Source organism: Phytohabitans flavus, assembly GCF_011764545.1.
Lineage (GTDB): Bacteria > Actinomycetota > Actinomycetes > Mycobacteriales > Micromonosporaceae > Phytohabitans > Phytohabitans flavus.
In genome coordinates, this window is sequence record NZ_AP022870.1 from 6,004,867 (window position 1) to 6,062,537 (window position 57,671).

Below are 57,671 nucleotides of genomic sequence, written 5' to 3' on the forward strand. Positions count from 1 at the left end.
CCCCGCCTCGTCCAGCACCTCGGCGACCCCGTCCAGAGTGGAGCAGAGCTTGGCGACGGCCGGGATGTCGGCCGGATCCTTCACGTACACGTGGGCGATCTGGTGGTCGGCGACCGCGAAGGCCCGCGACGTCCACGGGTCCAGGTACTCCATACCGTCCTGTGTGTACACCCGCAGAAGACCCTCGGCGCGCAGCATGCGGTTGATGTCGACCGGGCGGCGGGCGTCGGTGATGCCGTACTCGGAGAGCGCCACCACAGTGGCCTCCCGTGCCGCGGCCGCGTCGAGCAGCGGGCCGAGCACCTCGTCGAGGGCCGTCGCGGCGGCGGCCGCCTGGGTCGAGGAAGGGCCGAAGCGCTGGAGGTCGTAGTCGAGGTGTGGCACGTACACGAGGGTCAGGTCCGGATTGTGGTCCGCCATGATCTTCTCGGCCGCCTTGCAGATCCAGGCCGACGAGGGCAGGCCGGCGCCCGGGCCCCAGTACGTGAACAGCGGGAAGCTGCCCAGCGCACCCACCAGGTCGTCGTGCAGCTCCGGCGGATCGGTGTAGCAGTCCGGCTCCTTGCGCCCGTCGGCGTAGTAGATGGGGCGCGGCGTGACCGTCCAGTTGACGTCCGCACCCATCGCGTACCACCAGCAGACGTTCGCCACGGTATACCCGGGCTGCGCCTTACGGGCCGCGTGCCACAGCTTCTCCCCGCCGACGAGCGCGTTGTGCTGGCGCCACAGCAGCACGTCGCCGACGTCACGGAAGTACCAGCCGTTGCCCACGATGCCGTGCCCGGCGGGCGTCTCCCCGGTCAGGAACGTGGACTGCACGGTGCACGTGACCGCTGGCAGCACGGTGCCGAGCGAGGCGTGGAATCCGGCGTCGGCCACGGCTTTGAGCCGTGGCATGTGTGCCAGCAGCCTGGGTGTCAGGCCCACCACGTCGATGACGACCAGCGGCGTCATGCTGATACCTCCTCGCTCATCAGAGCCCGGGCTTGTCCATCAAGGTCCGGGCGAAAGCCAGCTCGGCCGCGATGCCCGCGGCCACGTCGGCGTCCGTACGGGGGCGCTGCTCCCGCGGGAGTACGCCCCAGGTGTAAGTCTCCACGTCGAAGTGGTCGCACAGTGGCTCAGGGCCCCCGAGCAGCTCGCGCATGGCGGCGCGGAGCACCGGCACGGTGGAGGTGAGCGGTGCGGCCGGCTCGGCGTGCAGCGGTACGTGGTAGTGCACCCGCCACGGGCCCTTCAGCTCCCGCTCCAGCGCCTCGTCCAGGTCGTCGGCGGCGTCCCCGTGCGCGGAGCGGGTCTGGTGCAGGAAGCGCGGCTCGACGTACCCCCGCAGTACCTCGCGCGCGGCGACCGGGTCGGTGGCCTCCAGCGCGGCGGAGACCTGCACCTTGACCACCGGCAGGCCGGCCGCCCGGAGGCGGGCCAGCGCCTCGGCCGGCTCCTCCCAGGCGCAGGCGAGGTGGGCCAGGTCGAGGCAGACGCCGAGCCGCTCGGTGTCCACGGCGGACAGCGCGGCGGCGGCCTGCGCGGTGGTCTCCACGATGCAGCCCGGCTCGGGCTCGAACGCGACCCGCACCGGGCGGCCGGACCGGTCGGCGATCTCGGCGAGGCCGGCGGCGAGCTGGTCCAGCATCCGGGCGGCGGCGTCCGCGCGATCGGCGTCCCACGGCTCCCGCCAGGCCAGCGGGAGCGTGGAGATGGAGCCGCGGGCCGCGCTGTCAGGCAGCAGGTCGACGAGCACCCGGGCCAGGTCCAGCGTGTAGTCGAGGCGGCGCTGGTCGGTCCAGTCCGGGTAGTAGACGCCGAGCTTCACCACCGGCGCCTGGAACGCCTCGTACGGGAAGCCGTTGAGCGTCACCACTTCCAGCCCGCGCGTGTCCAGCTCGCGGCGCAGTCGCTGGCGCAGCGCGGCGTCGGCGGCCAGCTCGGCGGCGAGCGGGGCGGCCAGCCACAACCCCAGCCCGAGCACATCCGCGTCGAGGTGGCGGCGGATCGCGACGGCGTACGTGTCGAACTGCCGCACGATCCCGTCGAAGTCCTCGGCCGGATGCACGTTAGTGCAGTAGCTCAGGTGCATCAGCTGCCTCCCCGCAGGATGGAGTTGCCGGCGAAGGTCGCCTCCTTAGCCTCCACATCGGACAGGTCGAGGCGGCCGGACTGGCCGTAGAACTCCACGGGGTTGCGCCACAGCACAAGGTCGACGTCGTCCTCGCTGAAGCCGGCGGCGAGCATCGCGTCCGCCGTGGTCCGGGTCAGCAGCGGGTCCGAGCGGCCCCAGTCGGCGGCCGAGTTGACGAGCATCCGCTCCAGCCCGTACTCCTGGAGGATCTTCACCATCCGGGGCGGCGACATCTTCGTGTCCGGGTAGATGGAGAAGGCGAGCCAGCAGCCCGAGTCGCGGACCAGCCCGACGGTGACCTCGTTGAGGTGGTCGACGACGACGCGCCCCGGATCGATCCCGGACTCCGCGACGACCGCGAGGGTCCGCTCGGTGCCGCGTGCTTTGTCCCGGTGCGGCGTGTGCACCAGCGCGGGCAGCTCGTGCTCGATCGCGAGGGCGAGCTGCGCGGCGAAGACCTCGTCCTCCTCGGGGGTCATCGAGTCGTACCCCACCTCGCCGACCGCGACCACGCCGTCCTTCTCCAGGTAGCGCGGGAGCAGGGCGAGCACCTCGCGGCAGCGCGGGTCGTTGGCCTCTTTGGGGTTCAGCGCGATGGTGGCGTGGTGCCGTACTCCGAACTGGCTGGCCCGAAACGGCTCCCATCCCACGAGCGAGTCGAAGTAGTCGGTGAACGAGCCGACGCTTGAGCGCGGCTGTCCCAGCCAGAAGGCCGGCTCCACGATGGCGGTGATGCCGGCGGCCGCCATCCGCTCGTAGTCGTCGGTGGTCCGCGAAGTCATGTGGATGTGCGGGTCGAAGATGCGCATCAGATTCCCTTCAACCGGTCGAGCAGGGCGAGCGCGTCGGGTGCCATGTCACGGCCGGCCGCCCGGCGCTCCTCGACAAGGCCGCTGAGCATTGTGGCGAGCTCGGCGTCGGCCCGCTCGTCAAGACCGTCCACGTTGGAGAGCGGAAGGCCCATGAAGACGCACTTGAGCACCGCCTGCCGCCAGGCCGCGTCATCGAGGTGCCGCGCGTACGGGCCGACCGCGGCGGCCACCAGCCGGGTGTCGTTGGTGCGGATCGCGTCCAGCAGCAGCGGTACGCCTTCGTCCGCGATGGGCAGCAGCGGCAGTCCTTTGAGGACGGCTCGCTTCTCGGCCGCGTCGCCGTACCGGTAGAGCCCTTCCGCCTCGTCGGCGACGCGCTCCGCCGGCACCGCCGCCAGCAGCTGCACCCGCGCCGCCTCGTCGGCACTCCAGCCCGGTACGTCGGCCAGCGCCTCGCGCCCCACCCGGCGTCCCGCCGCGGGGAAGAGCCGCCCGATCACGCCCGGGTCGGCCGCGACGCGCTCCAGCGCCTCGCCGAGCCACCCCTGTGCGGGTACGGCCACACGTAGCTCGTCCAGTGTCGTCATACCGCCTCCCCATCCCGCTCGGCCTTGCGGAGGAACTCGATGGACTGGGCGGCCACCGTGGGGGCCGCGTGCGAATGGCGGGGCAGCTCGACGGCGACCAGGCCGGTGTAGCCGGCGGCGGAGAGCGCGGCCAGCACGGGCGGGAAGTCGATCTCGCCGGTGCCGAACTCGAGGTGCTCGTGCACGCCCCGGCGCATGTCGTCGATCTGCACGTTGACCAGGTGGCCGGCGACCTCGCGGACACAGTCCGGTATGGGCAGCGGCTCCAGGCACCGGCAGTGTCCGATGTCGAGGGTGATGCCGAAGCCGGGCGGGGCACCGAGGTCGGCGTGCAGCCGGCGCCAGGCGGCGATGTCGTCGCCGAGCATGCCTGGCTCGGGCTCGAAGCCGAGCGTCACGCCCGCCCGCGCCGCCTCGTCCACGATCTCGGCGCACCCCCGCACGAGGCGGTCCCACGGGTCGGCGACGCCGGGCGGGGTGATGCCGGACCAGAACGAGACCGCCTCGGCGCCCAGGTCGGCACCGATCCGGACCGCGTGGCGCAGGAACTCCAGGCGCTTGGCCGGATCGTCGTGCAGCAGTGTCGGCGCGTGCTTGTGCCACGGGTCGAGCAGGTAGCGGGCGCCGGTCTCGATGACCACCGACAGGCCGAGGCGGTCCAGTGTGGACGCCACGTCCGCGGTGCGGCGGGCCAGGTCCGGCGCGAAGGGGTCGAGGTGATCGTGGTCGAGCGTGAGCGCCACGCCTTCGTACCCGAGGTCGGCGATGACCGCCAGCGCGTCGGAGAGGCGATGGTTGGCGAAACCGTTGGTGCCGTACCCGAATCGAAGGCTCATGTCGGTGACACAATCCGGGCGAGGCGGCGGGCGAGCGGCGCGAAGGCCGCGACCACGACGCCGGTGGCCGGTGCGCCGGCGCTGGCCGCGAGCGCGCCTTGCAGGGGCGGGAGGCCGGTGATGCCGGCGCCCACGGCGGCCCGCACCCGCGCGGCGGAGGGGTCGGCGGCGACCCGGGCCTGCGCGGCGCCGTACCCGGCCGCGTACCAGGCGGCGAGCGCCCCGGGCACCGCGGCTGCCGCGCCCCGTCCGTTCCGCGCCGCGGGGAGGCTGGCCGAGAGCGCCACCGCGGCGGTGCCGGCCAGCGTCGCGGCGGGCAGCGCGCGGTCGGCGCCGGAGACCTCACGGCGGGACAGGGCGGTGACCGTGTACGTGTGCGCGGCGACCGTCAGCGCCGCCGGCACCGCCCGCACGACCCGGCCGGGTGAGGCGCCGAGCAGCACGTCGAGGCCTCGGCAAGCGGCCATGACGGCAGGGCCGGCGGGGGTGTTCTTGGCCCGCAGGTCGTACGCCCACACCGCCCCGGCCAGCGGGAGCGCGACGGCCAGCGCGCGGCGCCCACCGGCGAGGGCGGCGAGCGCGATGCCTGCCGCGGTCAGGCCGGCCGCGACGCCCAGCGCCTCCGGCGGCGTGATCCGGCCGGACGGGATGGGACGCTCGGGCCGCTCGACCGCGTCGAGGTCGCGGTCGGCCCAGTCGTTCGCCGCCATGCCGGACCAGTAGAGGCACACCGACGCGGCGGCGAGGCCCGCCGTGCGCGGCCCGAGCACACCACCCGCGGCCCCGCCCGCGACAACATCGCCGGGTACGGAGAGCGCGGCGGGCGCCCGGACCAGCTCGGCCAGCGAGCGCAGACTAGGCATCGGCGAGCCCGCGGACAAACGACGCGAGCAGGGCCCACTGCTCGGCGAGCGAGTGCGGCACCGAGCCCAGCGGATCCTTGAAGAAGAACGCGAGGTCGGTCAGCGGCCCGCTGCGGCCGGACTTGTGCGCGGCGGCGGTCAGCCGGGCCAGGTCCAGCACGAGCGGAGCGGCGAGCGCCGAGTCGCACCCGTGCCAGGTGAACTCCATCCGCATCGAGGTGCCAAGGAAGCCGCTGAACGTGATGAGGTCCCAGGCGGTCTTGAAGTCGCCGATGTCGTCCACGTACTCGATGCGGGTGTTGCCCTGCGGCTCGTACCCGAGTGTCTCCCCCAGCACGCGCTGCTTGCTGGTCGCCTTGGCCGCGTTGGCGCCGGGGTCGGCGAGGTTGGCACCGTCGCCGCCGCCCAGCAGGTTGGTGCCGGACCAGGTGCGCACGCGCAGGTTGCGCATCGCGAACATCGGCGCCAGCACCGACTTGACAAGCGTCTCGCCGGTCTTGCCGTCGTGCCCGGCGTACGGGACGGCGTGGCGGTGTGCGAGCGCGTCGAGCGCGGGCAGCCGGGCTCCGGTCGAGGGGGTGAAATCGATGTACGAGCAGCCCGAAATAAAGGCCGCGTACGCGTACAGGGAGCTTGCCGGGAGCACCGCGCCCGGCTCGCCCAGCGCCTGCCGCAGCGCGTCCGCGTCGGCGTGCGCCGGGTGGGCGGCCGGGGCCGGCTCGGTGGACGAGACGTTGACGACGACCACGCGTTCGAGGCTGTGCCGGTAGCGGAACGCCGAGATGTCCTCCGCGATCAGCGCGGCGGTCTCGAGCTGCGTGGCGGCCGCCGGTACCGGCCGGATCTCGGGCTCGACGGTGGCCAGCTCCTCGGTGAGCGCGGCGACGAGCCGGGCCGGTATCACGCCGGCCACGGCGAGCGCCTCGGCCTTCTTGCACAGCGGAATCGACGCCGGGTCGTGCCCGCCGAAGACCAGCTCGCCGATGGCCGGGAACGCTGGGCTGCGCAGCTGGGGCAGCTCCGTAACGCAACCGGTGGTATCGGCCAGTCCAGCCCTGATCGCGGTCGCACCGACAATGCTGGTCACGGCGACTGAACCGCGCCCGCCAGCGAGCCAAATACCTGTCGCCATGGTGACCTCCCACCTTCGATTAGATACCAGCGATCGATACCTCGCCGGGATTGTTTTGGGCCCCGTCCACCCGCCTGCCGAGATGGCACCACCGTGACGGCGCCGGAGTCGGCGGCACCGACGCTGTCGCGGCCCGGCGGGCAAGGCGGACGGGGCTGTGGTGGGCGAGACCGGTCGGCGTCCGTTCCCGCCCCCACGTCTAGGCTCCGGCGGCGCCGGAGAACTCGACCCAGTTCAGGTTGACCAGTCCGGTGGTCGGGCCGCCCGACACCGAACCGAACACCAGGTAGAGCCGCTGCGTGCCGGCCGGGTAGCTGACCGGCAGGCTCTGGCTCGCCCAGGAGTTGGTACCGCTGGTCGCGTTGAGCGTGGCCGTGGCTACGACCGCGCCGGTGGGCGAACCCACCCGCAGCTCGACCGTCGCGCGCGGCGTGCCGGCCGTGGCGTTGCCACCGCTGGCGTAGCGGAAGGTGACCGAGCCGACGCCACCCAGGTTGACCGGGTCGAACGCGATGTGGTCACCGGGGTCGATGCCGGTCACGTGCTGGCCACCGCCCGTGTCGCCGGTGTTGGCCAGCGTCACGCCCTGCTGCACCTGGGCGAACTCGGCCTGCTGCCGGCGGACCTGGATGACCGCCTGGCCGACCGTGGTCAGTGCCGGCTGGCCGTTGCCGCCCAGGTCGGTGTACGAGGCGCTGATCCCGCCGTACAGGTAGCCGCCCGCGTGGTCGGCGCCGTCGGCCGGGGTGGGCAGCGTACCCGAGCACCCGGTGGTGGTGGTCATTTCGTGGCCGTGCGTGTCGTGACCGAGCACGAAGGACACTCGCACCCGGCTGCAATCGATGGTGCCGTCCTCGGGGTCGGTGACCGTCACCGTGTAGGGAACGGTGTCACCCCAGTTGAAGAACGTGCCGGACGTCGGCACCGTTACCGTCACCGCCGGCGCGGTGTTGCCCACGACGATCTCGCGGGTCAGCACCGCGGTCTTGCCGGTGGAGTCGGTCACGGTCAGCTTCGCGTTGAAGACGCCGTTGGTCGTGTATGTGAACGACGGGTTCGGATCGGCGGAGTCCACCGTGCCGTCGCTGGTGAAGTCCCAGGCGTACGAGATGGACTCGCCCGGGTCCGGGTCGTAGGTGCCCGCGCTGCTGAACGCCACGGTAAGCGGGGCCTGGCCGGACGTGGGGTGGCGGCCAGCTTGGCCACCGGCGCCCGGGTGCCCTTGACGTACCTGATCATGGCGAGCTGCGCGTCCGGGTTGGCCCGGAAGAAGCCGTCGCCGTACTCCAGGAAGTAGATGTTGCCTTCCGGACCGATCTCCATCTCCATCAGGTTGTCGAAGACGAAGCCGGGCAGGAACTGCTCGACGCCGGTCAGGTTGCCCTTGCCGTCGGTCTGCATCACGAACATCTTGTCCCGGGTGAACTCACCGAAGAAGACCGCGTTGTTGTAGTACTCCGGCAGCTTCGTCTGCGAGTCCAGCTCGGCGTCGTACTTGTAGATGGGGCCGCCGTGCGGGCCGACGCCGCCGGTGCCGATCACCGGCCACTTGAAGTCGCACGTGGTCGGCGGGTTGGACAGGTACCCGCCCGGGCACGTGGTCAGGGCGTTGTAGGTGTACCAGAACTGCGGCTGCTGTACCGCCGGGAGCACGGTCCGGCCGGTGTTGCGCGGCGAGTTGTTCACCGGCGCACCGCAGTTGAACGGCTGGCCCGAGGTGCGGGTCACGAAGTCGAAGTCGATGTACGGCAGGCTCGGCGAGTAGCAGTACGGCCAGCCGTAGTTGCCCGCCGTCTTGGTGGCGAACCACCGGCCGGTGCCCTCCGGGCCGCGGGTGGGGCTCGGGACCCGCGAGTCTGGCGAGTAGTCACCGACGTACACCAGGCCGCTCGCGTCCACATCGAAGCGGAACGGGTTGCGCAGGCCCATCAGGAAGATCTCCGGACGGGTCTTGCTGTCGTAGTCCTGGGTCTCCGGGAAGAGGTTGCCGTTCGGGACCGTGTACGTCCCGTTCGGCTTCACCTTGATGCGGAGCACCTTGCCGCGCAGGTCGTTGGTGTTCGCCGAGGAGCGCTGGGCGTCGTAGCCGGGGCCCTGGGTCGGCGACTCGTTGATCGGCACGTAGCCGTCCGAGCCACCGGCGTTGGTGTCGTCACCCGTGATCAGGTACAGGTTGCCCTTGCCGTCGAACTTCACCTTGCCGGCGACGTGGCAACAGATGCCGCGGTCGGTGTCCACGCGGATGATCTGCTGCTCGCTGGCGAGGTCGAGGTGCGGCGTCGGCTCTTCCACGAACTTGAACCGGGACAGCTGGTTGTACCCTTGAACTTGTCCCAGACCGTGGGGTCGTTGCTGGTCGCCGGCGCGTCGCCCTCGTTGACGCCGGGCGTGGCCGGGTCGTCCACCGGCGTGTTGAGCCGCGGCGCGTAGTAGACGTACACCCACTTGTTGTTGGCGAAGTCGGGGTCGATCGTCAGCGTCTGGAGGCCGTCCTCGTCGTGCGTGTACACGGGGACGTTGGTGATGACCGGGCTGGCGCCGGTCTCCGGGTCGTACAGCCGGATCTCGCCGCCGCGGGTGTTGTGCAGTACACGGCCGTCGGGGAGCACCGACAGCGACATCGGCTCACCCGGCTCGTCGTTGAGCGTGACCTTCTCGTAGTTGGCGAGCACTGTCGCGCCACAGTCGCCCTCGACCACGCCGGCCGACCACTGGATGCCGCCCAGCAGATGCTTCTTGAAGCTGCCGTTGCGGTACGACTCGATGGAGTGGCCGAGCCCGGTGTACCACGAGCGGCCGCCCTGGTAGTCCTTGCACCACGCCACCGGGTGGTCGAAGCCCATCGTGCCGCCGGCGTAGCTCTTCTCGTCCACAGTGGCCAGTACGTGCGAGGCGCCCCGGACGTTGGAGGTGTAGTTGTACCACTCCTCGTTCAGCGACAGCTCCCGCGGCACCGTCTCGGTCGACGGGTGCGCCCGGTCGGCGACCTTCACCGTCGCGCCGTCCACTCCGGACACCCCGGAGACACCGGTGCCGAGCACGTTGCGGTAGAACGTCCAGTCCTGCTCGGTCTCGGCCGCGGCGTGCACGCCCACGTAGCCGCCACCGGCCCGGAAGTAGGCCTCGAACGCGGCCTCCTGGGCCGGGTTGAGCACGTTGCCGGTGGTGTTGAGGAAGACCACCGCGCGGTACTCGGCCAGGTTGACCGCGGTGAACGCGCCGCCGTCCTGGGTGACGGTGACGGTGAAGCCATTGTCCTCACCGAGCGCGCGGATCACGCGTACGCCGTCCTGGATGGACGCGCGGCGGGCGCCGTCGGTCTTGGTGAAGACGAGTACCTTGTACGACTCGGGGCGCGGGCGGCAGAGCGGAGGGTCGCGGGGCCATTCTCCTGTGCGGTCAGGCTCTCGCTGGTGCCAGGCTCGGGGGCGGCGGTGGCCGGTCCGGCGGCAACCAGCGGGATGGACAGCGCGGTAGCGGCGGCTATGGATAGCCACCGTCTAGCGGTTGGAGCCATGTAAACCTCCGGGGTGTGGGCGTGGGTTCCCTACCCCTGGCGCGGTGCCATGCCCGCCAAGGTCGTGCGAGCGCGCGGTGTTGCTGGTCGTACGGCGCGGCTGAGTCTGGGTTCAACCGCGCCGTACGGCCGCCCCGGTACCCGACCATCCGGACGCGGGGCGCAACCGCTTCCGGACCCTCGCGGGCGGGCCCGAGGTGTCGAGGTGGGCGCGTGCCTCCACGCCCACAGTGGATGGGGTCAGGCGGCGACTTCGGCGAGCGCCGGCGCCACTTCGGTCCACGCCGAGCCCTGCTCCGCCGAGCGGGTGACGGCGTCCATCACGAGCTGCACCTGGAGCGCGTCGACGAACGACGGCGTGGGGTCCGCTCCGCTGCCGACCGCGTCCAGGAAGTCGCGCATCTCGTGGGTGAACGTGTGCTCGTACCCGATGATGTGGCCGGGTGGCCACCAGGCCGACATGTACGGGTGGTCGGACTCGGTCACCAGGATCCTGGTGAAGCCCTGCTCGGTGCCGGGCGCGCTGGCGTCGTAGAACTCCAGCTCGTTCATCCGCTCGAAGTCGAAGGCGACCGAGCCGAGCGAGCCGTTGATCTCCACGCGCACGGCGTTCTTGCGCCCGGTGGCGAAGCGGGTGGCCTCGTACGTGCCCACCGCCCCGCCGTCCAGCCGGGCCAGGAAGAGCGCGGCGTCGTCCACGGTGACCGGGCCGGTCGCCGAGCCGTCCGCCAAGGCGGCGAGGCCGGCGGCCGCCGACGGCAGCGGGCGCTCCTTGACGAAGGTCTCGGTGAGCCCGCTGACGCCGGTGATCTGCTGACCGGTCACGAACTGGGTCAGATCGATGATGTGCGCGCCGATGTCACCCAGGGCGCCGGAGCCCGCCTTGTCCCGCTGCAACCGCCAGACCAGCGGAAACTGCGGATCCACGATCCAGTCCTGCAGGTACGCCGCGCGGACGTGCCGAACCACGCCCAGCCGTCCACTTTCGATGAGCTGACGCATGAGGGCCACGGCCGGTACCCGGCGGTAGTTGAACCCGCACATGGACCGAACGCCGGCCGTCTGGGCCTGGACCGCCGCGGCGACCATGGCCCGCGCCTCCTCGACCGAGTTGGCGAGTGGTTTCTCGCACAGGACGTGCTTGCCCGCCTCTAGCGCAGCGATCGCGATCTCGGCGTGGCTGTCGCCCGGCGTACACACGTCGATCACGTCGACGTCGTCGCGGGTGATCAGCTCACGCCAGTCGGTCGTGTACGCCTCCCAGCCGAGCCGCGTGGCGGCCTCGGCCACCTTCGACTCGTCACGGCCGCAGATGACGGACATGCGGGCGCGTGCCGGAAGGTCGTACACGCGGTTCACGGTGCGCCACGCTTGCGAGTGCGCGGCGCCCATGAACGCGTAGCCGACCATGCCGACCCGCAGCTCTTTCTCCATGGTGGACAAGGTGGGTCTCCCCCGTTACGTCAGAACCCGAGCTTGAGGTAGTTGCTCGCGTTCTCCTTGGTGATGGTCTCGGAGGCGAGGATGATCTCCTTCGGGACCTGCAACTCGACCAGGTCGGACATGCCCTTGTTCTGGGCGATGAGCCGGGCGAGCGAGATCGCCGACGATGCCATCGAGGGGCTGTACGTGACCGTTGCCTTGAGGACGCTCTTGTCGGCCTGGATGTCCTGGATCGCCTTCAGCGAACCGGCGCCGCCGACCATGATGAACTCGCTGCGGTTGGCCTGGGTGATGGCGGCCAGGACACCGATGCCCTGGTCGTCGTCGTGGTTCCACAGCGCGTCCATCTTGGGCAGCGCCTGGAGCAGGCTGGCCGCCTCCTGCTGACCCGTGTCGGCGGTGAACCGAGCGGCACGCCGGTTGGCCACCTTGAAGCCGGCCTGGGTCAGCGTGTCGGTGAAGCCCTTCGAACGCTCCTGGGTCAGCTCCAGCTCGTCCATGCCGGCGATCTCGCCGATGACCGGGCTGGCGACGTTCTTCGCCTTCATCTGCTCGATGATGTAGTGCGCGGCGGACACGCCCATGCCGTAGTTGTCGCCCTTGATCTGAAGGCGGTAGGCGAGCGGGTCGGGGAAGGCGCGGTCCAGGTTGACCACCGGGATACCGGCCTCCATCGCCTCCAGACCGAAGGCGTTGAGCTCCTTGCCGTCGTGCGGCAGCAGCACGATGATGCTGGGCTTCTGCGCGATGAGCGTCTGGAGCGCGGCGCGCTGGGCGGCCGCGTCGCCACCGGCCTCGACCGTCTTGAACTCGACGTCCGAGTACGTGCCGGCCTGCGCCTTGGCGTTCTTGGTGATCGCGGCGATCCAGCCGTGGTCGGCCGCCGGGGCGGAGAAGCCGATGGTCACCTTCTCGCCAGGTGCGGCGTTCCCGTTGCTGCCGGCGGCGACCGTCTGTGCCCCGCCGCCGCTGGGCTCATCCGGCTCGTTGCTGGTGCATGCGGTGAGCAGGGCTCCCGCGCCAAGCGCGGCCCCGCCCAGCAGCATCCGGCGGCGGGACAGGTCGGGCGCGTGTTTCATGACGACCTCCGGTATAGGGGTGCAAGGGATCCGGCGGCCGTCCCGTTATCGGACGGTCACCAAGGGTTTTATTACGGGTACTAGCTGGTGGTGATCTTGTTGTTCTTAGCGAAGAACTGGCTGAGCGACTTGAACTGAACCTGCTGGACCAGAACCGCGGCGACGATGATGCCGCCCTTGACCATGTTCTGGACCTCGGTGGAAAGGTTGTTGATCGCGAACAGGTTGGTGATGGTGGAGAACACCAGCACGCCCAGGAGCGAGCCGATGATCGTGCCGCGGCCGCCGCTGAGCAGCGTGCCACCGATGATCGCCGCGGCGATCGCGTCGAGTTCGTACAGGTTTGCCATGGCCGCTTGGGCGGAGTTGGCCTGCGAGGTCAACATGATGGCGGCGATGCCGCAGCAGAGGCCGGACAGCGCGTAGAGGAGCAGGGTGTGCCGCTTGACGTTGATGCCGGCCAGCCGGGCCGCCTCGGGGTTGCCGCCGACCGCGACCGTGCGCCGACCGAAGGTGGTGCGATTGAGCAGGACCCAGCCCGCGGCCACGACCGCGGCGAGGATGTAGACCAGCACCGGCACACCGAGGAAGTCGTTGGCGGCGAGGCCGTTGATGAAGTCGCTGTTGGAGACCTGGGTCTGCTTGTCGGAGAGCTGTGCCGCCAGGCCGCGGGCCGCCACGAGCATGGCGAGCGTCGCGATGAAGGCGACAAGCCGCCCGTACGAGATGAGGATCCCGTTGACGACGCCTACCCCTATGCCGACCGCGAGCGCGCAGAAGATCATGCCGCCGGGGCCGAGGTCCTGGGTGGCGAGCGTGGTGCTCCACACGCCGGCGAGCGCGATGATCGCGCCGACCGAGAGGTCGATGCCACCGCCGATGATCACGAAGGTCATACCGACCGTGACCACGCCGATGACGGACGCCAGCTCGAGGATGGTGAAGATGTTGCTACGCACCCAGGCGCCGTCGCTGTAGAGGTCCGGCTTGGTGATGATGCCGACGACGATCAGCGCGATCAGCACGCCGACGAGGCCGAGGTTGCGGCGCATCGACTCGGACGCGTCGTCACGCCACCAGCTCCGCTTTTCCGGAGCCGAGTGCTCTGGCTCCTTCACCGGCGCAGGCGCGGTCTGCGCTGTCATATGGTGACCTCCTCAACTTGCAACGATCCCGCCATCACGAGGTCGAGCACGGTGTCTTCGTCGATCTGCCCGGCCGGTGCCTCGTGCACCATTCGGCCTTCCCGCATAACCAGCACCCGGTCGGCCAGACCCAGCACCTCGGGCACCTCGCTGGAGACCAGCAGCACCCCGACGCCCTGCGCGGCGAGGTCCCGGATCACCTGGTAGAGCTCGGCCCGCGCGCCCACGTCGACGCCCCGTGTGGGCTCGTCGAGCAGCAGCAGCCGGGTGTCGCCGAGCAGCCAGCGGCCTACGACCACCTTCTGCTGGTTACCGCCGGAGAGCGTGCGCACGGCCCGGCGCACGTCGCGCGGGCGCAGGTCGAGCTGGTCGGCGATGCGGTTGGCCTCGTCGATCTCGCGGCCGGCATTGGTGAAACCGGCCCGGGCGTACTCGCTGAAGGTGGAGAGCGTGACGTTGCGGTAGATCGGCTCGCCGAGCAGCAACGCCTGGCTCTTGCGCTCCTCGGGGGCCATGCCCAGCCCCGCACGCACGGCCGCGCTCACGCTGCCCGGCCGGAGCACCTTGCCGGCCATCCGCACCGTGCCCGCCTCGGAGCGGCGGGCGCCGAAGATGGTCTCCAGCAGCTCGGACCGGCCGGAACCGACTAGGCCGGCGATGCCCACGATCTCACCACTGTGGACGGTGAGGGAGACGTCGGCGAACTCGCCGGAGCGGGTAAGCCCCTCCACCCGGAGCAGCTCCTCGGCGCCGCTGACCGCGGGTACGGGCTCCGGGAAGACGTACTCGATCGTGCGGCCGGTCATCCGGCTCACCAAGTCGCGGGTCGGCGTGCTGCGGGCCGGCAGGTTGGCCGCCGTGGTGCGGCCGTCCTTGAGCACCGTCACCCGGTCGCCGATCTCGCGGATCTCCTCGAGCCGGTGCGAGATGTAGATGACCGCGATGCCCTGTGCGGTAAGGCCCCGGATGATCCGGAAGAGGTTGGCCACCTCGTCGTGGGCGAGCACCGCGCTCGGCTCGTCCATGATGATCAGACGGGCGTCGTGGGAGAGCGCCCGGGCCATGCTGACCACCTGCTTGCCGGCCGCGGGCAGCGAGCGCACCAGGCGTGACGGCGGGATTTCGGCGTGCCCGAGCTTGCCCAGGATCTCGCGGGTGTGGCGGGCCATGAAGCCGCGCCGCACGAAGCCGAACGCCCGCGGCTCGTGGCCGAGGAACGCGTTTTCGCTCACCGACAGGTCCTCGACGAGGTCGAGCTCCTGGTAGATGGTGGCGATGCCGGCTTTCATCGCGGCCTGCGGGTTGGCCGGGGCGAAATCCTGGCCGAGCCACTCGATCTGGCCCTCGTCCGGGCGGTGCACGCCGGCGAGCACCTTGATGAGGGTGGACTTGCCGGCGCCATTCTGCCCCAGCAGGCAGTGGACTTCGCCGGCACGCACCTCAAGCTGCACGCCGTCGAGCGCGCGCACGCCGGGGAACGTCTTGACGACATCGGTGAGGCGGAGGACGACCTCGGCGCTCTGGTCTTCAGTGGTCTCAGTCATGATGCCTGCTCGAATGCCACGTCGCTGGCGAGCACACCGGCGCCGGTCACACCGGCTCGGGGCCCCAGCTCGGAAAGGACGACGGGAAGGTTGCCGGTCGCCAGGGGGAGCGATCGGCGGTACACAACACTGCGGATCTCGGCGAGGAGGATGTGGCCCAGGTGGGCGAGGCCGCCGCCGATCACGATCATCGACGGGTTGGCGAAGCTGACCAGGCCGGCCAGCACACCGCCGATCCGCCGGCCCCATCGCGGATGAGGCGGATGCAGGTGACGTCGCCTTCGCTGGCGGCCTCGGCGACGTCGCGGGCGGTCACCGTGCCGTTGGCCGCCAGCCGCTCGGTGAGCGCCGGCGAGGTGCCGTTACGCGCGGCCAGCGTGGCGTCCTTGGCGAGCGCCGCGCCGCTGAAGAGCGCCTCCAGACACCCGACGTTGCCGCAAGTACACATCGGACCGTGCGAGTCGACCTGGATGTGGCCGATGTCGCCGGCACACCCGTCGGTGCCCCGGTAGACGTCGCCGCTGAGGTAGATGCCGCAGCCGATGCCGGTGCCGATCTTTACGAAGAGGAAGTCGTCGACCGAGTGGGCCACGCCGCCGTGCCGCTCGCCGATCGCCATGATGTTTACGTCGTTGTCCACCACGGCGGGGCAACCGTGCTCGCGGGTGAGCAGCTCCCGCACCGGGAAGCGGTCCCAGCCCGGCATGATCGGAGGGGAGACCGGCACGCCGTCGCGGAAGCTGACCGGTCCCGGCACCCCGATGCCGACCGCGTCCAGCTTCTCGTACGCACCGTCCACTTTGGCCTTGGCGAGCAGCTCGTTGACCCGCTGCAGTATCACCTTGGGGCCGGAGCGGATGTCGGCGATCTCGTTGTACGCCGCGATCGGCTCCAGCCGGCCGTTGGTCACCTCGACGTCGACCGAGCTGGCGCCCAGGTCGACCGCGGCGAAGCGCAGGCCCGGGTTGAGCTCGACCAGAGTGGACCGCCGGCCGCCGCGGGAGGCAGCCATGCCAGCCTCGGCCACGTATCCGAGCGCGACCAACCGGTCCAGCTCGCCCAGCAGCCGGGGCCGCGGGATCTCGAGCCGGTCGGCGAGCTCAGCACGGGAGATCGTGCCGTGGTCTCGCAACAGGCGGAGAAGCCGCAGGTGCAGAGGTTCGGCCGTACGCACGGACCCTCCCTCCGAGGGGGTTCACATCGACGCAATGTCAGTGTGTTGTGTCCGACACACTAGGAGCCTTCCGCTCCCGATGTCCAGACCTTTACTCGTACTGATACACAACTTTTTTCTAAGTCAGCAGAAGTTGTGATCAGGGCGCCAAGTTCGACGCCCTGATCACCGCCCCGTTACTGCCGGTAGATGGTCAAGTCGGACATGTTCTTGTAGCTGATGTCCGCGAACGAGAGGGACTGGCCGGGGTTGGCCGCGCCACCGGGGGCGGTGTCCTGCTCCCAGTTGGCGTGGTGGAACTCGGGCTCCCCGATCACCTCGAAGAACTGCTGGAAGTTGATGTCGCCCTCGCCCAGCGGCGTCATCACGTGCCCGTTCGCCTGCTCGGGCGCGCGGTCGCCGTCCTTGGCATGGAACAGCGGGAAGCGCTTGGTCCGGTTCGCCACGTTCAGGATCGGGTCGAAGAGGTCCGTCCTCACCTGCCCGCGGGAGTTCGTGTAGGTCCGGTGCTTGAACCGGGCCACGTACCCCCAGTAGATGTCGAACTCGAAGAACACGTACTTCGGGTCGGTCTTGGCGAAGAAGTACTCCAGGCGCCGCACGCCGGACGAGGCGGTGGGCCGGCCGTTGGCGTCCAGCGGGCCGGAGTCGAGCAGGAAGCTGTACGCCACGTCGTGGTTGTGCGTGTACAGCCGGAGCCCGCGCTCCTTGGCCTGGCGGCCCAGCTCGTTCCAGAGGTCCGCGGCCGCGTCCCAGTCCGACTGGTAGGCGCTGTTGGTCGGGTCGGAGCCCGTGCCGATGTTCTTCATGCCGAGCGTCTCGGCGATGTCCAGCTGCTGCTGGAACGTGGCCGCGTTGATCGAGGCGTGCGTGCCGTTGGCGACCAGGCCGTTGTCATCGAGGATCTTGCGAATCTCGGCCGGCGTGATCTGCCTGCCCAGGATCGAGGTGTGCTGCGTGTAGCCAGCGAACTCGACTTCCTTGTATCCGATCTCGGCGATGCGGGCGAGGACCCGCTCGAAGCCGTACGGAACGCCGCTGTCGTCCGGTGCCGCCGTGATCCGGTCGCGCACGCTGTAGAGGATGATGCCGCGGTTCTGGCTCGGGATCAGCGGCTCCACCGTGAGCTTCTTGTCACCGAGGGCCGGCGTGTTGGTCTGGAGCACCGGCAGGCCGGCTGCACCGATCGCGGCGGCAGCGCCGGCTGAGGCTTGAAGCACGCGGCGGCGGGTCAGCGCTTTCTTGGACTGTGGCTCGGTCATGTGCCTTCTCCACCTTTCTTCGGCGGCCGGGACCGCCGTCGACGACGAGAGCAGAGGTGTATGACGTGTGACGTTGAGCGGGCGCGGACGACCCAGCCCAGCGGCCGCAGACGCGCCGGACCTGCGTGAATGAGGGGACTGAGAACCGTTTGTGTCTCACGTGTTACGTCTGAGAGCAGACGCTAGCTGCCGTGCTCGGCGAAAGATAGTCCTCAAAGCAACAAACTTTTGACTGTACGGACGAAAGATTGTCCTCGGGTTTGTGAAAGCGCTCTCTAGGCCATCACTTGCACAACAACTTCGCCATCCGGCGCGAAGCGATCATCAGGCCCACGGCCGTGACCACCAGCAGGTACGCCAGGTCGAGCCAACCGGTGGCGCCGAGCGAACCGGTGCTGATGCCGCGGAGCAGGTCGACCGCGCGGTACAGCGGAGTCACCTCGATGAGCCAGCGCAGCACGGACGGATAGGACTCGGCCGGGACAAAAGTGCCAGAGAAGAGAAACAGTGCGAACTGCGCCGAACCGATCAGATCAAAGTCCTGCCAGCCGCGCATGTACGTGGATAGCGCCATGCCCAGCGCGCCGAACGCGAAGCCGACCAGCACCGCCGCCGGAAACGCGGCCAGTGCCCGGAGCCCCGTGGTGAGGTCGAGGGCGAACATGACGACGAGGAACGCGGCCGAATAGAGCGAGCCGCGCACCATCGCCCAGGCGAGCTCGCCGAGCGCGATCTCGAAGGGCTGCACGGGAGTGGCGAGCACCCCGTCGTACAGCTTCATGAACTTCATCTTCCCGAAGAAGTTGAATGTCGTTTCCGACAATGCGCCGGACATCGCGGAGGAGGCGAGCATTGCCGGCGCGACGAACGCGGCGTACTCGACGACCTGCCCGCTCGGCAGCGTGAGGTCGCCGACCAGGCCGCCCACGCCGACGCCGATCGACAGCAGGTAGAGCAGCGGCTCGAAGAAGCCTGAGATCAACACGACCCAGTACGCCGACTTGAGCGCGGCGACGTTGCGCTCGGTGACCGAGGCCGAGCGGCGCCCGGCACCCTCGAAGCTGAGCAGCCGGGGCAGCACAAGCGTGACCATGATCAGACCACCAACCGCTTCTTGAACCGGACGCGGGCGATCGCGTAGCCGCCGCCCGCCCACAGAGCCAGGTAGAGCACGTGCCCCGCGATCGACCACTGCGCCGGTAGGCCGAGCGTGGCGGCGCGGGTCAGGTCGACGCCGTGCCACAGCGGCGACGCGTACGCCAGCCAGCGCAGCCCCACCGGCAGCGACTCGACCGGGAAGAACACGCCGGCGAACAGCGACATCGGGATCACCGCGAACCGGAACAGCAGCGCGAGGTAGCTGTCGCTGGTGACCGAAGAGCTGTACGCGAACGTGGGCGCCGCGAACGCCAGCGAGAGCAGCACCGAGATCGGCAGCACGGCCAGCGCCCACCACGAGTGCAGCGTGCCGAACACGGCCGCCACCAGCAGGAACGCCACGGCGCTGGTCAACGCCCGGAAGACCGCGAAGAGCAGGCCGCCACCAAGGATGTCGTCGAGTCGGACCGGTGTCGCGGCCTGTCCCTCGTACGTACGCACCCAGTTGAAGCTGCTCAGCACCGGCCAGGTCGACTCGAAGATGGCCACCTGCATCACGGTCGAGGCGATCAGGCCGGGGACGATCCAGTCCAGGTACGGCACACCGCCGATGCCACCCTGGACGTACTCCCCCACGCCAAGGCCGAAGCCGAGCACGGTGAGCAGCGGCAGCACGAACGTGGACAGCGCGCTGCCCCGCCACACCCGCTTGTAGACAACGAGGTAGTACTCGAACACCGCCGCCATGGGTCAGTCCACCAGCGTCCGGCCGGTCAGGTGGAGGAAGACGTCTTCCAGGGAGCTGCGGCGCACGAGCACGCTGGCCGGTGTGAGCCCGCGCGCCTGCACGTCGGCGACCGCCGAGTCACCGTCGCTTGTGTACAGCAGGATGCGGTCGGGCAGCACCTCGACCCGCTCGCCGAGGCCGGTCAGCTTGCCCGCGAAGTCTTCCTGCGACTCGGCGACGAAGCGGAGCTCGACCACCTCACGGGTGGAGTGGCGCTCGATCAGCTCGCGGGGCGAACCCTCGGCCACGATGCGGCCGCCGTCCATCACCACGAGCCGGTCGCACAGCTGCTCGGCTTCGTCCATGTAGTGCGTGGTCAGCACCAGCGTCACGCCCTGCTGCTTGAGCCGGAAGAGCCGCTCCCACACCAGGTGGCGGGCCTGCGGGTCAAGGCCGGTGGTGGGCTCGTCGAGCAACACGATGTCGGGCTCGTTGACCAGCGCGCGGGCGATCGTGAGCCGCCGCTTCATGCCGCCGGAGAGCGGCTCGACCTTGCTGCCCGCCCGCTCGGCGAGCTGCACGAAGTCGAGCAGCTCGGCGGCCCGCTCGCGGGCGACGCGGCGCGGGATGCCGAAGTAGCGGGCATACGTCGTCAGGTTTTCCCGGACGGTCAGCTCCGGGTCGAGGTTGTCGAGCTGGGGCAGACGCCGAGGCGGGCACGGATGGCCGGGCCGTCACGGGTCGGGTCCTTGCCGAGGATCCGCAGGATGCCCCCGGTGGGCGGGGAGACACAGCCGATCATGCGCATGGTCGAGCTCTTGCCAGCGCCGTTGGGACCGAGGAAGCCGAACGCCTCGCCCGGCTGCACGTCGACGTCGATACCATCGACGGCCGTGAAGTCGCCGAACCGCTTGACCAGCCCCCGCGCTTGGATGAGTGGTTGGACTTTGGACACGATCGGCACCCTAACTCCGCCCTCCGACACGTCCTCAAGCATTTTTCGGGGACTTTTGATGTCTCCGTAGAAAGTTCTCTCGGGATCGACCAAACTTTGCGCTATCTTGGCCGAATGGTTGGAGTGTGGCCCGACAATCGGCACCAGGCGGCGGTCCTCCGCCTCCTGCGCGACGGCGGGCCCCGCTCCCGCGCCGAGCTCGTCGACGCGGTGGGACTGTCCCGATCGAAGCTCGCGGTGGAGATCGACCGCCTCATCGACCGAGGTCTTGTCGACACCGCCGGGCCGGCCGCCTCTCGGGGCGGCCGCCGTTCGTCTGTGGTCCGGATCGCCGCGGCCACCCGCTACCTCGGCATCGACATCGGCGCCAGCACGCTCGACCTCGCCGTCACCGACGGCGAGATGCGCCTGCTCGGCCGGGTCAACGAGCGCACCGACCTGCGCAAGGGCCCGACCGCGGTGATCGGCCAAGCGCTGGAGATGATCAACAAGCTGCGCGTGGAGACCGGAACGACGCGGTTCACCGGCGCTGGCGTGGGCATCCCGGGGCCGGTGAGCTTCCGCGAAGGCATGCCGGTGTCGCCACCCTTCATGCCCGGCTGGCACCGCTTTCCGGTACGGGAGACGCTCGCCGCCGAGCTGAGCTGTCCGGTGCTGGTGGACAACGACGTCAACATCATGGCGCTCGGCGAGATGCACTCGGGGATCGCCCGCTCGTTCGAGGACTTCCTGTTCGTCAAGATCGGCGCTGGCATCGGCTGCGGCATAGTCGCCGCCGGCGAGGTCTACCGCGGCGCCACCGGCAGCGCCGGCGACATCGGCCACACGTCGGTGGATCCGCACGGCCCGGTCTGCGTCTGCGGCAACACAGGCTGCCTGGAGGCGTTCTTCGGCGGCGCCGCCCTGACCCGCGACGCGCTGACCGCCGCCCGCTCCGGCCGCTCCCCGCACCTCGCCGAGCGCCTTCGCGAGGCCGGCACGGTCACACCGGTCGACGTCTCGGTCGCCGCGGCGGACGGCGACCCGTTCGCGATGAACCTTGTCCGCGACGGCGCCCGCCGTGTCGGCCAGGTCCTCGCCGGCCTGGTCAGCTTCTTCAACCCGGGCCTGATCGTGATCGGCGGCGGCGTCGCGGGCATCGGCCACGCCCTGCTGGCGGAGATCCGCTCGGTCGTCTACCGCAAGTCGCTGCCGCTGGCCACCGGCGACATGCCGATCGCCCTGTCGGAGATGGGCGACGAGGCCGGCCTAGTGGGCGCCGCCCGCATGATCAGCGACCACATCTGCCACGACCAGAGCGTCCACAGCGCCCCCCACCCGACCTGAGGCCTTCGCGGCGCATTGACAAGAAAAAGATCGCGACCTCATCTGGCCCGGCTGAGTAAAGATCGCAAAGCTAAGGCAATAACACAAACGAGGGCTACCGCGATGTCCGCGGTGGTCCGGACCGCTGCTCCCGCGGCCTCACCCTCCGCGGTCCACAACCACTACGGCACTGACACGATGCAAAATCTCCGACGGCTGGAGTGACCGCGTTCGGGGCCGGCCCTCTTTCGGTGCATGAAGCGGCTAACCACCGGCACACACACCCGGGGAATCCGACAGTTTCCCCGGTCCCCCTTTCGAGAACCGGGCGCAGGGCGGCCGGGTCCGCGTTGACTCTGCGAGCTGCTTGCGGGCATGAACAGCCGGTGTGACAGTGGCCTTCGTTCCTCCTCGTCCTAGGCCGACGTGTTGTCGGGACGGTCGGCTGTTCGAGCGCGCACCAGCCGTACGCCGGTCGCGAGTAGCCACACGAGCCAGGCGGCGTAGCCGGGCAACCCCACGAACAGGAACGCCGAGCCGTCCGCGATCGCGAGGTTGGCCGCCCCGGCGGCGAGCAGCAGGCCTCCCCGGCCACTGCGAGCAGACGCTGCCACCGCGGTGTCAGCCCGCTCGCATGCGTCGCCAGCGCAGCGCCGATGAAGGTGGTGCCGAGCGCCGGCAGTGCCAGCGCGAACGCTGCCGCATGCAGCTGCCAGGCGAGCTCGAACGCCGGGCTCGGCTCGGCGAGCTCGCCGGCGGACAGCACGACTCCGTCCCACAGAACTGCGTAGAGCGCGAAGATCGCCGAGAGTGTCGCGCCCGCGGCGACCGCGAGGCGCGACCAGTCCGCGCCCGCACCCCCGCGGCGCCCGACGAGCCCGTGGAGACCGGTCACGAACCCGAGCAACAGCGGCAGGTTCAGCGCCTCCAGGCCGACCGCGATCGCGACCGCGAGCCGGTTCTCCGCGTGGAATGCGAGCACCTCCTTGATCGGGTCCCCGTAGGCGGGCGCTCCGGCCCCGACCACCACCGCGTTCTGGATCGCCACTGACGCTGTCAACGCGATTGCCGTCGCGCCTACGACCCGCTCTCGGAGCGCTCGGGTCGGGGCGGTACCCGTCGTTGCCGCTACCGCACTCATTCGAGGCCTCTCCCGCTTCCTAAGCTGGTCCATGCCAGGCTCGTACACTGTACGTCGTACACCGTACTATCGACGTACGCTGTACGATTGTCAAGCCGTACGAGCGAGGAGGCCCGTGTCCGTGAGGGAACGACGCCAGGTCGCGTCAGACGCGGGACTGAGCAAGCAACGGGTGGTCGTCGAGGCGATCCGGCTCGCCGACCGCGAAGGGGTCGACGGGCTGAGCATGCGCCAGCTGGCCGGCGCGCTCGGCGCGGGCGCAATGTCGCTCTACCACTACGTGGCGAACAAGGAAGAGCTGCTGGACGCCATGATCGACGTCGTGTTCGAGGAGATCGAGCTCCCGCCCGAAGAGGCCGACTGGCAGTCGGCGATGCGACGGCGGTCGGCATCCGCCCGGCAGGTTCTCGCACGCCACCCGTGGGCGATCGGCCTGATGGAGTCGCGGACATCGCCGGGGCCCGCGCACCTCCGCCACCGCGAAGCGGTCACCGCCTGCCTGCGGAGGGCCGGCTTCTCGATCGTCATGGCGACGCATGCCAACTGGTTGCTCGACAGCTACGTCTACGGATTCGCCCTGCAGGCAGCCAGCCTGCCGTTCGACACCGCCGATGAGTTCGCGGACATGGCCGAGGACGTCTTCCTGCCCCAGCTTCCTCCTGACGAGTTCCCCTACCTCAACGAGTCCGCCGCGGCGCTCGTCGGTGCCGGCTACGACCCGGCAGAGGAGTTCATCTTCGGCCTCGACCTCATCCTGGCCGCCCTCGAGCCCCTGAGAGCCTCCGCATAGCAACGCTCACAGACATGATCAACAAGGCTAACCGCGAAGATCAACAGCCAAGTGTCGCTGTGTCAGGCGGGGTGGCTGCGGCGCGGGCCGCGGCGACGAGTTCGTCGACCGTGGCCTCGTCCTTCGGGGTGCCGGGGTCGTAGCGGACCGTCCAGGTCAGGCCGTCGACGCCGCTCACCCGCCGCGCCACAACGCGGACGCCGCCGCCGTCGGGCAGCGGGTGGTGTTCGGTGTACGCGACCGAGCGGGTCACGCGGGCACGGATCTGGTCGGGCACATCGCCGGGGTCGAGCAGGAGCATCGAGAGGATGGGCTGGTCGGCGACCACCTTGTAATCGGAGCGCTCGTCGACCACAGACGCCGGGGTGACCACCAGGTCGCGGCCGGACCAGACGGCCTTGTGGATCTCGTGCCAGCCGAGGCGGTGGAGGCCGGGCAGCCACAGGCCGCGGTTGGTTACCACCACCACGCCGTCAGCCGCTGGAGACCACGCCAGGATGCGCTCGTCCTGCTCCAGCGCCGGGCGCTGGTCGGCCGGCAGCTTCGGCTTGCGCCTGAACAGTGCCACCTGCGCCTCTACCTTCGTCCGTGACTGCGGGGCTCGCCGCCGGGCCGCCGCTGGGCGGTCCGGGCCGTCGAAACTCTCTCCACGCGCCTCACAGGCCACCCACCGCCTGCTCGCGCAGCGCCCGCGCATGCTGCTCCAGCGAGAAGAGTTCCCCGGCGAGGGTGAGGTACTCGTCCTTGCTCGTCACCGGGTTGACCCGCTGCACCTTCGACTTCAGCTCGCGGATCCGCGAGGCCACCGAGCCGAGCTGGAGGCGGGCCAGCGCGACCGAGACGTAGCGGGGGTCGGGATCGTAGTCGAGGCGAAGCGGCTCGACGGCGAGCTCGCCGACGAGGGCCTTCGCGGCCAAGTCGCCGGACGCGTCGCGTACCCCCTCGATCCAGACGGCCCCGGCCGCCGCTGAGGCCGCACCGCCTGCGGTGGCGATGGCCTCGCGGACCGCCACGTGTACCGGGTGCCGGTAGACGTCGGCGCCCAGCGCGTCGAACATCGGCCCGGCCAGTGCCGGCATTTGCAGGGCCAGCTTGAGGCACTCGCGTTCCACCATCGCCTGTGGACTGTCCACAGCGGACTCGACGGGAGCGGGGCGGTCCGGCGCGGCCTCGGCGCGACCCGCGGCGGCCGCCACAGCGCGCTGTACCGGCTCGATCTCCATGCCGAGGTCGCCGGCGAGCTTCCGGACGTACTCCGGCCGCTTTTCCCGGTCTTTGATCTTCGCGACCAGCGGCGCGGCCCGGCGCATCGCGTCCACCCGGCCCTCGACGGTGTCCAGGTCGTGGCGGAAGAGCACCTGCCGCAGCGCGAAGTCGACGAGCGGCTCGCGGCGGGCGATCAGGTCGCGCACGGCGAGGTCGCCCTTTGCCAGCCGCAGGTCGCACGGGTCCATGCTGTCCGGGGAGACCGCGATGAAGGTGCGGCCGACAAACTTCTGATCCTCCTCGAACGCCCGCAGCGCCGCCTTCTGCCCGGCCGCGTCGCCGTCGAACGTGAAGATGATCTCGCCGGTGAAGCCGTCGGTGTCCATCAGCAGCCGCCGCAGCACGCCGATGTGGTCGCTGCCGAACGAGGTGCCGCAGGTCGCCACGGCGGTGGGCACGTCGGCGAGGTGGCAGGCCATCACATCGGTGTACCCCTCGACGATCACCACGCGGCCCTGCTTGGCGATCTCCCGCTTGGCTAGGTCGACGCCGTAGAGCACGTGCGACTTCTTGTAGATGGGCGTCTCGGGGGTGTTGAGGTACTTCGGGCCGTCGTCCCCCTCCAAAAGCCGGCGTGCGCCGAAGCCGATCACGTCGCCGGTAAGATCCTTGATCGGCCACATCAGCCGGCCCCGGAAGCGGTCGATGAGCGAGCCTGAGCGCGCCTCGCGGGCCAGCCCGGCGGTGATCAGCTCCTGCGGCGTGAACCCCTTCTGCCGCAGGTGCTTGGTGAGGTGGTCCCAGGCGTCCGGGGCGAAGCCGCAGCCATACAGCTGGGCGGTGGCCCGGTCGAAGCCGCGCTCGGCGAGGAACTCGCGGGCCTTGTGCGCGGGTCCGGTGCCGAGCTGGTCGGCGTAGAACTCGGCGGCGGCCACGTGCGCGGCGACGAGGCGCTGTCGCTGCCCCTGCTGCTGCCGCACCGGCGCTGGCCCGGCCTCCATGTAGCGCAGCTGGATGCCGGCCCGCCCGGCCAGCCGCTCGACCGCCTCGACGAACGAGAGGTGGTCGATGTCCATGAGGAACTTGATCGCGTCGCCGCCGGCCCCACACCCGTGACAGAAGTACACATTGCGACCGGGTGCGACGGTGAACGATGCGGTCTTCTCGTCATGAAAAGGGCACAGCCCTTTGAGGTTGCCGCCGCCCGCCGCCTTCAGCGTGACGTGCTCGGAGATGACGTCGGCTATCGCCGTCCGCTCACGGACCAGCGCGATGTCCTCGTCCCGGATGCGGCCAGCCATGACCTACATCCTGCCTCACCCGTCACGGCCGCCGCCGCAGCCTCCGCTCGCCGGGTCGGACCGGGAGCCCTTGGTCAGGCGAGCGTGAGCGTCAAGGTGGCGAGGTACACACCCGGCTGGGTGGACGCCGGGATCGACAGCGCGAGGGCGGCACCGCACTCGAACACTCCGGTGCTGCTCGACGCCGCGGCCGAACAGAGGGTGCGGGCGCTGCCGAGATCGGCGCCCTCACCCGCGGCGACCTCGCCCGGGCCGCGTGCCCTGCCCGCCGTCGGGTCCCAGCTGAGGCTGGCGGCCGGGATCGAGGCCGTCCCCAGTTGGGTGGTGAAGTCCGGAAGCTGGCCGGTCAGGGCCCAACCCGCGCTGGAGCCGCGCAGGTCGGTCACCTCGGCCTGCGGCAGGTCGCCGCTGGCGGTACCGCCGACGGTGCCACCCGCCAACAGCACTGCCGTGCTCGCGAGCGCCAGGGTGAAGGGGCCTGGCGCGATCTCTGCGATGATCTCCTGCTGGACCGAGCCACCCGGTGACTCGCCCGCGATCGTGTACGGCTGCGGGGCCGACGTGGAGCTCTGGAAGGCGCTCGAATCGGTCGGTACGAACGTCGCGGTGATCGAGTAGGTCCCGATCGGGAGCGACGTCGTGGTCAGCGTGGCGGTAGCCTCCGCACCGGTGACCGGCGCGGAGCCGATGGTGACAGTCTCCCGCCGAAACTCCACCGTGCCCGTCGCCGCGTCTGGCTCGACGTCGGCGGTGAGGGTCACCTCGGTCCCCGGGTCGACCGGGCTGGCCGGGGTGATCGCGAGGCTCGTCGTGGTCGCCACCGCGGTCTCGTTCTTAAGCGCCCAGTTGCCGCCGGTGACGGTCACCGGGGTGATGAACCTGTCCGGGTGCCGCCCCAGGTTCAGGTGGTAGCACTCCAGCACTACCCACCACTCGCCGTCGGTGGGAGGGGTGCCGCCCAGCGCGTCGGCGAACGACCGGTTCGGCGCCGCCAGCACGGGAGCGGTGTCGTAGCCGCCGGCGTCCAGCGACCGCGCGAGGTTCTGAAACGCGTCGCTGCCGGCAGGCCCGATCCTGAGCTGCGCGTTGACGCCGAACCCTGACGGGCACGGTGCGGACGTCGTGCCGCTGGTGAACATCGGCCGGTCCGCCACGCTGCCGCCGCTCTGCGACAGCGTGATGGTGCCGAGCGGGGCGGCCTGGGCCGGCGACGCGACGGCCACGAGACCGCCGGCGGCCACGGTCACCGCTGCCAGCAGCGCGGCCGCACGGGCGGACCAACGCGCGCTCATGAATCACTCCCCTTTTGAGGATGCAGCCGGCCGGGCTCCACTACCCGGCCGGCAACCAGACTTCCTACCGGCTGTGACCCCGCAGGCAGGCCAATCTCTCCGCCGGACATGCTGGAGTTAAACATTCGGTACACGGCAGACGGCTGTGCTTTGACCGGCATGGATCACCGGGCGTTCGCGCCGTTCCGTCGCCGGCCGAGGACCCGCAGGCCGGCACCGCCACCGACGAGTGCCGCGCCGACGGCTACGAATGCGCCGATGGCGAGGCCGGTACGGGGCAGATCGTCGCCACCGCCGCCATTCCCGTCGGTCGGGCTCGGCGACGGGCTGGGCGACTCGCTCGGTGAGACGGTCGGCGAGACCGTGGGGGTGGGCGAGACCGTGGGGCTGGTGGTCGCCGGTGCGATCGACACCGCGATGTCCACGCCCGAAGTGGGTTCGAGGCCCGCGGGTGCGCCCATCGACGTGGCCGCCGGCGCCCCGAACAGGACGAGTGCCACCGCGACCAGAAGCACGCCTCGGGCCGTCGACCCGGCCTCCACCGTCACCGCTTCGCCGCTGCCGTCGAAGTCGGGCAGTGCCGGCTGCCGGCGGGAACGCCACCGCCGGAAGAGCCAGAACAGGAGCAGCGCGACGATGAGCAGCAGCACCACGACGATGAGCCACGGTACCGCCCACATCGAGCGGGACTGGGTCAGCGAAAGCGTGGTGTTGTCGATCTGCGGGTTGACCGTGACCTGAGCCTTCAGCCAGCCAGCCGGGAAGACACCCTCGACCTTCCTGCTGATCCGGATCTCGGAGTCGGGCAGCAGCTCCGGAATGTCGATTACCTCGCTGTTGCCGAGCCGGATGCCGAACGGCCCTCGGACCTCGATCCGCGCCTTGCCGGAGAAGCGCACGTTGCCCGTGTTCGCGACCTGGTAGGTGACGGTCATGTCGCCGCCGCCGAACGGGATCAACGGGTTGTCGTACTGCGTGTCGATCTTAGTGATCTCCGCGGCCGGCACAGAGGGCCCGTCCACGCGGAGGTAGACGCGGGCCGCGACGCGGCGCTCGACGTTCACCTGCTGGCCCTGCTCGTTCGTGGCGCTGCCGGTGGCCGAGGCGATCAGGCCCCGATGTGGTCGCCCGGCTCGGCGTTCGCGGGAATCTTCACCTTGAACGGGATGTCCACCCGCTTGCCCACCGGAACCGTGTAGTCCTTGCGGGGCAGCGTGATCCACGCGCCCACGTCCTTCGGCTGCTCACTCGCGGGCAGCAGCGCGAACCCACCGTCCGGGGCGTTGAACGCGTCCGTCGCGTACACACTCACCTTCAACGGCTCCGTGCCGAGGTTGCTCACCCCGACCCAGTCAGACACCTCCTCACCCGGCTTCAGCCCGTACTCGAACCGGCTGCGCACGGTTGGGCCCTTCGGGCTCGACGGGACGACGCTCCACTTGAAGTCGTCCCCGGGTGCCTTGACCGGGGCGGCGCCAGCGGGGGCAGAGGGAAACGCCGCGAAGAGCACGGCCAGCAGTGCGAGCAGAAGCCCGGCGCGCGTGGCGGGCCGGGGTCGGTCGGTTCGGTCGGGTTTCATGGCTCGGGCTCCTCGGTGCATCCGGAAACAGGCATGCGGCGGAGGTGTCGCAGGCTATCGCCCACGACACCTCCGCCTATGTCAACCCGTGGCTGGGCTTGACCGCGAGGATCAGGCCAGCGTCAGGGTCAGGGTGGCGGCGTACGCACCCGGGTTGGCGGTGTCCGGCACGGACAGCGTCAGACCACCAGCGCAGTCGAACACACCAGCGCTGCTCGCCGTAACGGCCGAGCAGAGGGTGCGAGCGTCGCCGAGGTCAGCGCCGGCACCCGCGTTGACCGCACCGGAGCCGCTGACCTTGGTCGCGCTCGGCGCCCAGGTCAGGTTGGCGTTCGGGATCGCGGTCGTCGCCGGGGTGGTGTTGAAGTCCTCCAGCTGGCCGGTGAGGTCCCAGCCCGCGTTGCTACCGCGCAGGTCGGTGACCGTGGCCTTCTGCAGGTTGCCGGTCGCGGTGCCACCGACGACGCCACCCTCGAGCAGGGCGGTGTCACCGGCAACCGTGAGGGAGAAGGCGCCGGGGATGACGTCCGCGACGATTTCCTGCTCCGCCGCCGGGCCCTCACCACTGAGCTCGACCGTGACGGTCTTCGCGGTGGAGGTGGAGGGCTTGAACAGCGCCGGGTTGCCCGGCGTGAACGCGGCCGTGATCGAGTGGGTCCCGACCGGCAGCGAGGTGGTGGTCAGCGTCGCGACACCGGCGTTGACCGGCGCGGTGCCGATCACGGTGCCGGCGGCGCCCCGCTTGAACTGCACGGTGCCCGCGGCGGTCGCCGGGGCCACCGTCGCGGTCAGGGTGACCTCCTCACCCGACTCGACCGTGGCCGGCGAAACGGCGAGGTCGGTGGTGGTGTCCTCGACAACCGGGCCGGTGTCGACGCGCCAGTTGGTGCCCTCGACGACGATCGGCAGCTGGAACTCATCGACGTGCCGGCCAGCGGTCAGGCTGAAGCACTCGATGATGATCAGGTACGAACCCGGCGTGACCGTCGTAACGCCCAGCGCCTGGGCCAGCGACCGGTTCGGCACGATCGACACCGGAGCCTGGTCGTACCCGCCACCGCCCAGCGGGCGGCCCAGGTTCTGGTACGGACCACCGACCGGGCCAACCCGCAGACCAGCGTTCTCACCGAACGTGGCCGGGCACGGGTTCGACGAGGTCGCCGACGTGAACATCGGGCTGGCGTCGTTCGAGCCGCTCGTCGGGGCGACCGTGATGCTGCCCAGCGACGCCGCCTGCGCGGGCGACGCGACAGCCACCAGAACACCTGCCGACATCACGGCCGCACCAAGCAGCGCGCCCGCGCGAGCGAACATGCGCTTGCTCATGAATCACTTCCTCTCGCTGAGGATGATGCCCAGGCCGGACCCTTGGTGACCCGGCCGGCCCTCAGGCTCTACAGCAGCCATGACCCGGTAAACAGGCCAATCTCTCCGCCGAACGTGCGTAAGACGAATTCTCGGTGCCTCTTCATCAGGTAAAAGGCGGAGAGCAAGACCCATTCGGGCGGCCGGGAATGGCCGAAAGCAGTAGTTTGCCCGACGATGCTTCATCGCCAGGTACATCGTGTAGGAAATTGGCGCTGGCGTCGAGGCACCAAAACTCGTCGGCACGAAGGTGTACGCGCGCAAGGCAAACTCCGGGTTTTCCAAGCAAAATCCCGGATTCCGGCGGGTAGCCGAACGCTTCTGTCCACACTCGACGGTCACCGCAATGGAGCTGGAGCGCGGCGCGCGCGGCTGCCCACCAGGCGCCGCCGACCGCTGGAAAGGACGACCGGCTCGGGAGGTGGTCGCCGGGGGCGGTGTCGTAGCCACAGGCGGCCCAGCGGACCCTCGCAAGGGTCGAGTACTCACCGCCCGGCCCGCGGATCCTCGGCGCCGTAGCTGGTCGAGCGGGGCCGCCGGATCAGGCGGGCCGCAGCCGCACCGCCGGCCGTGCCGGCCGGCGGTGTTTGGGTTGTGAACCGCGCAGGGTGAGGCCGCGGGAGCAACGGTCCGGACCACGACGGACGTCGCGGTAGCTCAAATCACCATCCTGAATGGACCTGTCGTCACCATTGTGGACAGACCAAAAATGAACGGTGACGACTCAGCCGAAACGGCCGTTGACGTAGTCGGAGGTACGAGGGTCCTGCGGATGGTCGAACATCGCCGACGTCGCCCCGTGCTCCACGATCACCCCAGGCGTCCCCTGCGAGGCGAGGAAGAACGCGCATAGGTGCGAGACCCGGGCGGCCTGCTGCATGTTGTGCGTGACGATGACGATGGTCACCTCGTGGACCAGCTCCGCGATGGTCTCCTCGATACGCCGCGTGGACGTGGGGTCGAGGGCTGAGCATGGCTCGTCCATGAGCAGCACCCGCGGGCGTACGGCGAGCGAGCGGGCGATGCAGAGTCGCTGCTGCTGCCCACCGGAGAGTGCCCCGCCCGGCTGGCGCAGCCGGTCGCGGACCTCTTTCCAGAGGCCCGCCTTCGTCAGCGTCTCCTCCACCAGGTCGTCCCGGTCGCTCCGGGAGACCCTGAGTCCGGTGAGCTTCAGCCCGGCCACGACGTTGTCGTAGATGGACATCGCCGGAAACGGGTTGGGCTTCTGAAACACCATGCCTACCTGGCGGCGGGCGTCGGTGATGCGTCGCTCGGCGGAGTACAGGTCACGCCCGTCCAGCAACACCTCGCCGGCCAGCGACGCGCTCGGCACGAGCTCGTGCATCCGGTTGAGGATCCGCAGGAACGTCGACTTGCCACACCCCGACGGGCCGATCAGCGCGGTCACCTTGCCAGCCGGCATGGTCAGCGACACCCGGTCGAGCACCTTGTGGTCGCCGAACCAGGCGGAAATCGACCGCGCGTCCAGGCTCGCCAGCCCGTCCGCGTTCGGCCGGGGTACGGGCGCGGTCGCGGCGACCGGCGGACCGAGGTCGATCACGGTCGAGTCGTCGAGCTTGGCCACGGCACTATCCTTTCTGGACTGTCGCTAGAGGAGGTTGGGCAGGAGACGCGCGGCCTGGTCGGCGATGGCCAGCCCCAAGGCGAGCAGGACGGGTGCACCGACGACCCAAGCCTGCCAACCGCCCCAGCGGGCGCGCAGGTAAGTGATCGCCAGAGTGGCGAGGAGCAACGCCTGAGCCCAGAGCATAAGCGGCGTCCACGCGCCCTGGTCAGTGGCCAACGCGGCCTCCGCGGGCGGGAGCGACGCGGCGTTGAACTTGCGGGCCGGCGTCGGCTGGACCGTGCTGACCAGGTCGGCGTCGACCCGCACGAGATCCTGCGGGACGAACGGGGATCCGTCCGCCGTGACTAGCGTTATCCGCCCCTTGCCCTCGGTCAGCGGCGGCGGCGCGGGCTCGCCGGGGTAGCGCAGCCCGCGTACCCGGTACTCGTGCGTGCCCTGCCCGGTCGTCGCCGTGATCCGGTCACCGGGCAGCAGCAGGTCCAGGTCGCGGAACGGACCTCCGTACGCCGCCCGCCGGCCCATCACGACGGCGGTGCCGGCCTGTCCGGGCAGCACACTGTCCCGGCGGTGCCCCGGACCCTTCTGGAGCACGTCGCCGCGGGTTCCTTCGAAGACGACGGTCCGCAGGCCGACCGCCGGGATCTCGAGCACGGCGACCGCCGAGCCCGGCTCGACGAGGCGCTCGGTGCCTTCCTCGGCGCCGTCCGTGAACTCCAGCCGGGTCTGCCCCACCGGCGCGGTACCCCGGGCGAGTTCGGCGCGGAAGTCGGCAAAGGCCGTCTGCTGGTTGCGCTGATACTGAAGCTGCGAAATCACCGTCAGGTGGACGACGAAGCCCAGCGTCACCGCGGCGAGAATGCTCAACGCGATGCCCGGTACCTGGAGCGCCAGCACGATCACCGGGGAATCAGGCCGTCGTGGTGGTGGCGTCGCGGCCGGCGGCGCGGGCGCGGAGGGCGGCGGCGGGACCGGAGCCGCCGGCTCGCGAGGCGTACTCGCGGCCGGCGGCTCGTGCATCGTGATGGTCATTCCTTGTCGTCCGGCCAGTTCACCGGCTGGGGCTCCGGGCGCCGGCGGCGGGTGAAGAGCATCGTGCCCGCGCCAGCCCCGATCAGGGCGAGGCCAGACGCGCCGATCGCGATCAGCGGGGCGCCGGTGCTGGCCAGGTTGCCACCACCGTTGCCGTCGCCATCTCCGTCACCGTCCCCGTCACCATCACCATCTCCGTCGCCGTCGCCATCCCCGTCACCATCTCCGTCATCGGTGGCGGTAATCACGTACGTCCGCGCGGCGGAGGTCGAGGGTTGGAACGCGGTGGCGTCGGTGGGCGTGAAGACGGCGGTCAGCTGGTGTGTGCCGACTGCGAGCGCGCTCGCGACGACGGTAGCCGCGCCGTTGTTCACAGTCACGTCCGCGCCGATCTGGGTGGAGCCGTCCATGAAGCGCATGATGCCGGCGGCGGTGCTCGGGGTCACCGTGGCGCTCAGCGCCACGGGCGTGCCCTGCACCTGCGGCGACCCCGGGTTCGTCACCAGAGCCGTCTGCGTCGCGACGGCTCCGGCCGGTGCCTCACCGATCCGGTATGCGCTCTTCACTCCGACGGACGTGCCGACCGTGTCCTCTTCCCCCTCCGCCGGGGTGAACCCCGCCTCGAATGTGTACAGACCGTCCGCGAGACCCGAGACCGTCGCCTCCGCCGTCCCGTCGGTCAGGGGAACGGTGTCGATGACCGTCGTGGCGGAGCCGGCGGTGTCGGGCTTGTACCGGAACTCGATCGTGCCGCCCGTCGGCTTCTCTACCGTACTCGTGAAGATCACCGAGGCGGACAAAGCGACTTCGGACCCGGACGGGGCCTGGTTCTCCGGCGTGACGGTCAGCGCGGTCGTCGTCGGCCGCTCGTCTCCCGGGAACAGGACGATCTCGACGTCCGCGGAGGTCGATGCCAGAAATGCGTTTGAGTCGGTGGGGGTGAAGGCGGCACTGACCAGATAGGTCGTGCTGCTGGCGCCGATCACGGGCAGATGGGCCTCGGCGTTCGGCAGGGTCGCCTTCCCATCCGCGCCGACCGCCACCGGGTCGCCGATGTTCTCCACCACCGTGGTGCCCGCGCGCTTCCGGCGGAACTGGACGGGACCCGCGGCCGACGGCGGGTCGATTGTGGCGGTGAGGGTGATCGGCGTACCTTCCGGCACCGCGCCGGACGGCTCGGCGGTCACGGTCGTGGTGGTCGGTTCGGCCGTGCCGCAGCTGGCGGCCGTCGTCCACGTCGTGCCGTCACAGATCAGGATCGGGAGCTGGAACTCGTCCACGTGCCGGCCAGCGGTCAGGCTGAAGCACTCCATGATGATCAAGTAGGTGGTCTCGGTCGGCGGCGCACCGAGAGCCTGGCTCAGTGACCGGTTCGGCGCGATCGTCACCGGCGCCTGGTCGTACCCGCCGCCACCGAGCGGACGGCCCAGGTTCTGGTACGGACCGCCCACCGGGCCGACCCGCAGACCCGCGTTCTCTCCGAACGTGGCCGGGCACGCCCGCTCCGACGTCGCCGAGGCGAACATCGGCGAGGCATCGATGGTGCCGTTGGTTGGTGTGATCGTGATGGTGCCGAGCGAGGCCGCCTGCGCCGGAGTGGCGAACGCGAGGACGACGCCGGTCGCCAACACACCGCTGGACAGAAGGGTCGCCAATGCCAGCGCGAACCAGCTGCGACGTCGTTGCCTACTCATCGCTCACTTTCCTCCGGGTTGGTGATGTCCGGGCGGCCTTGTGGGCCGCCCGGACCTCAGATTTGGTACGTGATCAGCTGTTGAACCGGAGGTCGGTGTAGCCGCAGTTCGCCTCCAGAGGGCTGGAGAACGTGCCGCGGTAGCCGAAACCGAACAGCTCGATGACACGCCGCGGCTGGCCGTTGACGGTCACCGTGTCGCTGCACACCGCCGAGTTGATGCCGACGAACGTGCTGGCGATGGTCGCGTTGCCCAGGTCAGCCGTGGGAACGACGTTGTAAACGTCCCGGCGGAACGGAGCCGGGAAGTTGACGTTCAGCACGCCGTTGACGACCGGCTCCGTGTTGGGAACCGAGGTGGTGCTCATGGCAACCGGGTGGGCGAAGCCACGCCGGTCCGCCACGACCACCGGCGGCAGGGCGGCCTCGATGACCGCGTGGTTGGTCTGCGCGACGTACTGACCGGCCGAGAACGGAACAACGTGGGTCAGGTTCCCGTTCAGGACGGTGCCGTCGTGCTCCTGCACCCGGGGGTGCACCGGGATGGCGGGGGTGGTGATGTTGTTGTCCTGGTCCACCGCCATGCAGGGGTAGTCACCAGCGTTGATCTCGTTCTCGGTGATAGCCATACGAGCCGGCTGGATCCAGAAGTCCCAGGTGCCCGAGCCGGTCTGGATCATCCGCGGCACGACGGCGTTGCCGGCGACCCGGGTGTCGAAGCACTTGTACACGCGCTGGATCTGCGCGAACGACCACGCGAACGGCAGGTCACCCTGCTCGTGCACGGCCAGCGTCACCGCGTCCACACCCGCGGGATGTAGGTGTAGGCGCCGGTGGTCGACGGGGTGCTGCCGCCGCCGTAGCTCGACGAGCGAGCGAAGTCGACGCAGCCCTGAACGTTCACGCCGGTAACGGCCGGGTACTGGCCGGGCGTGCCCGGGCCGGCACCGTCAAGGTCCTCGCCCTCGGACGCGCGCAGCGCCTGGCGGCCCGCACCGGAGCCGTTCGGCCGCGAGAACGAGCAGCCGGTCGCCTTGGTCTTGATGGTGGTGGTCCCGCCCGCCGGCGGACGGGCGTCCCACGAAGCGACGATATCGCCGGCACCGAGCGCCTCGCCGAGGCCGTTGCCGAGGTCCTGCGTGGTGTCCGAGCCGACACCGGCCAGCTGGCGGAACTCGGTGGCCGGGTCCGGGTCCGCGACGGCCGGGGTGGCCGCCACGGCAAGCGCGACGACGGCGCTGACGCCGATCACCGCCGCTCTGCCGATGGTCTTGACCTTCATATGTGCTCCCTTTCTGCGGGACTCAGAGGCCTGGCGCGTAGGTTGAGCCGTAACCCAGACCTCCGGGCAAGACACTCAAGACTCGCCTCCATGCCAGACGAGCCGAAACGATCCTCGCGTCGCTGGACTGGCCACCGAAACCGATGCCAGACAAACGTTTCGCGCATGTGTCTCTCGCCAACACTTAGGCCGGATGAACAGAGGCTGGCGAATTAGCCCTTGCGCGAGGAGGGTCATTTTCTACCCGATCGGATGGCGAATCGCTGCATGATCGGACCAGCGATGCCACCGACCAGTCCCATAATCAACGCGGCAATCAGCAGGAACCGGATGATCCCCAATGGACTACCCAGCGTCGATTGCGATTGCGCCGCAGGGGTCGCCGATGGTGGGGCACCGGGTGCCGGGGTACCGGGGACGGGGTGGCACCTTCGCTGGGCACGCCGCTGGGCGTCGGCGTCTCACTGGGCCCGGATCCGTTGTCCGCCGGTGGTGACGTTGGGTTCACCCAGTTTTCCAGCTGGCTCGCCGCGATCATCGTCTGCTCCCGGAACGAGGCCGGCAGCGGGACGTAGCCCTGCGGCAACTGCCCCCACGCCTCACCCGGATCCTGGCCCGAGCCGGCGGCGTACCGCAGCAGCTTGGCGTACTCCCGCCGGGCGTCGGCCGCCTCACTGGTGTCGGCGATCGCGTAGGTCACGCTCGTCAGCGGGTACGCCCCCGGCGTCGCCCACGCCTTCACCGGGTCCACCACCTTCACGCCGTCCACCTGGCTCGCCACAGCGGTCGCGGCAGCGGCGCTCATCCCTTCCCTGGTAGCGGTCCGGCAGTCATCCGGCGGGAGAAGCGTGCCGGCCGCGTCCCGCTTGGGCTTGCAGAGCTGAGCGGTGAAAAGCCCGTACTTGGCCGCCGACGCGGAATCAGTGACCGACATGATGAACCGAGACCCAGCAGACTTTCGCGGGAGGTCGGAGAAGCGGCAGCACTCCGTGAGGTCCTGGGCCGGGGGAAGGAGGGGGAGCAGCGGCACTCCCTTTCCCTTCGTCTGGGCGCGGAGCGTCTGCAGCGCGGCCTCGCTCATCGAACCCATGTAGGGCCACTGGTCGAGCGCGCAAAGCAGAAAGTCGACATCGACCCCCTGGATCGGTACGAAGCGCCTCTCCTTGTAACAGTCGGGATCAGCCTTCGGGAAGGTCTCCGGCGCGCTTGCGAACAGATCCTTGTACGCCGGGTTGACCCACATGCCGTTCTCGTCAGGTTTCTTGCCCTGGATCCACGCCTTCGCTTCCGGGTCGCTCAGAATCCACTGCCAAACCTCGCGCGCGGCCGTGGAGCTTCCGACAGCGACCATCAGACCGGCCAGAGTCGCCGTCTCCGACCTCGGCCAATCTTTAAATACCGGGTTGAGGGTCAGGAACTCCGGGTCATAGCGGATGCTGTTCGGGTTACCCGCGGTTTGATCGGGGTTCTCGCCAGGGATGCCGTCGCGCGGATAGCTCTGGGTGAGCAGCTTGGCCAGTAGCCGCGGGGTCAGCTTCAGGTCGGTCAACGCCAGCCCGTGCAGTCGCTGGATCTCCTCCGGTGGCGGCTGACCACTGACGTCTAGCGGGTTGATGATGTTGTAGTCGATGTTGATCGCGACCACGGTACTGGCAAGCGTCACAGGGGCGTGTACGACCGGCGGGTTACTGGAGACCACCGGATCGCCGCTGTAGACCAAGCCGGGTGCGCCCTCGAGCGGGCTGGTGACCTGCGTCGCCGCCTCGAAGTCACTGATGGCGGAGTAGCCGAAGATCGGGCCGTTGCCGGCGCACAGCACGGGCTGCCAGGACGTCACGGCCTCGGCCACCGCCTCGGTGCCGGCGGTGCGCCGCTCTGCCTTGTCGAGTGAGCAGCCGCCCTCGACAGGTGCGAAGTCCAGCGGCACGACGATCCGGTGCTTCCACAGCGCCGGCGTGAACGGCGAGCCGTGCACGGCTTTCTCAGTGGCATCGACGTCATCGCCGTTGTACGGGTTGTGGAATCCGCGCGGGACGATCACCAGGGAACAGGGGCGCGGCCCCAGCACACCATCCGGTGCCCGGTACTGCGCCCCGCAGCCCAGGTTCGGTGAGAGCCGATCGTTCTGCACTTCGAAGGTCGCCCGGCCGGTACCGTCGGCGGCCGTCAACGCGTACGGGTACTCGTTGGTGGAGTCCTTGGAGAAGTACCTGGTCATGACGTCGTAGTCAAGCTCGTCACGAGTGCCGAGCGAGGGGTCAGGAACCTTGCCGAACGGCTCGGCGGCGCTACCGTCCCGGGAGCTCTCGCCGGTCACCGACTTGAACGGCACCATCCTGGCGTCTTCCCGCACCCCGGTCTTCGTGGGCGTCTCGTCCGGGTCCCGGACCGGGTAGACGACGCCGTCGCCCTTGAAGATCGATCGCCGGCCGGCCTCCGCGCTCGACTCCGTACCACCCGCGCCGATGAGCGTCGGTTTATCGAGATCCATACCGAACGCGCAGGTCTCCCGGAAGTCCATCGCCGCCGGATTGCCCCAGCACTGCATCAACTGGAGGTAGTCCGTGCCCAGCGTGGAACGCCGGGTGTGGGCTTGGCGCCCGTCCAGGTCACGATGAGTGCTTCGTTCGTGAGGTTTCTGGTCTTGGAGACGGTGACGGCGAGGCCGCTGAAGTCTTCGAAGCCCTGCTTCGTGCCGCGCACGGTCACTGCCGAGCCGCCGTCGCCGCCCCCGCCGCCACCTCCTTCGGCCGCGCCCTGCGCCGGGTCGGCGGCCGGTTCGATGACGAAGAGCAGGCCGGCGGCGATCATGGCCACCAGGAACCCGGCGATACTCCGCCGGTTCATACCCGACCCCCGTCGTCGCGACGGCCCCGCAGCGCGTTGGCGAGCAGCGGCGGTCCGAGGATCAGCCCGAGGAAGACCAACCCGGCGATCACCATGATCGTGTGCCGGAGGCGCCAGCCACCCTCGCCCTCGAGGGAGACCGGCTCGGCCACGACCTGCTCGCCGTCGCCCGCGCCGCCGCCGTCGTTGCCGGCGGCCAAGCCGGTGTCCGGATCGATCGGCCCGGAGCTGGTCGGCGGACCGGTCGTGGCCGAGCCGTTTGGTCCGTTCCCGTCGCCGTCACCGTTGTTGTTGCCGTTGTTGTTGCCACCGGTCGCGCACCGGGCCGACGTCTTGACCGGGGTCTGCTCGGTACCGGCGGTCCCGGCCGGGTTCTGCCTCGACCCCTTCCGGTCGCACTCGGACGGCCGGGGGGCGGTTTGGAGCAGCACGTTCCGACCGCCGCGGAAGGTCGGGTTGTTGCAGCCGGCGACGTTGATGTTTCGGTCCTCCGCGCCGGGGATCCGGTGCACCTGGCTTATCCCGGCGTCCACGAGGTTTTTCGGCAGCGGCGAGTAGCCCAGGACCTCGGCCTGCTGCTGCCCCTCGCAGAGGAAGTAGTAGGCGAACAGGCCCAGCGTGTATCCCTTGTCGACGGTCATGCTTGTCACGTCGAGTCGGTCGACCGGGATGATCATGTAGGAGTACGACGACAGCGGGTACGTCCGCGGGTCGTTGAACCGGTACACGCCGTCGAGGATCTGCGTCAGGTACGCCGGGCTGCTCTTGTTTTCGTTGATCTGGGCCTTGGTGAGCGCGACCGCCACGTTGGACGCGGTCGGCTCGGTGTAGTAACCGGCCTCGTTCAGCACCTTGGCCACGGGGAAGCGCGCGTTCTTGGCGTACGAGTACTCGACGTAGGTGATCGAGCCCTCGGCGTTGCTCTGCGAGACGTAGCCGGACACACCGTTCGAGCCGGTCTGCCCGATGAAGCCTTCATTGGACCGGTACGGGTACTGCGAGGTGAGGCCGCACGGCGACGGCTTGTTGAACTTCCGGCAGTAGGCGTCCCAGATCGACCCGTGCTCCTTGCTCATCCAGAGCGTGAACTGCGCGCTGGTGCCGGAGCCGTCCTGGCGGACCACCGGCACGACCGACCGCGCGGGCAAGTTGAGCCCCGGGTTGTCGGCCACGATCGCTGGGTCGTTCCAGCGCTTGATCGCGCCCGTGAAGATCTTCGCGATAACCTCGCCGGAAAGGCGCAGGTTGGTCACCCGGCGCCCGCCGATCCGCAGGTTGTACATGAACGCGGTACCGCCGGCCACGATCGGCATGTACGCGTACGTGCGCGTGGGAGGCGGGTCGGTGCCGGCGAACCTGTCCGTCATCCCGTACGGGATTTCGGACACGCCGAAGTCGACGGTGCCCTGCTTGTAGCGGTTACGGCCGTCCGTCGAGCCGCTCGCGTTGTAGTTGACCGTGATGCTGCGCGCGACGTTACGTCGCCAGTTCTCGATCGCGTTGGAGCTCCAGGTCGAACCCGCGCCGTTGATCGGCACCTTTCGCGGCGCTGGCGCGGGTGCGGCCGCCCCCGGCGCGGGTGGCCCGGCAAGAAAAACCAACATCAGTGCCGCGGTAGCGGCGACGACGCGGGCCAGGCGGTGGGCCACGTCGGTCCACTTTCTGGTCATATGCTCAGTTCCCTACTGTCGGTCGATCCGGTGCTGTAGGTCTGCGCAGCCGACGCCCGGCGGGCGTGTTCGCGGGCCGCGTACCGGCGTGCGTCGCGGTAGGACGCGCGCACCCGGCGGCGTCGCTGCCCGCGGGTGAGCTGTCCCGGGATCCGGCCGCCGATGAGGCGGGCCAGGACGAAAAGGAAGAGGACGAGCATCATCAGCACGGCCGCGGCGCCGAAGCCACGCGAGATCATGGTGTCGGACGGCGTGCGTACGAGCTGAAACGTCAGCAATGGCAGCGACATCTGCGGGTTGGCGGTCGGGTTGATGTTGGTGACCGCGGTGGCGCCGACGGTGAGGAGCACCGGTGATGTCTCGCCGATGCCACGCGCGGTGCCGAGGATGACCGCCGTCGTGATCCCGGACCGGGCGGTCGGCAGCACGACGTGCCAGATCGTGCGCCACTGGGATGCGCCGAGGGCGAGCGACGCTTCGCGCAGCGAGCCCGGCACCAGCCGGATCACCACGTCGGCGGCGCGGATGATGATCGGCAGCATCATCACGCTAAGCGCGATCGAGCCGGCCACACCCGACAGCGGCACGCCGAGGGTGAGAATGACCGTGCCGTACACGAAAAGACCGGCCACAATGGACGGCAGCGCGGTCATCGCCTCCACGATCGTCCGTACAAACCGGCTGTACGGACCGGGCAGCTCGCTGAGGAAGACCGCGCCGACGATGCCCAGCGGCATCGTGATCGCCAGGGCCATACCGATCTGTTCCAGCGTGCCGATGATCCCGTGCCGCACACCGCCGATGTCGAGCGACTGCAGCGGGCCGGCCGCGCGCATGTCCTCGTAGTAGAAGTTGAGGTGGAACAGCGCGTCCCGGCCCCGGATGAAGGTGAAGGACACCACCACGACCAAGGCGAGCAGCATCAGGAAGGCGAGGCTGTAGATCATCACAGCCGCCAGCCGGTCGCGCACCGCCGGGCCGGACTCGTCGATCGACACCAGCAGTGCGTAGATGCCGAGAAACAACACGAAGGAAACGACGACGAAGCCGAGCAACCCGTCGAACGGCGCGAGCTGGGTGAAGACCACCGCGGCGAGGCTGATCGCGGCCGCTCCCGCGCCGAGGAGCGCGAGTACGTCGCTGCGGCGGGTGGTGCTCGTCGTACGCCGTACCTCCGGCGCGTCGGGCTCTGGTGTATTGCGGGGCAGCGTGGTCTCCGCGGGCGCCGAGTGCCGCCCGGACGCCGGATCGGCGGTAACCACGGCCTGTACCTGGGTCGTCATCACTACACCTCGCTCGCCGCACCCGAGCGGCTGCGGTTGATGATGATTCCGGCACCGAAATTGACGATCAGCGTGACGCCGAAGAGCACGAGGCCGGCGGCCATCAGCGCGGCGAAGCCGACGCCGAGGTCCTCCGCGTAGCGCAACGCGATAAGTGCCGAGATCGAGCCGCCGCCGTTCTGCAGGATGTGCGGCTGGATCACGAAGACCACGGAGATGACGAGGTAGACGCCGATGGTCTCGCCGAGTGCCCGGCCGAGACCGAGCATCGTGCCGCCGATCATGCCGCCCCGGCCGAATGGCAGTACGACCGAGCGGATCATCCCCCACTTGGTGGCGCCCAGCGCGTACGCGCCCTCGCGCTCACCGAGCGGTGCCTGCGAGAAGACCTCGCGCATGATGGACGCGATGATCGGCGTCACCATCATCGCCACGACCAAGCCGGCGACGAACGTCGACGCGGTCAGCGACGTCGGCGTCGCCAGTGGGTCGCGCGGATCGTAGTCGTCCACTCGGAAGAGCGGGATCCAGCCGAAGTAGGTCGCCAGCCAGCGGGGCAGGCCCTCGCCCTGCTCGCCGACCACGAGGAGCTTCGGCTGCAAGAGGAACAGCCCCAGATGCCGTAGACCACGCTCGGCACCGCGGCCATCAGGTCGACCAGGTTGACGAGCACGGGCTTGATCCGGGCCGGCGCGTACTCCGAGATGAAGAGCGACGCCCCGAACGCCAGCGGTACGGCGACGCTGATTGCCACCATGCCGATCAGCAGGGTACCGACGAGGACGCCCGCGATACCGAAGTCGCCACCCTGCGGGTCCCACGCCTGTGTCGTGAGGAAGCCGAGTCCGGCCTCCCGCCAGGCCGGTAGTGCGTCCCTGGTCAGGAAGATCCCGACCAGCAGCATGATCAGGAGTACGACCGTGCCACCGGCGCGAGCGACGCCGCGGAAGAGCTGGTCCGACGGCGGTCGGCGCTCTCGGATCCGGCGCGCGCTGTCCTGTGGTCCCTCCGGTGTGGACGGTACGTGCGTGGACGGTGGATCAGCCGACGTTACGGTCATCAGCCCGCGTTCCGAAGTTCGCGGTTGGGCCGTGTCGGTGACTCCTCGACGCCGGTCCGCCGCCGCCCTCGCCGGACAGTCCTGGTACCGGCGACGACCTCTGCCTTGGGAACGGCCTCCAGGAACCGCTCGAGGTTGTACGCACACTCCCTGGCCCGAAGGTAGGAGCGGCTCGAAACGGCCACCGGCTCACCGTCCAGCTCGATACGCCACGACCACTGGCCGGTCAGCTCGACCGTCGTCTCGACCGACTTGACCCGCTCGCTGTTGGCCTGGAGGTCCAGCACCGACTGGCGGCAGGAGCTGTAGGTCTCGTGGTATGTGGTGCCGCGCCCCAGCGGGCGGTTGTTCGGCGAGACCAGCATCCAGAGGATGCCGTCGGCCCCGTCACCGTCCTTCGACTCGGGCATCGGCGCGGCCAGAAACACGAACCGTGAGTGCTGCACCATGATCCCTTCCGCAATGCGCACTTTTCGTACGCATGGCTGGTCAGGCTCACCCCAACGTGCCCGACCAGTGAGATCAGCCTCGGCAGGCACAATGTCCTCGCGCGCAGGCGAAGACTCACGCCGGACATGCAAGAGGTGAACAGCGGGTAAGGAGGCATCCACCTTTCGGATAGCGTGACCGGCCGAAAACATGGCCGTGAGCTGCTTCGTCATCATTTCGACGGTTTCTTTCATTGATGTAGACGTATCCGTAGGTCGTCTTCGTCCGGCGCCCCTGAAGCGGTCAGTTCGGCCGGCGCCGGCGGGTCAGCAAGGCGATCGCGCCGACGATCCCGAGCACCAGCACCACGCCGCCGACCCACAGCGCGCTCGCCAGCGGCGAGGCGGAGCCGGATCGGTTGTTGCTCGCGAGTTCCGGATCTGGGACCGCGGGCGGGGTCGTGGCCGGGCCAGGCTCGGTGGCCTGCGGGGCGCCGGTGGGGCGGCGGACCCGGAGGGGTTGGCGATCGGCACGGTCGGCTGCGGCGAGGGCGGCGAGTCGAGGGAAGCACCGCCGGCCGGCTGGCCCATCTTCCAGTCGCGCCCGGTGACCGTGAGCGGGGTGATGAACAGCTCGGGGTGCCGGCCCAGCGTCAGGCTCCAGCACTCCACCACGACCCACCACTCGCCGTTGGCCGGCGCGCCACCGATCGCCCTGCTGAACGAGCGGTTTGGCTTGGCCGAGACCGCCTTCTTGTCGTACCCGCCTTCACGCAACGGGGTGGCGACGTTCTGGTACGGCCCACCGGGCGGCCCGATCCGGACCGCGGCGTCCGAGCCGAACCCGTCCGGGCACGGCTTGGAGGTGGAGGCGGTACCGAAGATCGGCGTCTGGTCGACGGTGCCCTTGGCTTGCGAGAGCTTCACGGTGCCGAGGGGCGCCGCCGATGCCGGCGCCGGGAACGCGACCGCGGCGAGGGCGGAGACGGCGACAGCGGACAGCGCGGCGAGGGTGGGTCGGACTCGAATCACACGGACGGGTCTATTCAGCCTGCGCTAAGGCCATCTCAATGGACGCCGCGCGCCAGACACACAACAGGTGAACGGGACGGTCACCCGAGCCAGCTGCGCACCTTTCCGCTCCTGGCCCGCTGGGTGGCGGCCGGCAGGTCACCCAGCACGGCCTCCCCCGCGGCCTCCTGCCGGGCGTGCAGCCGGCCGTAGGTGAACGCGTTGCCGCCCTCCCGGTACGCGCGCATGCTGAGGTCGCGCAACACGGCCCGGGTGACCACGGTGTCCTGGTGGGTGCCGAGCACGTCCTGCACCGCCTTGAGCCGCTGAGCCAGCCGGTGGGCCGGCTTGACGTCGATCGCCTCGGCCGCGTACCGGGCCCGCTTGTACGCTCTTCGCGCCTCGTGCAGCTGGACGTCCCGCTCGTGCTCGTCCAGCGAGTCCACGCTGTCGAGCATCCGGTCGGCGCGGCGTACGGCCTTGCGGACCCGCCCCAGCACCCACGCGTCGTCCCGCCCCGCGGTGGCGTTGCCGAGCGCGTCAAGCTCGGCGAGCAGCCCGCCGTACTGGTCGTCTTCGAGAGCGCCGCGCATCCGCTCCAACGCGTCCGAGGTGTCCTGGCCAACGTAGTGCTGGATGCGCGCCTCGACCGGTCCGACGACGAGCTGCCGCGGCTCGGACCGGACCGCGCCGGCGAGCCGGCCTACCATCACCTGGCCGTCGCGCACCGGCCCGAGCCGGTCGGCGAGCCACCTCAGCTCGTCGCGCAGCGCGTCCACCCGCTCGCGGTCCCACATCCCCGGAACGACCGCAGGGTGCTGCGCGCCCGCCGGATCGCCACGCGCATGTCGTGCACGGCGTTCTCGTCGCCGGCACGCACTCCCGACTCGTAGTTCGCGATAACGTCCCGCTGCGCGCGGAGGTAGGCCTGGACGGCGCCAGCCGCGCCCGACGGTGTGGCGGTCATACCGACCGGATACCCGACCGGCATGCCGCCACACCAGAACTCGTCAGGCGGGTACAACTCCTGGGCGGCCCGCCTCGACCGCGAAGGACGCCGAGGTGTAAACGGGTGCCTCGCGCACGTCGATCGTGTCGACCACCCGTACGTCGGTGCGCCACGACTCCCGGGTCACATCGCAGCGCAGGTAGCCCCGCTTGAGCCCGTCGAAGTAGCGCACGTGCGGGTTGAGCAGCGGGTTCGCCTGCTTGAGCGGCGCGTCGAAGGCAACCGGGAAGTCCGAGCTGATCGACGTACCGACGAACTCGGCCGCGACCACCGGCGAGGCCGGGTCGTCGAAGTTCAGCTTGAGGTCGCTGATCCACGTGGAGTGGATGTCACCGGCGAGGACCACCGGGTTGTCCACCCGCTTGTCGGCGAGCAGCTGAAGCAGTCGCTGGCGCTGCGGCATGTACCCGTCCCACTGGTCGAGGTTGACCACCGTGAGCGGCGGCTGGCCCGTCGGGTTGGGGAAGCGGGTGCGGCTCATCATCACCTGCTGCGCGATGACGTTCCACCGGGCCGGCGAGTGCACGAGGCCGTGCGCCAACCACCGCTCCTGCTCGTCACCGGTCAGCGTGCCGCTGGTGTTGCCGGCGCCGAAGGGCTCCGGGCCGAGGTCGCCGGGGCCCGGCTGGTCGGTGCGGTACTGCCGGGTGTCCAGCACGTTGACCCGGGCCAGCAGGCCGAAGTCGAAGCGCCGGTAGATGCGCATGCCGTCACGGCCGGGCCGCAGGTGCGCCCGGATCGGCATGTGCTCGTAGTACGCCTGGTAGGCGGCCGCCCGCTGCCGGGAGAACTCCGCCGGGGTCTGGTGTGCCGCGCCCGAGTCGAGCTCGTCGACGAGGTCCGCGTAGTTGTTCTCGGTCTCGTGGTCGTCCCAGGTCACCACCCAGGCGCCGGCGGCGTGGGCGGCGCGCAGGGCCGGGTCGCTCTTGTACTGTGCGTGCCGGTTGCGGTAATCGTCCAATGTGCGCAGTTGGTCCAGACCGAGCGTCTGGGGGGAGGTGTGCCGCCGGTCCGCGAAGCGGCTGTTCGGGTCGTACTCGTAGATGTAGTCGCCGAGGTGGAAGACCACGTCGAAGTCCTCGTCGGCGAGACCCCAGTACGCCGGCCAGTACCCGTTCTGGAGGTCCTGGCAGCTGGCCACGCCGAAGCGGAGGTGGTCCGGCCGCGCGTGGCGGTGCGGCGCGGTCCTGGTCCGGCCGACCGGGCTGAGCTGCCCCTCGGCCTTGAACCGGTAGAAGTATTCCCGCCCGGGCTCCAGCCCGCGCGCGTCCACGTGCACCGAGTGTGCGAGCTCCGGGCGCGCCCATTCCTTGCCGGAGCGCACCACGCGACGGAACCGGTCGTCCTTGGCCACCTGCCAGCTCACCTCGACCGGGCGGGACGACCGCCGGTCGCGGATCAGCCGTGTCCACAGAATTACCGAGTCCGGCAGCGGATCGCCGCTGGCCACGCCGAGGGGAAAGGGCGTCGCCGTGTCTGAACCATGCGCCGACGCGGGGTGCGCCGAGCCGGCCGCGAGGGTGGAGGCACCCACCACCGCGGCCGCGCCCGCCAGTACCTGACGCCGGTTGGCTGTAAGATCCATTGCGCCAATATCGCGAGCGGAAATGGACCGGCACAACCGCGGCGATCCCAATTATCCATTCACTGGGAATTCACCATCCGTCAACTGTCGGGGTTTCCCGCCCCTACCACCATCGGGCCGTGAAGCGCCTTTGGATTATCGTCCCGACCGTAGTCGTGCTGGCCGCCCTCGGTGCCGGTATCGGCTGGTATCTGGGCGTCGACAGGCTGGAGACGGTCCGCGGGGTCGTGGGATCGGAGAAGGCGCCGTTCTTCGCCGACCAACGGGTGAAAGACGCGTTCGCCAGCCACGGGATGCGGGTGGAGGTGGATTCGCGCGGTTCGCGGGAAATGGCTACAACGGTCCCGCTCGACCGGTATGACTTTGCCTTCCCCAGCAGTGTGCAGGCGGCAGAGCGGGTCAAGCAGGCCCGCCCGGCTACCGGCACACACTCGCCTTTCTGGTCGCCGGTCGCCGTCGCCACGTTCACGCAGATCACCGACCTGCTCGTGGCCGAGGGGGTGGCCCGCCGGGCGCCTGAAGGGCACTGGGTGCTCGACCTCGGCAAATACCTCGACCTGGCCAAGCGGGACGTCCGCTGGGACCAGTTGAAGGGCAACGTGGCCTACCCGGCCCGCCGCGACGTGCTGGTCACCACCACGCACCCCGGCGACTCCAACTCGGCGGGCGTGTACGCCTGGCTCGCCCTGCACCAGCTGGGCGGCGGCGCCCAGGCCCTGGACGAGGTGGTCAAGCTCTTCACCGACCAGGGCGGACTGGAGCGGTCCACGGAGGACCCGTTCGAGAAGTACCTCACCCAGGGCCTCAACTACACACCCCTCGTGTTGGTCTACGAGTCCCAGTTCGTCGAGGCGGCGCTGGCGGGCACCCTCCCCCGCAACGCGACGCTGATGTACACGGCGCCCACCACGCCAAGCACGCACACGGTGGTCGCCTTCGACGGCGCCGGCGACAAGGTCGGCGACCTGCTCGTCAGGGATCCGCAGTTGCTCCAGCTCGCCGCCGAGCACGGCTTCCGCACGGACGAGGCCACCGCCGCGTCGGTGCTTGCCCGCGTGCCGGGCGCCGGTCCCGCGCTGCCCCTGAAGCTCACCGGCATCGTCCCCGCGCCGCCGGCCGAGGTCGTCGACTCCCTCCTCACGACGCTCGACCAGCGCCTCAGGCAATGAACACGATGGCCACGAACCTCGAATGGCCGTGAACCCGAAAAGGACTTCCGTGCGACGTTTCCTGGCTCTCACCCTCGGTTTGGCGCTCCTGGCGAGCGCCTGTGACAGCAGCCCCAACCCCACTGCCAGCCCACAGGCCTCGGAAGGGCCGTTCAAGAAGGGCTCCGGCACCCTGCGCGTGCTCGCCGGCAGCGAGCTACAGGACCTCGCGCCGGTCCTCGACGAGGTGAAGGCCGCCACCGGCGTGACCGTCAAACTCACCGAGATCGGTACCCTCGACGGGATCGAGAAGGTGGCGGCCGGCACCGCCGTACGCGAGCAGGACGCGATCTGGTTCTCCAGCAACCGCTACCTCGAGCTGCACCCAGAGGCCTCCGGCCGGATCGACGTCAGTACCAAGGTGGCCAACTCCCCCGTGGTGCTCGGCTTGCGCGCCAGCAAGGCGAAGGAGCTGGGCTGGGACCAGCACCGTCCGACGTGGAGCGAGATCGCGGAGGCGGCCGGCTCGGGCCGGTTCACGTACGGCATGACAAACCCCGCTGCCTCGAACTCCGGCTACTCAGCGTTGGTCGGCGTCGCCGCGGCCCTGGCCGGCACCGGCCGCGCGCTGACCAGCGCCGAGATCACCACCCTCACGCCGCGGCTACAGCCCTTCTTCGCGGGGCAGTCGCTCAGCTCGGGTTCGTCCGGGTGGCTGGCCGACGCGTACGTGCAGCGGCAGTCCGGCGGCGCTCCCGTCGACGGCCTGGTCAACTACGAGTCGGTGCTGCTCTCGCTGAACGCCGGCGGTGAGCTCAAGGAGCCGCTGACCGTGGTCTACCCGGCCGACGGCGTGGTCACGGCGGACTACCCGCTCACTCTCCTGTCCGGCGCATCCGAGCAGGCCCGTACCAACTACACGGCGGTCGCCGACTTCCTGCGCCGCGCCTCCACCCAGCGCAAGATCATGGAGACCACGTTCCGGCGGCCGGCCGTGCCCGGCATCGAGCTGACCAAGTCCTTCGGCCCCACCGACGGCGCCCTTGTCGAGCTGCCGTTCCCGGCCCGGTACGGCGACGCCACCGCGCTGGTCACGGGCTTCGGCGACACAATGCGCAAGCCGGCCCGCACCATCTACGTGCTGGACGTCTCCGGCTCGATGAAGGGCGCCCGGATGAAGGGGCTACAGACCGCGCTGCTCGGCCTCTCCGGTACGGACAACTCGCTCTCCGGGGAGTTGACCCGCTTCAACGGGCGTGAGCAGGTCATCATGCTGCCGTTCAGCACCACCCCGAGCGCGCCGCGCCAGTTCGACCTGCCCGTCGAAAACCGGAAGCCGGTCACCAACCAGATCAGCGGCTACGTGCGCGGGCTGGCGGCCAAGGGCGACACCGCCATCTACGACGCGCTCACCCAAGCGCTGGAGCTGGCCAAGAAGCTCGACGCGGCCGATCCCAAGCGGTTCACCTCGATCGTGCTGCTCACCGACGGCGAGCGGACGGTCGGGCCGAAGCTGCCGGCGTTCAAGACGTACCACGCCAAGCTGCCCGCCAAGATCAAGACGATTCCGATCTTCACGCTCCTATTCGGCGAAAGCAACGTCGGGGAGATGACCGAGGTATCCAAGATCAGCGGTGGTCGCTCATTCGACGCCCGCAGCGGTTCGCTGGCCGGGGTCTTCAAGCAGATCCGCGGGTACCAATAAGTCCTCAGTGCGCGGTCGGGCTGGTTCAGTAGAGTTCATGCGGCGTTTCGTCGGGTGTTCCGTCGCGGCGCCCCCCAGCGGTTTGCATCAGCCCGTGATGACCTCCTCGAAACGCGTCCGGGCCGCCGTCGTGGCGGTGGCCGCGGCCGCGACACTTCCGGCGCTACCGGCGTCCGGGGCTCAGGCGCACCACCCCTCCGCGGGCGCGTCCTGTGCCCCGGACGCGTCGCTTATCGGCTTTTCCGACGCCCTCGACAAGACCACGTTCGCCGACACCCCGGTGTCCGGCCTTTCCGCCCTAGCGCTGACCCGCTCGTCGCGGGGCCTCGCGCTGGTCGACAACATCGGCACCACGCCGGCCCGGGTGTACGACGTGGACCTGAACACCGACAAGCGCGGCGTCTCCGCCAAGGTGCGCGGCATGACCGTGCTTACCCGGCCAGACGGCACTCCGTACAACGGCGGTGACTTCGACGGTGAGGGCCTTGTCGCCGAGCGTGGCGGCAAGACGATCCTGGCCAGCTCGGAGCGGGAGCCGTCGATCCGGCGGTTCCGCCTCTCCGACGGCCGCGAGATCGCCAGCCTGCCGGTGCCGGCGCGCTTCCAGGTCACCCCGGCCGGCGAGTCTGCCGTCAACCAGACCTTCGAGTCGCTCACCGCCACGTCCGACGGGCGCACGCTCTACGCCGGCATGGAGGGGCCGCTCTCCGGCGACGGCCGCGACGCCCAGGCCCGCGGGCTGCAGCGGATCATCGAGTACGGCAGCTGGAACGGCGGCAAGTCGTACACGCCGGTCGCCCAGCTGGCGTACCGGACCGACCCCAGCCTGGGCCTGGTCGAGCTTGTCGCGCTCGGCGACGGCCAGCTGCTCGCGATGGAGCGGGGCTTCACCGCGGGCGTTGGCAACACCGTGCGGGTGTACCTGGTCAACGCGACCGGCGCGCCCGACGTCACCGGCGTGGCCTCGCTCTCCACGGTGACCGACAGCCGCACGTGGGTGGGCAAGGAGTTGCTCGTCGACATCGCCGACTGCCCGCCGTCGGGCGCTGTGGCCAAGCAGCCGCAGCCCAACCCGCTGCTGGACAACATCGAGGCGATGGCGCTCGGCGAGGCGCTGCCCGGTGGCCGCCGGCTGCTGTGGCTGCTCTCGGACGACAACGGCGGCGCCACCCAGATCACCCGCGTGTACGCGCTGTCGGTGAAGCTGCGCCCCCAGCCGGAGCTGAAGAGCCGCGCGATCCTGTCGGCTACCGCGTACCAGCCGGGCCCGATCTCCGGCACCCAGCTCGCGCCGACCCCGGTGAACGGGATCACGCCGCCCTTCCCGGGGCAGCCGATCCCCGGCTTCTCCGCGGTCATCCCGGCGAGCGCGGGTGACACGTCCGGCCGCCGGCTGCTCGCCATGCCGGACAACGGTTTCGGCGCGAAGAACAACTCGGCCGACTTCCTGCTGCGGGCGTACTACGTGAAGCCTCGCTACGACCGGCACGAGGTGGACGTGGAGGGCTTCATCAGCTTCCGCGACCCCAACCACAAGGTGCCGTTCCCGATCGCCAACGAGACGACCCGGGAGCGCCTGCTGACCGGTGCCGACTTCGACATCGAGTCGCTGGCCCGGGACTACCGGGGTGACCTGTGGATCGGTGACGAGTTCGGGCCGTACCTGGTCCGCACCGACAAGACCGGCAAGGTGCTCCAGGCGCCGATCCCGCTGCCGGACGGGGCGAAGTCGCCGCAGTCGCCGGACCTGGCGCCGGGCGAGACGCCGACGGTGCCGGCCAGCCGCGGCTTCGAGGCGATGGCGGTCAGCCGGGACGGCAAGTGGCTGTACCCGATCCTGGAGGGCGCCAAGACCGACGACGCCGACCAGCGCCGCCGCATCGTGTACGAGTTCGACGTGCGCGCCAACCGGTACACCGGCCGCACGTGGTGGTTCCGGGTCGCGGATCCGTCCCTTGTGGTCGGTGACGCGGGCGTGCTCGACGGCCGCCGCCTGGTGCTGATCGAGCGGGACAACGAGATGGGCCCGCGCTCGGTGGTCAAGCGCCTCCTGGTCACCGACCTCGACGAGGTGGGCGCCGACGGCTACCTGGGCCGGCGCACCGCGGTCGACCTGATGCGCGTGGCCGACCCGCACGGCGTCTCCACCCCGGCCCGCCCCAACGAGTACGGCGTGGGCAAGCTCTTCAGCTTCCCGCTCCAGTCGGTCGAGTCGGTGCTGCCGCTCGGCGGTGACCGCGTGCTCGTGGCCAACGACAACAACTTCCCCGGCAACGACGGCCGCATCCCGGGCCGCGCGGACGACACCGAGCTGATCGTCCTCGACGTTCCCGGACTGCGTTAAGTTCCACATTGGATGGCCCCGGCGCGTGCGCGCCGGGGCCGTCTCGTTTCTACGGTTCTACAGCGAGCCGCGGTGCCAGGGACCCGTGATGGCGAACGTGATGCCGGGGCTCTGGATGTTCGCGAAGAGCCACTGTCCCCGCGTCGGCTCGAACGTCGAGCCGGCCCACTCCCGGGTGGAGTAGTCGCCGGGCGCGATCGCCGGCTTGCCCTGCACGCCGTTCGGGATGATGACGTTGTTGGCGGCGAACGGGAAGATCTCGCCGTCGGTGGTCAGCCCGTGCATGTACTGCACGCCGCTGCCGTCCTCGCACAGCACGATGCCGCCGCGCGGGCTGACACCGATGTTGTCCGGGTTGCTCAGCACGTCCTGGTTGGGCGAGGCGAAGAGCACGCGGAGCCGCCCGCTGCGCGGGTTGAACTCGAACACCTGCCCCAGGCCGGCCGGGCCGCCGCTGGTGGAGACGATGTAGATGACGCCGTTGCCGTACCAGGCGCCCTCAAGCCGGGAGAACGTCGCGCCGCCCTTGGCGATGCCCTGCTCGGTCGGGCTCGGCTCACCGTCGGCCGGGTCCGGGTCCTCGACCCGTACCCAGGACGTCTTGCGGTAGACCGTGCCCATCGCGGCGCCGTGCGTGGAGACCGTGGCGTCACCGATCTTCAGCATCTCCAGCACGCCGCCCTTGCTCAGGTGCCCCGGCACCCGCGGACGGAACCGGAACAGTCCGGAGTTGCCGGCGTCCTCGGTCTCGTACACGTACCCGGTGGCCGGGTCGACCGCGATCGCCTCGTGCTCGAAGCGGCCCATCGCCTTCAGCGGCGTCGCGCTGCCCTTGCCGGCGTGCGGCACCTCGAAGATGTACCCGTGCTTGGTGCCGGTCGTCGGGTTGACGTCGCCGGTCTCCTCACAGGTGAGCCAGGTGCCCCACGGCGTGGGCCCGCCCGCGCAGTTGCGGACGGTGCCGGAGAGGCTGCCGTAGCTCTCGATGAACTCCCCCTCGTCCAGGTCGAACGTGACGTTGGACGTACCGCCGGCGGCGTCCGGGTCGTACGCCGGGTCGGTGAACTTGCCCTCCGAGAAGCCGGCCACCTCGTGGTTGCGCACCAGGTGGACGCGGTCGCGGTGGTGCCAGCGGTGGCCGTCACCCTTCTTGACCTTGAACGCGGCCATGCCGTCGTGCAGCGAGGGCGTAGGGACCCCGTCGCTCATCCGGTCGCCGGTCCAGCCGTAGCTGATGTACTCGAAGCCCTTGGGGAGCAGCAGCAGCGGCAGGCCCGTGGTGTGGTCGCGGACCGGGGAGAGCGGGCCGTAGTCGGGGCTGAACGGGCGACGCGGGCCCTTCCCGCCGTGCGCCTCGGCGGCACGCGCGGCCAGCGCGTCCAGCGGGGCGAGCGCGGCGGCACCGGCCACGGCGGCGGCACCACCCAGCAGGGCGCGCCGGGTGGTCTCATTCATGGGAGTTGGTTCACTCGCGGGAGTAAGTTCAGTCATGGGAATGTGTCCTCCTTAACAAACGTCAGTCGGGACGGGGCTGACGCTGCTACTTGGAGGCGACCGCCGAGCGGGTGGATTGTGGACGGCCGAATGAACTTCTGCGCGCCGTACGGTGGCGATACGTCGCTACGCGATCACGCGGAGGCGTTGCAGTCCCAGGTCGAGGACGTCACCGGGGCGGAGCGGGGTCTGCACCTGTAGGCGCCAGCCGTTGACCCGGGTGCCATTCGTCGAGTTGAGGTCGACGACCATCCACTGCCCGCCGACCGAGGTCAGCATGGCGTGCCGGCGGGACACCGAGTCGTGGGTGAGCCGCAGGTCGCAGCCGTAGTCGCGGCCGATCAGGTATCGCCCTGGCGCGGGCGGCAGCCGCAGGTCGAGCTGAGCCGCCTGCCGGGGCCCGAACGTGCGCCCCCACCACCCCTGGACCGCCAGCTCGGCCCGCGCCCACCACCCGGCCGGCGGCAGGTCACGCACGGCCGCGTCCAGGTCACGGCGCCGGCGGGCGTCGGCAACGGCACGCAGCCGGTGCAGGAACGTGACGTCCGACAACCGCCCCTCGCGAGCGCTCTCCCGCAGCGCCCGAGCCGCCCGCAGCCGCTCGCGGTGGGACACGCGCACCTGTTCGGGGTCGGCCGTCATCGCCCCATTATCGACGGTCCCCACTACCACGCCCAGCCCCTGATTCTCCAGCGTCCTCTCACCCGCCCGTAGAGGGCTACGGGAAGGCTAGGCCCTCGTCAGGCGGCCAGGACGGAGACGGCCGCGGCCAGGTAGAGGGTGCCGCCCAGGCAGACGCCGGCGCCGGCCAGCGCGGGTACCCAGGAGGTCGACCACTTGCGGGCGCGGCCGGACAGCAGGGCCCAGCCGCGGAGGCTGAGCACGCCCACGGCGGTGAGAGTGACCGCCATGCCCGCCCCGAATGCGATCACCAGTACCACCGCCCCCAGGGTACGGCCGGTGAGCAGGCCACTCACCAGCACCACGAAGGCGGACGGCGACGGTAGCAAACCGCCGGAAAGGCCCAGCGCCACAAGCCCGCGGCGGGACCACGGGTCGTCGGGTACCTCGTGGTGATGGTCGTGGCCGTGGTCATGATGGTCATGCCCATGGTCGTGGGTGCCGGCGTGGTCGTGGTCGTGGTGATGATGGTGGTGATGGCCGCGCTTGCGGATGTGGCGCCACAGCAGATGGGCGCCGACCCCGATCACCACGATGCCCGCGGCAACCTGCATCCACGCGGTGATCGTCTCCGTGCCCAGGCTTGCCGCGCTGGACGCGCCGACCCACACCAGCGCCAACACGAGCACCGAGAACGTGTGCATCAGCGCCACGATCAGGCCGAGTCGCAGTGCGTCGCGGTAGCGGCCCCGGGTGCCGACAAGGTACGCGGCGGTGATGCTCTTGCCGTGCCCGGGCGCGACCGCGTGGGCGGCGCCGACCGCCAGTGCGGTGACGAGCGCCAGCCAGAAGACGGCGCGGCCGTCGAAGAGGGCGACAAGCCGGTCGTCGAAGGCGCTCATGCCCGCGCCCCCGACCGGCGCCGCCGAAAGGCGATCACGAGAAGCCCGAGTACGAGTACCGCCGCGGTGCCGATCGCGACCGTGACCACCGACCGGCGCACGCCGCTGTCGCCGGACGCGGTGAACGTGATGTGCTGCGTGGGCGCGGCGGCGGTGAAGAGCGCCTGGTCCGGCGTCGCGGGTGTGTCGGCCCGGAGCATCGTGCGGTACGCGTCGTTGACGTCGGTCAGCGCGGTCAACGTGAGGTCGACATCGACGACCGGCGCGGGGCAGTCGAAGGTGAGCTTGGCCCCCTGCGCCAGTACGTCTTCAAGGTCGGCGAGGTCACCGGCGCACCGGGTGCCGCCTTGGTTCACCGCGATGCGGTCGAGCAGGTAGTCGCGTACGGCCGGGGAGCGGCGGAGCAGCTCCGCGCCGGTCACGTCCGGGCTGGCGGTGTCGAACGCGCCGACGTGACGGCCGAGGGCCACCCAGTCGTCCTCGGCGGCTTGCCACGCTACGGCGACCCGCGAGCCGTCCGCGCTGACCCGCGCGGTCGAGGGCGGGCCGAATGGGTGCGCCCCCGCGGGGGTGGCGGGGAACAGGACCGCCGCCGCGACCGCGGCGGCGATGATTGCTGGCCGCACCGTACCTCCGTCCAAGATGGACACGGTGGGCCCGCCGCAGGAGTACGGCGGGCCCACGGCGCGTCACTTCGTTACGGTGATGACCGGGCTGGTGATCTGCTGGTTGGCGCTGTCCAGGTAGACCACGTGCGTGCTGCCGTTCTTGGCGCTCGGCGGCAGCTCGAACGTGTACGACAGCCGGCCCAGCTCGTCGGCGGTCTTGTAGCCGATGAAGACGCCGTTCTTGCCTTCCTCGGCCTTGGTGTTGCGCAGGTAGACGGTCACCTTCTCGCCCGGGTCGTACCCGTACGCGGAGACCTTGACCCGGCCCTGTGCCTCAACGGTGGTCTTGTTGACCACGGCCTGCTCCCCGACGGTGTTCTGCGGGGTGCGGATCTCGTTGACGGTGCGCTCACCCTCGTTGTTCTTGCGGATGAGCACGCCGTCGTGGTGCTGGCCGTTGGCGTAGCGGGCCTCGTACCGGATCGTGTCCTCGGTGACGTCGATGAGCTGGTAGAGCTGAGTGTCCTCGCTCTTGCTCATGACGTCGGCGCCGTTGCCGACCCAGTTGGCGTCGCTCACGTCGTACATCTTGCCGCCGGAGACGGAGACCGCGTACACGGTGCTGTCGTGCACGGTCACCGACTTGCGGGAGGCCGCCGTGCTGCCCCGGCCGTACGTGTGGTCGTGGCCCTGGAGCACCAGGTCCACGCCGTACTTCTCGAACAGCGGGCCCCACTGCGCCCGGACGATCGGGTTGTTACGCCCGGAGGCCGTCGAGTACACCGGGTGGTGGAACGTGACGACCGTCCACTTGTTCGGGTTGGTCTTGAGCGCGTTCTCCAGCCACGCGGTCTGCGCGGCCATCATGTCCGGGATGCTCTGCACGTTGCTGTTCAGCCCGATGAAGCGCACGCCCTGGTAGTCGACGAAGTACGCGGTGCGGTCGACAGCGGGGTTGCTACCCCAGGCCGGGCCGTTCGCCGGGTACGGGAACTGCGGCGCCCAGAACGACGAGAGCGAGCTCCCGCTGTACTCGTGGTTGCCCGTGACCGAGATGTTGTTGATCTGGCCGTCGATGAAGCTGCCGGCCTGGAACCACTGACCCCACTGCTCCTCGCTGTTCGCGGAGTCGATGAGGTCACCGGCGTTCACGATCGCCTTGGCCTGCGGGCGGTCGGCGAACGCCTGGCGGAAGACGCGCGGCACCGCGGTGTCGATGTAGTTCTGCGCGTCGCCGTAGTAGAGGAACGAGAACGGCTGGAAGTCGCTGGCCGCGGTGGTGAAGTCGATCCACTCGCTCCAGTTGGTGCCGTCCCCGACCCGGTACGTGTAGCGGGTGTTGGGCGTCAGGTTGGTGAACTCGACGCTGTGGTACGTCGAGGCGTACCCGAGCGAGGTGTTGACCGGCGTCGTGGCGAAGGCCTTGACGTTGGTCAGCGCCCCGGTCGGGGGTGCCACCTGGCCGAGGGCCTTGGGCGACTCGAGGATCTCCGCCTGCGCCCACTCGGCCGTGGCCTCGGCACGCCAGGTGACCCGCTGCGAGGTCGCCGGCGTCTCGGTCGGCGTGAGGATGATGCGGTCCGGCACCGGCGACGGCTTGTGGATCTCCGCGGCCGGGTGCTTGCCCGGAGCAGCGTCACCGAACGCGGCCGGGCCGGCGGCGAAGCCGCCCGCGAGCAGCGCGGCAGCACCGATGCTGGCGAGCAACGCGCGGCGCGGTCCGGTCGACCACGGGCTTCTCTGGTCAGACAATGCTGGCTCACCCCTTGGGGTAGAGGAACGCGGCCACCGCCGGCAAGCGGTGGCTCACGGGGATTGAGCCAGCGGCAGCCAACGGCCCCGCGACAGGTGGCTGGCCGGTCGGTGAACTCATGATCCAATACGTCGGCCTATTTGCCCGGTTCACCCGATATCCCGGCAGAGTTCATCCGGCGGGGGCGGCAGGCCGTCGGGCGGTGACGCCAGGTTCGAAGATCGACTTCTACTATGCCGTTCGCGATGGTCACTTCACTCGGCGTGCGCCCCTTCCTGCGGACCGCGGGCATCCTGCTCTCCGCGGCGCTGCTTGGCGGGCTCGTCACTGGCGCGTCCC

The 57,671-nt window shown here is 69.9% G+C and carries 48 protein-coding genes and 4 pseudogenes (2 of these 52 only partly in view); 6 read left to right on the forward strand and 46 right to left on the reverse strand.

From position 1 onward, the window contains the following. The 19 genes and pseudogenes from Pflav_RS26390 to Pflav_RS26475 form a co-directional block, all read right to left on the reverse strand. On the reverse strand, positions 1–954 hold the 5' portion of the coding sequence (locus Pflav_RS26390) for an alkaline phosphatase family protein (protein ID WP_173039054.1). It extends 429 nt beyond the left edge of the window; 954 of the gene's 1,383 nt are visible here — the first part of the coding sequence; the start codon lies at positions 952–954; its stop codon lies off the left edge, out of view. 19 nt (positions 955–973) lie between these two features. Continuing rightward, positions 974–2,077 (reverse strand): metabolite traffic protein EboE, encoded by a 1,104-nt coding sequence (gene eboE / locus Pflav_RS26395; protein ID WP_173039056.1) that lies wholly within the window; start codon positions 2,075–2,077, stop codon positions 974–976. After that, the gene (locus Pflav_RS26400; RefSeq protein ID WP_173039058.1) at positions 2,077–2,928 is read right to left on the reverse strand and encodes a TatD family hydrolase; all 852 of its coding nucleotides are present in this window, start codon (positions 2,926–2,928) and stop codon (positions 2,077–2,079) included. Before Pflav_RS26400 ends, eboE begins: the two co-directional genes overlap by 1 nt. Beyond that, the gene (locus Pflav_RS26405; RefSeq protein WP_173039060.1) at positions 2,928–3,518 is read right to left on the reverse strand and encodes an EboA domain-containing protein; all 591 of its coding nucleotides are present in this window, start codon (positions 3,516–3,518) and stop codon (positions 2,928–2,930) included. The genes Pflav_RS26400 and Pflav_RS26405 overlap by 1 nt, the downstream gene beginning before the upstream one ends. Beyond that, the gene (locus tag Pflav_RS26410) at positions 3,515–4,354 is read right to left on the reverse strand and encodes a sugar phosphate isomerase/epimerase family protein (RefSeq protein ID WP_173039062.1); all 840 of its coding nucleotides are present in this window, start codon (positions 4,352–4,354) and stop codon (positions 3,515–3,517) included. The genes Pflav_RS26405 and Pflav_RS26410 overlap by 4 nt, the downstream gene beginning before the upstream one ends. Beyond that, positions 4,351–5,217: an SCO3242 family prenyltransferase gene (locus Pflav_RS26415; protein ID WP_173039064.1), complete on the reverse strand. Its 867-nt coding sequence runs from the start codon at positions 5,215–5,217 to the stop codon at positions 4,351–4,353. The genes Pflav_RS26410 and Pflav_RS26415 overlap by 4 nt, the downstream gene beginning before the upstream one ends. Beyond that, on the reverse strand, positions 5,210–6,349 hold the full coding sequence (locus tag Pflav_RS26420) for an inositol-3-phosphate synthase (RefSeq protein ID WP_173039066.1): 1,140 nt from the start codon (positions 6,347–6,349) through the stop codon (positions 5,210–5,212). The genes Pflav_RS26415 and Pflav_RS26420 overlap by 8 nt, the downstream gene beginning before the upstream one ends. A gap of 199 nt (positions 6,350–6,548) precedes the next feature. Further along, positions 6,549–7,508, reverse strand: a complete 960-nt coding sequence (locus Pflav_RS26425) for a carbohydrate-binding protein (protein ID WP_173039068.1) — start codon at positions 7,506–7,508, stop codon at positions 6,549–6,551. A gap of 668 nt (positions 7,509–8,176) precedes the next feature. Then, a pseudogene (locus tag Pflav_RS47615) lies at positions 8,177–8,641 on the reverse strand (PQQ-dependent sugar dehydrogenase); the annotation flags it as partial. Continuing rightward, positions 8,542–9,846, reverse strand: coding sequence for a ThuA domain-containing protein (locus Pflav_RS26430; protein ID WP_173039070.1), 1,305 nt, complete (start codon positions 9,844–9,846; stop codon positions 8,542–8,544). The gene Pflav_RS26430 and the pseudogene Pflav_RS47615, both read right to left, overlap by 100 nt. Positions 9,847–10,106: 260 nt before the next feature. Next, on the reverse strand, positions 10,107–11,300 hold the full coding sequence (locus tag Pflav_RS26435) for a Gfo/Idh/MocA family protein (protein ID WP_173039072.1): 1,194 nt from the start codon (positions 11,298–11,300) through the stop codon (positions 10,107–10,109). A gap of 29 nt (positions 11,301–11,329) precedes the next feature. Then, positions 11,330–12,388, reverse strand: coding sequence for a substrate-binding domain-containing protein (locus Pflav_RS26440; protein ID WP_232071938.1), 1,059 nt, complete (start codon positions 12,386–12,388; stop codon positions 11,330–11,332). An 80-nt stretch (positions 12,389–12,468) separates the two neighbouring features. After that, a complete protein-coding gene (locus Pflav_RS26445; RefSeq protein WP_173039074.1) occupies positions 12,469–13,533 on the reverse strand; it encodes an ABC transporter permease in 1,065 nt (354 codons plus the stop codon). After that, a complete protein-coding gene (locus Pflav_RS26450) occupies positions 13,530–15,077 on the reverse strand; it encodes a sugar ABC transporter ATP-binding protein (protein WP_173039076.1) in 1,548 nt (515 codons plus the stop codon). The genes Pflav_RS26445 and Pflav_RS26450 overlap by 4 nt, the downstream gene beginning before the upstream one ends. Then, positions 15,074–16,251: pseudogene (locus tag Pflav_RS26455) on the reverse strand (ROK family transcriptional regulator). The gene Pflav_RS26450 and the pseudogene Pflav_RS26455 overlap by 4 nt, the downstream one beginning before the upstream one ends. 176 nt (positions 16,252–16,427) lie before the next feature. Next, entirely contained in the window at positions 16,428–17,513 is a 1,086-nt protein-coding gene (locus Pflav_RS26460; RefSeq protein ID WP_173039078.1) for a sugar phosphate isomerase/epimerase family protein, read from the reverse strand. Between the two features lie 283 nt (positions 17,514–17,796). Then, positions 17,797–18,606: an ABC transporter permease gene (locus Pflav_RS26465; RefSeq protein ID WP_173039080.1), complete on the reverse strand. Its 810-nt coding sequence runs from the start codon at positions 18,604–18,606 to the stop codon at positions 17,797–17,799. Between the two features lie 2 nt (positions 18,607–18,608). After that, the gene (locus Pflav_RS26470) at positions 18,609–19,358 is read right to left on the reverse strand and encodes an ABC transporter permease (protein ID WP_173039082.1); all 750 of its coding nucleotides are present in this window, start codon (positions 19,356–19,358) and stop codon (positions 18,609–18,611) included. A gap of 3 nt (positions 19,359–19,361) precedes the next feature. Next, positions 19,362–20,293: pseudogene (locus Pflav_RS26475) on the reverse strand (ABC transporter ATP-binding protein). Between the two features lie 114 nt (positions 20,294–20,407). Between Pflav_RS26475 and Pflav_RS26480 the strand changes: the two are divergent. After that, positions 20,408–21,619, forward strand: coding sequence for an ROK family transcriptional regulator (locus Pflav_RS26480; RefSeq protein WP_173039084.1), 1,212 nt, complete (start codon positions 20,408–20,410; stop codon positions 21,617–21,619). A gap of 395 nt (positions 21,620–22,014) precedes the next feature. Here the strand turns inward: Pflav_RS26480 and Pflav_RS46250 are convergent, their stop codons facing one another. After that, entirely contained in the window at positions 22,015–22,212 is a 198-nt protein-coding gene (locus Pflav_RS46250; protein WP_232071941.1) for a hypothetical protein, read from the reverse strand. Between the two features lie 642 nt (positions 22,213–22,854). Between Pflav_RS46250 and Pflav_RS26490 the strand changes: the two genes are divergently transcribed. Continuing rightward, positions 22,855–23,529 carry a TetR/AcrR family transcriptional regulator gene (locus Pflav_RS26490; RefSeq protein ID WP_173039087.1) on the forward strand — a complete coding sequence of 225 codons (675 nt, stop codon included), beginning with the start codon at positions 22,855–22,857 and terminating at the stop codon, positions 23,527–23,529. A 40-nt stretch (positions 23,530–23,569) separates the two neighbouring features. On the opposite strand, the gene Pflav_RS26495 is transcribed toward Pflav_RS26490, so the two are convergent. The 21 genes and pseudogenes from Pflav_RS26495 to Pflav_RS26595 all read right to left on the reverse strand — a co-directional run bounded on the left by Pflav_RS26495 (position 23,570) and on the right by Pflav_RS26595 (position 46,757). Then, complete coding sequence (locus Pflav_RS26495) at positions 23,570–24,097, reverse strand: hypothetical protein (protein WP_173039089.1); 528 nt, start codon at positions 24,095–24,097, stop codon at positions 23,570–23,572. 88 nt (positions 24,098–24,185) lie between these two features. Then, on the reverse strand, positions 24,186–26,036 hold the full coding sequence (dnaG, locus tag Pflav_RS26500) for a DNA primase (protein ID WP_173039091.1): 1,851 nt from the start codon (positions 26,034–26,036) through the stop codon (positions 24,186–24,188). Positions 26,037–26,110: 74 nt separating this feature from the next. Then, a complete protein-coding gene (locus Pflav_RS26505) occupies positions 26,111–27,328 on the reverse strand; it encodes an Ig-like domain repeat protein (protein ID WP_173039093.1) in 1,218 nt (405 codons plus the stop codon). 164 nt (positions 27,329–27,492) lie between these two features. Next, complete coding sequence (locus Pflav_RS26510) at positions 27,493–28,392, reverse strand: hypothetical protein (RefSeq protein ID WP_173039095.1); 900 nt, start codon at positions 28,390–28,392, stop codon at positions 27,493–27,495. A gap of 44 nt (positions 28,393–28,436) precedes the next feature. Beyond that, on the reverse strand, positions 28,437–28,907 hold the full coding sequence (locus Pflav_RS26515) for a WxL protein peptidoglycan domain-containing protein (RefSeq protein ID WP_173039097.1): 471 nt from the start codon (positions 28,905–28,907) through the stop codon (positions 28,437–28,439). A gap of 111 nt (positions 28,908–29,018) precedes the next feature. After that, the gene (locus Pflav_RS26520; protein WP_173039099.1) at positions 29,019–30,233 is read right to left on the reverse strand and encodes an Ig-like domain repeat protein; all 1,215 of its coding nucleotides are present in this window, start codon (positions 30,231–30,233) and stop codon (positions 29,019–29,021) included. Positions 30,234–30,996: 763 nt separating this feature from the next. Further along, positions 30,997–31,770, reverse strand: coding sequence for a phosphate ABC transporter ATP-binding protein (locus tag Pflav_RS26525; protein ID WP_197939009.1), 774 nt, complete (start codon positions 31,768–31,770; stop codon positions 30,997–30,999). A 111-nt stretch (positions 31,771–31,881) separates the two neighbouring features. Then, positions 31,882–32,889: a sortase gene (locus Pflav_RS26530; protein ID WP_197938751.1), complete on the reverse strand. Its 1,008-nt coding sequence runs from the start codon at positions 32,887–32,889 to the stop codon at positions 31,882–31,884. Next, a complete protein-coding gene (locus Pflav_RS26535) occupies positions 32,886–34,583 on the reverse strand; it encodes an Ig-like domain-containing protein (RefSeq protein WP_173039101.1) in 1,698 nt (565 codons plus the stop codon). The genes Pflav_RS26530 and Pflav_RS26535 overlap by 4 nt, the downstream gene beginning before the upstream one ends. A gap of 73 nt (positions 34,584–34,656) precedes the next feature. After that, positions 34,657–35,388 (reverse strand): hypothetical protein, encoded by a 732-nt coding sequence (locus Pflav_RS26540; protein ID WP_173039104.1) that lies wholly within the window; start codon positions 35,386–35,388, stop codon positions 34,657–34,659. Further along, positions 35,376–35,864, reverse strand: a complete 489-nt coding sequence (locus Pflav_RS26545; protein WP_173039106.1) for a hypothetical protein — start codon at positions 35,862–35,864, stop codon at positions 35,376–35,378. The genes Pflav_RS26540 and Pflav_RS26545 overlap by 13 nt, the downstream gene beginning before the upstream one ends. A gap of 316 nt (positions 35,865–36,180) precedes the next feature. Further along, positions 36,181–38,412: a hypothetical protein gene (locus Pflav_RS26550; protein WP_173039108.1), complete on the reverse strand. Its 2,232-nt coding sequence runs from the start codon at positions 38,410–38,412 to the stop codon at positions 36,181–36,183. Further along, positions 38,412–38,711 (reverse strand): hypothetical protein, encoded by a 300-nt coding sequence (locus tag Pflav_RS26555; RefSeq protein ID WP_173039110.1) that lies wholly within the window; start codon positions 38,709–38,711, stop codon positions 38,412–38,414. The genes Pflav_RS26550 and Pflav_RS26555 overlap by 1 nt, the downstream gene beginning before the upstream one ends. Further along, positions 38,708–40,381: a phosphate ABC transporter substrate-binding protein PstS gene (locus Pflav_RS26560; RefSeq protein WP_173039112.1), complete on the reverse strand. Its 1,674-nt coding sequence runs from the start codon at positions 40,379–40,381 to the stop codon at positions 38,708–38,710. The genes Pflav_RS26555 and Pflav_RS26560 overlap by 4 nt, the downstream gene beginning before the upstream one ends. After that, complete coding sequence (pstA, locus tag Pflav_RS26565) at positions 40,378–41,664, reverse strand: phosphate ABC transporter permease PstA (RefSeq protein WP_173039114.1); 1,287 nt, start codon at positions 41,662–41,664, stop codon at positions 40,378–40,380. Before pstA ends, Pflav_RS26560 begins: the two co-directional genes overlap by 4 nt. Before the next feature lie 2 nt (positions 41,665–41,666). Continuing rightward, complete coding sequence (locus tag Pflav_RS46255) at positions 41,667–42,176, reverse strand: PstC family ABC transporter permease (protein ID WP_232071943.1); 510 nt, start codon at positions 42,174–42,176, stop codon at positions 41,667–41,669. After that, positions 42,128–42,724: a PstC family ABC transporter permease gene (locus Pflav_RS46260; protein ID WP_232071945.1), complete on the reverse strand. Its 597-nt coding sequence runs from the start codon at positions 42,722–42,724 to the stop codon at positions 42,128–42,130. Before Pflav_RS46260 ends, Pflav_RS46255 begins: the two co-directional genes overlap by 49 nt. Further along, positions 42,724–43,173, reverse strand: coding sequence for a hypothetical protein (locus Pflav_RS26575; protein ID WP_173039116.1), 450 nt, complete (start codon positions 43,171–43,173; stop codon positions 42,724–42,726). Before Pflav_RS26575 ends, Pflav_RS46260 begins: the two co-directional genes overlap by 1 nt. Before the next feature lie 306 nt (positions 43,174–43,479). Continuing rightward, the gene (locus Pflav_RS26580; protein WP_173039118.1) at positions 43,480–44,184 is read right to left on the reverse strand and encodes a hypothetical protein; all 705 of its coding nucleotides are present in this window, start codon (positions 44,182–44,184) and stop codon (positions 43,480–43,482) included. 80 nt (positions 44,185–44,264) lie between these two features. Continuing rightward, positions 44,265–45,154, reverse strand: a pseudogene (locus Pflav_RS26585) (CHAD domain-containing protein). A gap of 19 nt (positions 45,155–45,173) precedes the next feature. Beyond that, complete coding sequence (locus Pflav_RS26595) at positions 45,174–46,757, reverse strand: alkaline phosphatase D family protein (RefSeq protein ID WP_173039124.1); 1,584 nt, start codon at positions 46,755–46,757, stop codon at positions 45,174–45,176. Positions 46,758–46,876: 119 nt separating this feature from the next. On the opposite strand from Pflav_RS26595, the gene Pflav_RS26600 reads away from it, so the two are divergent. From Pflav_RS26600 to Pflav_RS26610, 3 genes are all read left to right on the forward strand, one after another. Then, a complete protein-coding gene (locus tag Pflav_RS26600) occupies positions 46,877–47,926 on the forward strand; it encodes a hypothetical protein (RefSeq protein WP_173039126.1) in 1,050 nt (349 codons plus the stop codon). 49 nt (positions 47,927–47,975) lie between these two features. Beyond that, complete coding sequence (locus tag Pflav_RS26605; RefSeq protein WP_197938752.1) at positions 47,976–49,610, forward strand: VWA domain-containing protein; 1,635 nt, start codon at positions 47,976–47,978, stop codon at positions 49,608–49,610. A gap of 97 nt (positions 49,611–49,707) precedes the next feature. Continuing rightward, positions 49,708–51,954, forward strand: a complete 2,247-nt coding sequence (locus Pflav_RS26610; RefSeq protein ID WP_173039130.1) for an esterase-like activity of phytase family protein — start codon at positions 49,708–49,710, stop codon at positions 51,952–51,954. 57 nt (positions 51,955–52,011) lie between these two features. Here Pflav_RS26610 and Pflav_RS26615 read toward each other — a convergent pair whose 3' ends face one another. The 5 genes from Pflav_RS26615 to Pflav_RS26635 all read right to left on the reverse strand — a co-directional run bounded on the left by Pflav_RS26615 (position 52,012) and on the right by Pflav_RS26635 (position 57,331). Beyond that, positions 52,012–53,409 carry an alkaline phosphatase PhoX gene (locus tag Pflav_RS26615; protein WP_197938753.1) on the reverse strand — a complete coding sequence of 466 codons (1,398 nt, stop codon included), beginning with the start codon at positions 53,407–53,409 and terminating at the stop codon, positions 52,012–52,014. Between the two features lie 165 nt (positions 53,410–53,574). Next, on the reverse strand, positions 53,575–54,090 hold the full coding sequence (locus tag Pflav_RS26620; protein ID WP_173039134.1) for an FHA domain-containing protein: 516 nt from the start codon (positions 54,088–54,090) through the stop codon (positions 53,575–53,577). Positions 54,091–54,188: 98 nt separating this feature from the next. Then, complete coding sequence (locus Pflav_RS26625; RefSeq protein ID WP_173039136.1) at positions 54,189–54,971, reverse strand: nickel/cobalt transporter; 783 nt, start codon at positions 54,969–54,971, stop codon at positions 54,189–54,191. Then, positions 54,968–55,597 (reverse strand): hypothetical protein, encoded by a 630-nt coding sequence (locus tag Pflav_RS26630; protein ID WP_173039138.1) that lies wholly within the window; start codon positions 55,595–55,597, stop codon positions 54,968–54,970. The genes Pflav_RS26625 and Pflav_RS26630 overlap by 4 nt, the downstream gene beginning before the upstream one ends. A 63-nt stretch (positions 55,598–55,660) precedes the next feature. Next, positions 55,661–57,331, reverse strand: coding sequence for a purple acid phosphatase family protein (locus Pflav_RS26635; protein ID WP_173039140.1), 1,671 nt, complete (start codon positions 57,329–57,331; stop codon positions 55,661–55,663). Between the two features lie 246 nt (positions 57,332–57,577). Between Pflav_RS26635 and Pflav_RS26640 the strand changes: the two genes are divergently transcribed. Further along, a protein-coding gene (locus tag Pflav_RS26640) for a hypothetical protein (RefSeq protein ID WP_173039141.1) crosses the window boundary here: on the forward strand, positions 57,578–57,671 show its start. 392 nt of this gene lie beyond the right edge of the window; the window shows 94 of its 486 coding nt (coding positions 1–94); its start codon is at positions 57,578–57,580; its stop codon lies off the right edge, out of view.

Bases quoted from the DNA above. Each gene is read 5' to 3' on its own strand.
- eboE (WP_173039056.1), bottom strand. From the start codon at position 2,077: ATGCACCTGAGCTACTGCACTAACGTGCATCCGGCCGAGGACTTCGAC.
- Pflav_RS26400 (WP_173039058.1), bottom strand. From the start codon at position 2,928: ATGCGCATCTTCGACCCGCACATCCACATGACTTCGCGGACCACCGAC.
- Pflav_RS26405 (WP_173039060.1), bottom strand. From the start codon at position 3,518: ATGACGACACTGGACGAGCTACGTGTGGCCGTACCCGCACAGGGGTGG.
- Pflav_RS26410 (WP_173039062.1), bottom strand. From the start codon at position 4,354: ATGAGCCTTCGATTCGGGTACGGCACCAACGGTTTCGCCAACCATCGC.
- Pflav_RS26415 (WP_173039064.1), bottom strand. From the start codon at position 5,217: ATGCCTAGTCTGCGCTCGCTGGCCGAGCTGGTCCGGGCGCCCGCCGCG.
- Pflav_RS26420 (WP_173039066.1), bottom strand. From the start codon at position 6,349: ATGGCGACAGGTATTTGGCTCGCTGGCGGGCGCGGTTCAGTCGCCGTG.
- Pflav_RS26435 (WP_173039072.1), bottom strand. From the start codon at position 11,300: ATGGAGAAAGAGCTGCGGGTCGGCATGGTCGGCTACGCGTTCATGGGC.
- Pflav_RS26440 (WP_232071938.1), bottom strand. From the start codon at position 12,388: ATGAAACACGCGCCCGACCTGTCCCGCCGCCGGATGCTGCTGGGCGGG.
- Pflav_RS26445 (WP_173039074.1), bottom strand. From the start codon at position 13,533: ATGACAGCGCAGACCGCGCCTGCGCCGGTGAAGGAGCCAGAGCACTCG.
- Pflav_RS26450 (WP_173039076.1), bottom strand. From the start codon at position 15,077: ATGACTGAGACCACTGAAGACCAGAGCGCCGAGGTCGTCCTCCGCCTC.
- Pflav_RS26460 (WP_173039078.1), bottom strand. From the start codon at position 17,513: ATGACCGAGCCACAGTCCAAGAAAGCGCTGACCCGCCGCCGCGTGCTT.
- Pflav_RS26465 (WP_173039080.1), bottom strand. From the start codon at position 18,606: ATGGTCACGCTTGTGCTGCCCCGGCTGCTCAGCTTCGAGGGTGCCGGG.
- Pflav_RS26470 (WP_173039082.1), bottom strand. From the start codon at position 19,358: ATGGCGGCGGTGTTCGAGTACTACCTCGTTGTCTACAAGCGGGTGTGG.
- Pflav_RS26480 (WP_173039084.1), top strand. From the start codon at position 20,408: ATGGTTGGAGTGTGGCCCGACAATCGGCACCAGGCGGCGGTCCTCCGC.
- dnaG (WP_173039091.1), bottom strand. From the start codon at position 26,036: ATGGCTGGCCGCATCCGGGACGAGGACATCGCGCTGGTCCGTGAGCGG.
- Pflav_RS26505 (WP_173039093.1), bottom strand. From the start codon at position 27,328: ATGAGCGCGCGTTGGTCCGCCCGTGCGGCCGCGCTGCTGGCAGCGGTG.
- Pflav_RS26515 (WP_173039097.1), bottom strand. From the start codon at position 28,907: ATGAAACCCGACCGAACCGACCGACCCCGGCCCGCCACGCGCGCCGGG.
- Pflav_RS26520 (WP_173039099.1), bottom strand. From the start codon at position 30,233: ATGAGCAAGCGCATGTTCGCTCGCGCGGGCGCGCTGCTTGGTGCGGCC.
- Pflav_RS26530 (WP_197938751.1), bottom strand. From the start codon at position 32,889: ATGACCATCACGATGCACGAGCCGCCGGCCGCGAGTACGCCTCGCGAG.
- Pflav_RS26535 (WP_173039101.1), bottom strand. From the start codon at position 34,583: ATGAGTAGGCAACGACGTCGCAGCTGGTTCGCGCTGGCATTGGCGACC.
- Pflav_RS26545 (WP_173039106.1), bottom strand. From the start codon at position 35,864: ATGAAGGTCAAGACCATCGGCAGAGCGGCGGTGATCGGCGTCAGCGCC.
- Pflav_RS26550 (WP_173039108.1), bottom strand. From the start codon at position 38,412: ATGCAGTGCTGGGGCAATCCGGCGGCGATGGACTTCCGGGAGACCTGC.
- Pflav_RS26555 (WP_173039110.1), bottom strand. From the start codon at position 38,711: ATGAACCGGCGGAGTATCGCCGGGTTCCTGGTGGCCATGATCGCCGCC.
- Pflav_RS26560 (WP_173039112.1), bottom strand. From the start codon at position 40,381: ATGACCAGAAAGTGGACCGACGTGGCCCACCGCCTGGCCCGCGTCGTC.
- pstA (WP_173039114.1), bottom strand. From the start codon at position 41,664: ATGACGACCCAGGTACAGGCCGTGGTTACCGCCGATCCGGCGTCCGGG.
- Pflav_RS46260 (WP_232071945.1), bottom strand. From the start codon at position 42,724: ATGACCGTAACGTCGGCTGATCCACCGTCCACGCACGTACCGTCCACA.
- Pflav_RS26575 (WP_173039116.1), bottom strand. From the start codon at position 43,173: ATGGTGCAGCACTCACGGTTCGTGTTTCTGGCCGCGCCGATGCCCGAG.
- Pflav_RS26595 (WP_173039124.1), bottom strand. From the start codon at position 46,757: ATGGATCTTACAGCCAACCGGCGTCAGGTACTGGCGGGCGCGGCCGCG.
- Pflav_RS26610 (WP_173039130.1), top strand. From the start codon at position 49,708: ATGACCTCCTCGAAACGCGTCCGGGCCGCCGTCGTGGCGGTGGCCGCG.
- Pflav_RS26615 (WP_197938753.1), bottom strand. From the start codon at position 53,409: ATGAATGAGACCACCCGGCGCGCCCTGCTGGGTGGTGCCGCCGCCGTG.
- Pflav_RS26620 (WP_173039134.1), bottom strand. From the start codon at position 54,090: ATGACGGCCGACCCCGAACAGGTGCGCGTGTCCCACCGCGAGCGGCTG.
- Pflav_RS26625 (WP_173039136.1), bottom strand. From the start codon at position 54,971: ATGAGCGCCTTCGACGACCGGCTTGTCGCCCTCTTCGACGGCCGCGCC.